Source organism: Actinacidiphila rubida, from assembly GCF_900110255.1.
In the GTDB taxonomy this organism is placed as follows: Bacteria; Actinomycetota; Actinomycetes; order Streptomycetales; family Streptomycetaceae; genus Actinacidiphila; species Actinacidiphila rubida.
Window position 1 is genome coordinate 115343 of sequence record NZ_FODD01000003.1, and the last position, 57671, is coordinate 173013.

The following is a 57671-nucleotide window of genomic DNA, read 5'->3' on the forward strand; positions in this document are numbered from 1 at the left end:
GCGGCCGGGTCATCGACGTCAGCGGCATGCACGACGTGACGCCGCTGTACCTGATGGCCGACGCGCTGATCACCGACTACTCGTCGGTGATGTTCGACTACGCGCTGCTCGACCGCCCGATACTGTTCTTCGCCTACGACCTGGACGAGTACGTCAACAGCCTTCGCGGCACGTACTTCGACCTGACCAAGCACGCGCCGGGCCCGGTGCTGCAGGAGAAGGACGAGCTGTACGCCGCGCTCGACGACCTCGCCGGCACCGACATCGCCTGGGCCGACGCCCGCAAGCGGTTCGTGGCCGAGTACGGGGAGTACGACCGCGGCGACGCCGCCGCCCAGATCGTCGACACGTTCTTCCGCCGCGGGAGCAAGAAGTGAACCGGGACATCTTCATCGTCGGCAACAGCGTGGACGAACTCGGCGGCATCACCACCTGGTCGCACCAGATGGCCAGGCTGTTCGCCGCCCGCGGCCACCGCGTGCACCTCGTCGGGATCACCCCGTCCACGGTCCGGCACGACATGGCCGACGACCTGCCGTACACCACCACCACGCTGTACGACGTGCACCCGCCGCAGGCGTGGAAGCCGCAGACCGTCAAGGACCGGGCCAACCTCAAGGCCCGCCGGGAGCAGCAGCGCCGCCGGCAGGGCATGCAGGAGCAGGCCGACAAGCTCTCGGCGATGTTCCGTGCCGCGCAGCCCGGCGGCATCGTCATCGTCACCCAGGTCTGGGCGATGGAGTGGGTCAACCTCTCCGACACCGCCGGCCTGAAGGTGATCGGCATGAGCCACGAGTCCTTCGAGGCGTGCCGCCAGTCCTCCCGCTTCGCGCGCGTCCAGCGGCACTACAAGGACGTCGACCGGCTGCTGCCGCTGACGGCCGAGGACGCGGACCTGTGGATCCGGCAGGGCATGAACAACGTCGACTTCATGCCCAACCCGCTGCCGTGGGTGCCCGAGCGCACCTCGCCGCGCAGCGAGAAGGTCGTCACCACCGTCGCCCGGCTCTCCCAGGAGAAGGGCATCGACATGCTGCTCGACGCCTGGGCCATGGTCGCGCCCCACCACCCGGGCTGGACGCTGCGGGTCTACGGCGCCGGCGAGGACGAGCAGCTGCTCAAGCAGCAGGCGCACCGGCTCGACATCGACGACACGGTCGAGTGGATGGGCCGCACCAGCGACGTGCCCGGCGCGCTGTACGGCGCTTCGGTGTTCGCCCAGCCGTCACGCGCCGAGGGCTTCCCGCTGACGCTCCTGGAGGCGATGGTCACCGGGCTGCCGTGCGTGGCCTTCGACGTCGCCCCCGGCGTCCGGGAGATCATCCAGGACGGGGAGGACGGGCTGCTCGCCCAGCCGGGCAACATCCAGGCGTTCGCGCGCCAGCTGGGCGTCCTGATGGGCGACCAGCAGCTGCGCGACACGATGGGCGAGCGTGCCGTCGTCAACATTCAGCGGTTCTCCGCGGACGCCGTCGTCAAGCGCTGGGAAGACCTCTTCACCTTCCTGGAGCTCTGAGCCCGCGCCCACACCGGGCGGGCGGCGGCTCCCAGCAGCACCAGCAGGCCCACCCCGCTGAGCGCCAGGCCCTTGGCCAGGCCCGGCGGGGTGAAGCCGCAGGAGATCCGCGAGGCGCCGGCGCCCAGGGGCACGCCCATCAGGCCGTCGTAGGACGCCGGCGGGTGCGCGGGCCCGCCGTCCGCCGAGCAGCTCCAGCCGTCCACCGCCGGCGTGGTGATCACCGCGAACCCGCGGCTGCCGGCCGGCAGGCGAGCGCTCACCTGGTGGCCCCCGACCTGGACCGAGGTGGCCGCGGCGGCCTTCAGCCGGTCGACCGCGGCGGCCAGCCGCGTGGTGCTCAGGCAGCCCACCGCCTGCCGCGGGATCTCCTGCGGGCCGTGCCGGCCCGCCACCGCGATGTCGAGCCGCCCGCCGGCCGGAGCGGTGCCCAGCAGCATCAGCGGGCTGCTGGTCATCGGCCGGATGGCGTGCGAGGTCAGCTGCTGTCCCAGGCCCAGCACCCAGCCGCGCAGCCACGGCGTGTACACGTACACCTGGCTGCCGGGAGTGCACGTGGCCGTGAAGTGCGTCCACGCCTCGCCCGCGCGGGCCTGCGGCACCAGCCACTGCGCCCCGTCCGCGACCGGCGCCGCACCGGGCCCGGGCCGCAGCTCCGGGACCTGGTAGACCCGGGCGCCCAGCAGCCGCTCCTGGCGGGCGAAGACCGAGTCGCCGCCGGCGGCGGCCGGCAGCGCCGGGCGGACCGTCACCAGCGGAGCGCCGCCCCCGGTGAGCCGCAGCGCGTCCGTGCGGTCCGGCACGTAGGCGGCGACGCTCATGATCGCCCGGCCCACCGGGTCGGCCGGGCTCAGCAGGTGGCGGCCCTGGATGTACCAGCCCATGCCCAGCGACTGCAGCAGCCGGGCGGTGCCGGCCGGCACGTAACTGCTGTAGTAGGCGCCGCCCTCCGCGTCGACGAGCAGCGGGTCGTTGTTGGCGAACCGCTGCCCGCCGGGGTCGATGCGCGCCGCCGGCCAGGCCGACGCGTCCTGGATCCGCCGGTACTCCGTCCGCGCCTGCGCGTTCATGGTGGCCTTCGGCGTGAACCAGGGGCTCTTGTCACGGATCACCGTGGACGACCACACCGCCTGCGCCGAACCGAGCAGCACCCCTGCGGCCAGCGCCGCCCCCAGCGCCCGGCGCACCCACGGCGCGTGCCGGCGGCCCCGGACCCGGGTGAGCAGCAGCAGGCAGGCGAGGAAGAACGAGCCGCCGACGAGGGTCGCGGGCCACGTCTGGCCCTGCACCGCGGCCCGCCCGTGGACCAGCAGCACCAGCACCGCCAGCAGCCCGGCGCCGGACAGCAGCGCCTGCGGCCCCGGCCGGGCCGCCAGACACACCCAGGCGGCCATCACCAGCACCCCGCTGAGCACGTACGCGGCCCGGTACGGGCTGCCGTTGGGGATCGCCAGGCCGTGCCACAGCAGCACGGTCGGCTGCCACACGAACGACAGGGCCACCAGCACCGCCAGCAGGTACCAGCCGGCGCGTTCCCGCCGCGCCACGGCACGCTGGAACGGCAGCGTGGCGACCAGCAGCAGCACCAGCATGCCCGCGGCGATGTTCGGCGCGCTGAACGGCGCCCGTCCGGCGGGCAGCAGCTGGGCCAGGTAGTCCAGCGGGCCGAACGCCCGGTGGTAGGGCTGGGCCGGCGCGGGCTGCGCCGCCCGGCTGGCGGCCAGGCTCACCGTCAGCACGGGCGCGGCCAGCAGGACACCGGTGGCCGTCATCGCGGCCGCCCGCAGCAGCACCCGGGCCGCGGCGCGCGGCGGGGCCGCCGCGACCGCCAGCCGCAGCAGCAGGACCAGGGCGGCCGCGAGGGTGGCCATCGCGCCGGTGTAGAAGTTGCCCGCCCACACCACGGCCACCAGCAGCGTGCCGAGCACGAAGTGCCGCCCGCGCAGGCACCAGTCCGCGGCGATCACCAGCAGCGGCAGCCCGGCCAGGCCCCACATCCACATCGGGTCGGGCGACGCGTCGTTGACCACCCAGGCGCACAGCGCGTACCCGACCGACAGCAGCGCCCGCAGCCACGGCGAGCCCGGGCGCAGGCAGCGCAGTGCCGCGGTCATGGCGGCGGCGGCCAGCCCCGCGCTCAGCAGCGTCACCAGGAACACCGGGAAGTCCACCATGGACCGCGGGAACAGGCCGGTCAGCCAGGAGAACGGGTTGCACAGGTAGGCGAAGAAGTCCGGCAGGAAGGGCGTGCCGAACCCGCTGTTCCAGTTGAAGAACAGGTCGCCGGAACCGGTGCCGTGCTGCAGGTCCCACAGGTGCGCGTGGAACGGCACGAACTGGTTGCCCAGGTCGTTGACCGCCCGCGACCGCGGCCCGAACGGGTACATCCCGTGCAGCGCCATGGCCAGGCAGTACGCCGCCATCGTGAGGACGGCCGAGCCGAGCGCCGCCGAGGACTCCGAGGTGCGCACCGGCCGCAGCCTTATCCCCGGCGTCCGCAGTGCCGGAGCCGGGACGAGGCGGGTGAGAGGTGCGGCGGTCATGCTAGGCGGTCCTTCCGGTGGTGGTCGGGCGAGGGGTGACGGCGGCCCCGGCGATCGCGGTGGCGGCACGGGCGGTGGGCACGGCCTGCGTCCAGCGGACCTCGGCCGCGTCCACCGTGCCGTCGTAGCGGGTCGACCACAGCGCGCCGTCCGCGCCGACGGCCAGCGCCACCAGCCGGCCCTGGGCGTCCTGGACGAGCGCGGGGGAGTGCACGTGCAGTGCTGAGCCGCGCGACCACTGCTCGGGCGCGGGGTGGGAGGCGGCGACCGAGACGCACCCGGCGGCGTTGCGGACCGCCACGGCCACGTCGGGCAACGCCGCCTGGACCGGGCCGGAGTGGGCCATCGCCACCCGCCCGAAGCCGCCGCCCGGCTCGCCGCGGCCCAGTGGCACCACGGTCCTGCCGGACGCGGTCAGCTCGGCGAGCACGACCTGTGCCGTGCGCGGCTCCCGGTAGGCCAGCCGCACCGACCCGTCGGGCATCGCCAGCGCGCTGACCGGGCCCGAGGAGCCGGGCAGGCCCGTCGGCCGGGCCAGGGCGAACGGGCGCCCGCGCCCGGGCGACGTCCAGTGCAGGACCGCGCGCTGCGCGGGGGCGAACACGTGCACCCGGCCGGCCCGGTCCACCGCGACGCCCAGCCCGTCGAGCACCCGCACGCCGGACTCGGCGGCGTTCGGCAGCCGCGTCCAGGGCGACCACGCGCCGCGGGCCGACTGCACGCGCACGCTGACGCCGCCGCCCTGGTTGCGCACCGCCAGGTAGACCGTGCCGTCGGGGCCGGCGGCCGCCTCGGGGAAGCCCATCTCCATGGACGCCACCGGGTTCGCCTCGCTGGTCCCCAGGCTGCTCCAGGGCGAGAACAGCGGCCTGCCGTCCGCGGCGGTGCCGCGCTGCACGGCGGTCACCACCTCGCGGCGGTGCACGCCGGTGCCGCGGGTGTCGGGCAGCCGGGTCCTGACCGAGAACAGCTGCAGCGCGCCGTCCCTGCGGGAGAGCACCGAGACCTGGCCCTCCAGGCCGCCGCCGGGCAGCGCCACCGGCCCGGCCCACTGCCCGGTGCCGCCCTTCGTCTCGTACCAGACCACCGCGCGGCCGCTGAGCAGCGCGAACCCGGCGAGCCTGCCGTCGGCGGCGCGGGCCGCCCAGGACGCGGCGCCCGGAGCGCGGTAGCGGGTGCTCTGCACCCAGCCGCCGTGCAACGCCCCGCCGCCCACCTTCAGGTCCCCGCAGCCGGACGGGTCGCCGCAGGAGAGGTGATCGCTCCAGCCGTAGACGTCCAGCAGGCGCGCCTTGTGCCGGATGGCGGGGGTGTCGAGGTTCCACGGCAGGCGCGCGTTGACGTACCCCAGGTAGTGCTCGACCGAGGTGCCCGGCACCGGCTGCGTCGCCCAGTGGGCGGCCAGCGCCTGCTGGACGAAGTACGTGGCGTGCGTGTGGTCCTGGTGGTCGTAGTAGGCGAGGCCGTGGCCGGGCGCGTAGCCCCGGCGGCCGGTGTGCACCGGGTCGTGCTCGGGGTTGGGGTCCAGGGTGCGGACCACGTCGGGACGGTACTGGTGCAGTATCGCCTGCAGGCACGCCACCAGCCGGCCGCGTGTGACGTTCGTCGGGTTGCGTATCGGCGAGTGCGCGGGCGGCAGTTGGGGCAGCGACAGGACCGCGTTCTGCCACAGGCCCTTGAGGCTCTGCGCCCGCCACGCGGCCACCCCGCGCGCCTCCACCAGTGCCAGGAACAGCAGTTGGACCCGCGGCACCGCGCGCAGCGTGTGCAGCTCGGCCTCCCAGCCGCCGACCGGGGTGACGAGGGTCACGTCCCACGGGCTCGACTCCTCGCCGGTGGCCATGACCGCGTGCGCCCGCCGCAGCCCGTTCATCCGGGCGCGGGCGAAGCCGGGGCGGTCGGGCCGCACCAGCCGGCCCCGCGGATCGTGCGGGGGGACGTTGCGCCCGTCCGCCTCGCCGCCGGTCAGACACACCGTCAGCACCGCGTGCCCGGCGGCGATCTCCTGCTCCGCGTCCGGGTTCATGAAGTACAGGCCGTCGTCCGGGTGGGCGACGAACTGCACCACGGTGAGCGCGCGGTGGGCGGTGCCCACCGGCAACTGGATGCCCTGGCCGGGCGCCGTCGCCGTCGGCCCGTCCGCGTCCCGCGGTCCCCCGCCCCCGCTCCACCGGTAGAGGGCCGCCATGGCGGCCCCCGATATCCCGGCGGCTCCTGCGGCGAGAACCCCCCGCCTGGCGATCCTTGCGGACCGCCTCCCGTGCCGCGACGCCATGCTGCCGACCTCCGGTAAGGCACATCCATCCCCTTCACGACATGTGCCGCCATCGGCGCCCGCTGATCGACTTAGGGGATGTCTCCCGTTCACTGACGACTTCCGACCTGTTTGACGGACATTCACTCGGACGCGTTGTCCGCCGCAGGGTCATGGTTCGGTAACGACCGTCGACGGGGTCACGGCATCACCGGGAGGGGGCCTCCCGGGCGGCGGATAGACTGACCGAATGACCTGGATGATCACCGGCGGTGCCGGCTACATCGGCTCCCACGTCGTGAAGGCCCTCGTCGAGGGCGGACACCGGGTCGTCGTGTTCGACGACCTGAGCACCGGCGACCCCGGGCGGCTGCCCGACGGGGTGCCGCTGGAGCGGGGCACCGTGCTCGACCGCGACGCCCTGGACCGGGTGCTGCGCGAGTACGCCGTCGAGGGCGTCGTGCACATCGCGGCGAAGAAGCAGGTCGGCGAGTCCGTCGAACGTCCCCTCTGGTACTACCGCGAGAACGTCGAGGGCCTGCGCACGGTCCTGGAGGCCGCCGCGGACGCCGGGGTGCGCCGCTTCCTGTTCTCGTCCTCGGCCGCCGTGTACGGCATGCCGGACGTGGACCTGGTCACCGAGCAGACTCCGTGCGAGCCGATGAGCCCGTACGGCGAGACCAAGCTCGCCGGCGAGTGGCTGGTCGGCGCCACCGGCCGGGCCCACGGCATGGCCACCGCGTGCCTGCGCTACTTCAACGTGGCGGGCGCGGCGAGCCCGGAACTGGGCGACCCGGGTGTGTTCAACCTCATCCCGATGGTCTTCGACCGCATCACCCAGGGGAAGGCGCCGCTCGTCTTCGGCACCGACTACGCCACGCCCGACGGCACCTGCATCCGCGACTACATCCACGTCGAGGACGTCGCCGCCGCCCACGTCGCGGCCGCGCGCCGCCTCACCGACGACCCGGCGGCCGGTCTGGTGCTCAACATCGGCAGCGGCGAGGGCGTCTCGGTGGCCGAGATGGTGGCGCTGATCGCCGAGGTTTCCGGCCACACTGATCTCGAACCCGAGGTGGCGCCGCGCCGCCCCGGCGACCCGGCCCGGGTCGTCGCCTCGGCCGAGGCGATCACCAAGGAACTGGACTGGACCGCGCAGCACGACGTGCGGTCCATGGTGACCTCGGCCTGGGCAGGCTGGCAGCTGCGGCACCCGGAGTAGCGGGCCGGCCCCGGCGTCCGCCGGGGCGGTGGACGGCGACACGAGGACGGCGCAGGTGACACGGGCGGCACGGCAGGACGTGGCGGAGGCCCGCAGGATCGTGGTGAAGGTCGGCTCGTCGTCGCTGACGACGGCGGCCGGCGGGCTCGACGCGGACCGGGTGGACGCCCTGGTCGACGTGCTGGCCAAGGCGCGCGAGGGCCGCGAGATCGTGCTGGTGTCCTCCGGCGCGATCGCGGCCGGCCTCGCACCGCTGGGCCTGGAGCGCAGACCGCGCGACCTGGCCCGGCAGCAGGCCGCCGCAAGCGTCGGCCAGGGCCTGCTGGTCGCGCGCTACACCGCCTCCTTCGCCCGCTACGGCCTGCGCGTCGGGCAGGTGCTGCTCACCTCCGACGACGTCAGCCGCCGCACCCACTACCGCAACGCGTTCCGCACCCTGGAGCAGTTGCTGACCATGGGCGCCGTGCCCGTGGTCAACGAGAACGACACGGTCGCCACCGACGAGATCCGCTTCGGCGACAACGACCGGCTCGCCGCGCTCGTCGCCCACCTGGTGCGCGCCGACCTGCTGGTGCTCCTCTCCGACGTCGACGGCCTCTACGACGGCGACCCCCGCACCCCGGGCACGAGCCGGATCGAAGAGGTCACCGGGCCCAAGGACCTGGAGGGCGTCTCGATCGGCAGCGCCGGGCGGGCCGGCGTCGGCACCGGCGGCATGGTCACCAAGGTCGACGCCGCCGGCATCGCCACCGGCGCCGGGGTGCCCGTCGTCCTCACCTCCACGGTGCACGCCGCCGACGCCCTGGCCGGCCGGCCCACCGGAACGTACTTCCACCGCACCGGCAAGCGGTCCGCGGGACGCCTGCTGTGGCTCGCGCACGCGTCCGCGCCGCGGGGCGCCCTGCGGCTGGACGAGGGCGCGGTCCGCGCGGTCACCGAGCGCGGCAGCTCGCTGCTGCCGGCCGGACTGACCGCCGTGGAGGGCGAGTTCACCGCCGGCGACCCCGTTGACCTGCTCGACGAGGCCGGTCGTGCCGTCGCCCGCGGCCTGGTCAACTTCGATGCGCGGGAACTGCCGCGGCTGCTCGGGCGCTCCACCCGGGACCTGGCCAGGGACCTCGGTCCCGCCTACGAGCGGGAGGTCGTCCACCGCGACGACCTGGTGCTGCTGCGACCAGCGGGGCGCTGACCCGGGCGGCCGGCTCCCCGGCGGGGGCTTCTTGGAGAAAACCGCCCCGCCGCGCGCGTGAGCCTGGTCAACTTGAGGGTGGATTCGATGCGCAAGGGGCCGCCCGCACCGCCAGGCGGACGGACCCGGAAACGTCACCCGCAAGGAGGCCGCCGGTGAAACGAGGGCGTCCAGGGCCGATCTCCAGGGGGGTCGCGGAGCGCGCGCTGGTCAGCGTCGACAGTGGCGACAGCGGCGCACGGACGGCAGGGGAGCAGGGAGCCGCGCAGCGGGACGAGCCGCCGGCCACCCGGTTGTGGCATGTCACCCTCAGCGTCTCCGGACCGCACACCCCGCTGCCGGAGCTCCGGCGCGGCCTCGAACAGCTCGCCCACGACCACCCGTTCCTGCTCACCAGCCGCTACGCCGGCGACCACGCCGAGATCCGCTACTGGGAAGAGGCCCGTGACCTGCACGACGCCGCCGCCATAGCCCTGCGGCTGTGGGGCGAGCACCGCGCGACGGCGGGCCTGCCGCCGTGGGAGACGGTGGGCCTGGAGGTCATCGACCGCGAGACCTACCACCAGCGGCTGGCCGAGGGGTACGGTCCGGCGCCCGCCGTCCCGGTCGGCGTCCACCCGTTCTGACCCCGGACCGGGGTCGGTGCCGGGGGCCCGGGCAGGGCTCCCGCCGGGACCGTTCGGCGCCCGCCCCGGGCCCGCGGCGAGCACGCCGGGACGCGGCGCGCCCGCCGCGGCCCGGGGTGTCCGCTGCCCGGTCACCGGCCGCACGGCGACCCGGCCACGCACTACCCTGCAGGCATGGACCTGCCCTCGCCGCTGCCGAAGTCGCCCGTGATGCTCGCCGCCTACCGGGCCCGCGCCGCCGCGGCCGAGCTCGCGCCGCTGCCGCGGTCGGCCAAGGACGACGCGCTCCAGGCCATCGCGGACGCGCTGATCGTCCGCACCCAGGAGATCGTCGCGGCCAACGCCGAGGACGTCGCCCGCGCCGAGGAGGCCGGCACCAGCCCGGCGATCGTCGACCGGCTGACCCTGACCCGCGAGCGGATCGCCGCCATCGCCGCCGACGTGCGGCACGTGGCCGGCCTGCCCGACCCGGTCGGCGAGGTGCTGCGCGGCTCGACCCTGCCCAACGGCCTGGACCTGCGGCAGGTACGGGTCCCGCTCGGCGTCGTCGGCATCATCTACGAGGCGCGGCCCAACGTGACCGTGGACGCCGCCGCGTTGTGCCTGAAGTCGGGCAACGCGGTGCTGCTGCGCGGCTCGTCCTCCGCGTACGCCTCCAACACCGCGCTGGTGGGGGTGCTGCGCGACGCCGTCGGCGGCGCGGGCCTGCCGGGCGACTCCGTGCAGCTGGTCCCGGGCGAGGGCCGCGAGTCGGTCACCGAGCTGATGCGGGCCCGCGGCATGGTCGACGTGCTGATCCCGCGCGGCGGCGCCTCCCTGATCCGCACGGTCGTCGAGGGCTCCACCGTGCCGGTCATCGAGACGGGCACCGGCAACTGCCACGTGTACGTGGACGCCGCGGCCGACATCGACATGGCCGTGGAGGTCCTGGTCAACTCCAAGGCGCAGCGGCCCAGCGTGTGCAACGCGGCCGAGACGGTGCTGGTGCACCGGGACATCGCCGAGCGCTTCCTGCCGCGGGCCCTGGACGCGCTGGCCGAGGCCGGGGTGACCGTGCACGGCGACGCCCGGGTCGGGGCGATCGCCGAGGCCTGCGGCACCAAGGCCACCGTCGTGCCGGTGACCGCCGAGGACTGGGAGACCGAGTACCTGTCGTACGACATCGCGGCCGGCGTGGTCGACTCCCTGGACGCGGCGGTGGCCCACATCCGGCTGTGGTCCTCCGGCCACACCGAGGCCATCGTCACCGGCTCGCAGCCCGCGGCCCGCCGCTTCACCCAGCTCGTCGACGCGGCCGCGGTGATGGTCAACGCCTCCACCCGGTTCACCGACGGCGGCCAGTTCGGCTTCGGGGCCGAGATCGGGATCTCCACCCAGAAGCTGCACGCGCGCGGCCCGATGGGCCTGCCGGAGCTGACCTCGACCAAGTACGTGGTCACGGGCGACGGCCACACCCGCTGACCGGGTTCCGCCACCCTCCGACTAACCCTGCCCAAAAGGCCAACTTCCGCATTACTCTGGACAGATGCCGGACGATGACGAGTTCGCCTCCCTAGTCCTCGACGAAGAATTCGTACGGTCTGCCCTGTTCCACGAGCCCACGGCCGGGGAACGGATGCTCGCCGTCGCCGAAGGTCCCGCGCTGCCGCCCGCACGCACCGGTCGGAGCAGAAGCGAGTCCCGCGTCGTCCCCGAACCGGACGGCGACCCCCTGTCGGAGTCCGACGAGCTGTACGCCGCCGGCCATCCCTACCGCGCCGGATCCACCCGCTGGCACCGGCCGGTCGCGTGGGCCATGGCCGTCGTGATGGGCATCGGCGTGGTCGCGCTGACCTTCGCCGCGGTCTACCGCGGCGCGGGCGGCGGGCGCCAGCCCGCCGGGCCCGTCGCACCTGCCACCACCAACCCGGTCGGCACCCAGCGCATGGAGCCGGTCGCGACCAGCCCTCTGCCCTGATCTGGCGTCAAGTTGACCGGTACCAGGGCGGTTGATCCCGTGCTCACGGACTTAACCTGGTGATATGAGCGGGCCTGGAGACCCTCCCGAGGGCGCCCCCGAGGGTGCTCCGGGAGGCGACGACGAGTACCGATCCGTCGTGTTCGACGAGTCGTTCGTGCGGGCTGCCCGGATCCAGGAGTACTCCGCGCGCGAGCGGCTGGACGGTGCGGCGCGGGCCGTGCGCGTGCGGCACGGGCTCCCGCGGATCCTGGCCCGGCAGGCCGTCGCGCTGGCACTGCTCCTCGTGCTGGCCTTCGGCTTCGCCATCTACATGGGGGTGCGGCACCCGTACCACGCCGACACGGCGGGGCCGACGCCCACGCTCCAGGTGTCGGTGATCCCCCTGGTGCCGTCCGGCACGGTGCCCGCGGTGGCGGCCGCCGACCCGTTCGCGGGGAGCCCGGCCGACCGCTACCGGGTCGGCGAGGCCGGCATCAACTTCGACGCCGCGGAGCGGGTCGGCGACTTCGCCGAGAGCGAGGTCATGCAGGCCTACGCGACCATCAAGGACTACATCAGCGAGTCGGCGCTCGACCCCAAGGCGGTCACCGGCGGCGACGTGGGCGCGGTGCGCAACCTGCTCGACCCCGGGCAGCTCGACCAGTTCGAGGCCAGCGTCACCCGGCCGACCAGTGACGGCAGCCATGAGGCCACCGGCTGGCTGGTCCGCTTCGACCCGGCCGAGCACCTGCGGCTGGTCGGCGGCGGCAACGGGGTCCGGGTGGACGGCGGCCTGAAGTCCATCGGGACCAGCGGCAGCGCCCTGGTGATCACCGCCGACCACACCTTCGTCTACGCCCTGCGCGGCCCGGGCACGACCGACACGCCGATCTCCCTGTTCACCGTCCGGCGGCACCTGCAGTTCCGGTTCAGCCACCTGGACCTGGAGCAGCGGCACATCCAGGTGGTGGACGCCGAGGTGGCCGCGGGGCCGCTGTCGTGCGGGAGCGCCGCGGGCTACTTCCGGCCGATACTGGCCGGCGGGCGGGCGACGGGCACCGTCACCGGGGTGAACCCCTACGAGCAGGACGGGCCGGTCGGCCCCGACTGCGCGCCGCTCGGCAGCAAGGACGGCCCGGCCCCGTGGCCCAGCGTGGCCGCCGGACCGTCGGCCGGGGCGAGCACCGCGCCCGGCACGGCGGGGACGAGCACCGCGCCCGGTACGGCCGGCACCGGCCGGCCGTCCGCCGGCACGAGCACCGCGCCCGGCACCGGAGCCCCCGCGGGCACCGGTGCGACCGCGACCCCTACGCCGGGTCGGGCTCAGGCGACGGGCCTGACCCCTCCCCAGCAGCGGGCCCCGGCTTCCCACCCGGCCCTGTGAACTTGTCGCGCAGCTTGCCGCCGAAGTCGCCCGCGCCGTTCGACAGGTCCCGGATCAGGCCCATCAGCGGGTCCTTGCTCTGCTTCACCGTGTCGGCGTAGTGCGCTGCGGACTCCTTGAAGGCGTCCGACACCCGGGTGTCCTTGTCCTCGGTGCGCCGCGGGTAGTGGCCGTCCATCAGTCGCTGGTGGTCCCGCGAGGACGCCCACTTCCGCAGCTCGGCGGCGCGCACCGTGGTGAACGGGTGGCTGCGCGGCAGCACGTTGAGGATCTTCAGTACGGAGTCGCGCAGGTCGCCCGCCGACTCGTACTCGTCGGCCTGCTTCAGGAACGCGTCCACGTTCATCTCGTGCAGGTGGTTGCCGCCGGCGATCTTCATCAGGCCGCGCATGGACGCCTGGAGGTCCTGGCCGACCAGCAGGCCGGCCCGGTCCGCGGACAGCTCGGACTTGCGGAACCACTCGCGCAGCGATGTCACCAGGGCCAGCACCGCCAGGTTGCCCAGCGGGATCCAGGCCACGCGCAGCGCCAGGTTCGTCAGGAACAGCAGGATGGTGCGGTAGACGGCGTGGCCCGACAGGGCGTGCCCCACCTCGTGGCCGACGACCGCCCGCATCTCCTCCTCGTCGAGCAGCTCGACGAGGCCGGTGGTCACCACGATGATCGGTTCGTCCATGCCGATGCACATCGCGTTCGGCTTCGGGTCCTGCGTCACGTACATCAGCGGGACCTTCTCCAGGTCCAGGATGTAACAGGCGTCCCGCAGCATCGCGTTGAGATGGGCGAACTGCTCGTCGCCGACCCGCACGGAGTCCGACAGGAACAGCAGCCGCAGGCTGCGCTCGGGCAGCAGCGCGCTCAACGCCTTGAAGACCGTGTCGAATCCGGTCAGTTTGCGCAGCGCCACCAGGGCGGACCGGTCCGCCGGGTGCTCGTACGCCCGTGACGAGATGTCGGGGAACCGCCTGCGGGTGCGGCCGGGCAGCTTCTCCGTGCTGACGCGCTGCTCGTTCGGATCGTTCGGCTCGGACATACTGGCCCAACCCCCTGATAGCCAACCGGTACATAGTCAGGACGCGCGGAGCCAGCGCGAAGTTCCCCCGGCACCGCCCGTACGATGTGCCGGAGAGTGTCTCCCGTCCGTCTCCGAGCCCGCAAAGGTCCGCCGATCATGTCGAACGTCGCAGCCACCGCCCTGACCCCCCTGACCACGCTCGCGGAGGGTGGCAACCACAACAGCCTGAGCCCCTACCTGACCGGTTTCGGCGCGCTGGGTGCCCTGCTGCTCCTGCTGTGGATCACCACGCGCTTCAACCGCGACTAACCATGCACCAGGCAAAGCAGCGCATCGGTGTGATGGGTGGCACGTTCGACCCCATCCACCACGGGCACCTGGTGGCCGCGAGCGAGGTGGCGAGCCTCTTCCACCTCGACGAGGTGGTCTTCGTGCCCACCGGGCAGCCCTGGCAGAAGGAAGACCGCACGGTGTCCGCGGCCGAGGACCGCTATCTGATGACGGTGATCGCCACCGCGTCGAACCCGCAGTTCTCGGTCAGCCGCAGCGACATCGACCGCGGCGGCAGGACCTACACCATCGACACCCTCCGGGACCTGCGCGCGGAGCACCCGAAGGCGGATCTCTTCTTCATCACCGGCGCCGACGCGCTGGCCCAGATCTTCTCGTGGCGGAACGCCGGGGAACTGTTCTCCCTCGCACACTTCATCGGCGTGACACGTCCAGGGCATACGCTGTCGGACCCGGGCTTCCCCGAAGGCGGCGTGTCCCTCGTGGAGGTCCCGGCGCTGGCGATCTCCTCGACGGACTGCCGCCAGCGGGTGGCCAAGGGGGATCCGGTCTGGTACTTGGTTCCGGACGGTGTGGTGCGTTACATCGACAAACGCGCGCTCTACCGGGACACGTCCGGGTAGCGGCGAACGAAACACACGAAGGGGTTCCTCGTGAACGACGCAAACCCCCACTGGCAGCACGGCCAGGGTGGTCCAGACGACGAGAGAGACCCTTACGCGCGAGATCGGTACTACCAGCAGCAGCACTACGGTTACGACGCGTACGGCAGGCCGCTCCAGGGCCCGCCCGAGCAGCAGCCGCGCCAGGCGGCCCCCACCCAGCAGCAGACGTACGCGGACCCGTACCCGAACGACCCGTCGCAGGCCGCGTACGGCGGCCGGCAGGGCTGGATCCCGCAGCAGCCGCAGCAGCCGTACTACGAGCAGAACCCTCAGCCGCAGGGCTACGACACCGGGCAGCAGCCCGTGTACGACACCGGGCAGCACGCCGTGTACGAGACCGGGCAGCAGCCCGTGTACGACACCGGCCAGCACGCCGTCTACGAGACCGGCCAGCACCCCGTGTACGACACCGGGCAGCACGCGGTCTACGAGACCGGGCAGCTGCCCGTGTACGACACCGGGCAGCACGCCGTGTACGAGACCGGGCAGCAGCCCGTGTACGAGACCGGGCAGCACGAGGTCCTCTCCCGCGAGGCCGCCGCACCGCCGCAGCAGCGCGGCCCCGACGACTTCCACACCGGCCAGTTCGCCTTCGTCGACGAGGAGGAGGACGACTCCGAGGAGGTCATCGACTGGCTGAAGTTCTCCGAGTCGCGGACCGAGCGCCGCGAGGAGGCCCGCCGGCGCGGCCGCAACCGCAAGGTGGCCCTGGTGCTCGTGCTGGTGGTCGCCCTGGTCGGCGGGGCCGGGTACCTCTGGAAGGCCGGGAAGATCCCGGGCCTGAAGCACGACAAGGCGGCCGTCGCGGCCACCGGCGGCGGGCAGAAACGTGACGTCATCGTCGTCCACCTGATGCCGGTGAACGGCGGCCCCAGCGACACGGCCCTGCTGGTCGACAACAGCACCAAGGGGCGCGGCACCACGGTGCTGATCCCCAACGCGCTGCAGCTGACCGGGGACGACGGCTCCGCCACGACGCTGGACAAGTCCGTGGCCGACGGCGTCGGCCCGACCCGGGACGCGCTCAACTCGCTCCTCGGCACCGACATCAAGGGCAGCTGGCGGCTGGACTCGCCCTACCTGGAGCTGCTGGTCGACTCCCTCGGCGACGTCTACGTCGACACCAACGCCACCGTGAAGGGCACCGGCAAGGACAGCGGCCGGACGCTGGTGCGCCAGGGCAAGCAGACCGAGCTGACCGGGCAGGCCGCGGTCGCCTACGCCACGTACAAGGGCCCCGGCGAGTCGCAGACCGACCAGCTCAGCCGCTTCGGCCAGGTCATGCAGGCGGTGCTGAAGAAGATGCCCAGCGACGCCGCGGACGCCACCAAGACCATCCAGGGCCTGGCCCAGATCCTCGACCCTTCGCTGAACGACAAGGCGCTCGGCGCCTCGATGGCCGGGCTGGCGGAGCTGGCCAAGACCGGCGCCTACGACACCGCGGTGCTGCCCGTGCAGAAGGACGGCATGCTCAGCACGCAGGCCACCGACAGCGTCGTCAAGGACGTCCTCGGCGGCACCGTCAAGCAGTCCACGGGCGCCTCGGCGCAGACGCGGGTCCTGATCAAGGACGCCACCGGCAGCTCCAAGAGCGCGTCGATGGCCCAGGCCGCGATCGTCAACGGCGGCACGTACGCCTACGTGCCCGGCGGCAAGGCGAGCGGCACCCAGGCGGCCTCGCAGATCCTCTACTCCGACCCGGCCAGGCTGGCCGCGGCCAAGGACGTGGCCTCCACGCTGGGGCTCCCGGCGACCGCAGTGAAGAAGGGCACGGTGCCGTCGAACGCGGACCTGCTGGTGGTGCTCGGCAAGGACTACAAGCCGACCACCAACTGACCGGCCGGCCGCCCGGCGCGTGACGGACCGGGCGGCAGGCCGCTCGCGGGCCGATCCCCGCCCGCCGCGGCCATGATCCGCCGGGAAACCGGTCGGGGACTGTCCGAGGGTCGTGAGACCCTTGAGTTGACGAGTCCCCGACCGGAAAGCCTCACCTGTGACCGCAACCGACCGTGCCATCGAGCTGACCCGCGCCGCCGCCCAGGCGGCCGCAGACAAGCTGGCGCACGACATCATCGCCTACGACGTCAGCGACGTGCTGTCCATCACGGACACCTTCCTGGTCGCCTCCGCACCCAACGACCGGCAGGTCAAGGCCATCGTCGACGCCATCGAGGAGACCCTGCTCGCAGAGCTGGGGGTCAAGCCGGTACGGCGTGAGGGCGAGCGGGACGGCCGCTGGGTGCTGCTGGACTACATCGACATCGTGGTGCACGTGCAGCACTCCGAGGAGCGGGTGTTCTACGCCCTGGAGCGCCTGTGGAAGGACTGCCCCGAGATCGAGCTGCCCGCCGACGCGGTGGCCACCCGGGGCAAGGCCGCGGAACACGCTCAGGCGATGGCGGCCGAAGCCGAGGGAGACCTGCGCTGAGCGCGGGCAAGCCCGGCAGGGGCCGCAGGATCGTCCTGTGGCGCCACGGCCAGACCCGGTGGAACCTGGAGCAGCGCTTCCAGGGCACCACCGACATCGGCCTGACCGAGACCGGTGTCGCGCAGGCGCAGCGTGCGGCCAGGCTGCTGGCCGCCCTCCACCCCGACGCGATCATCTCCTCCGACCTGAGCCGGGCCGCGCACACGGCGGCCGAGCTGTCCGTGCTCACCGGGCTGGATGTCACCCACTACGAGGGCCTGCGGGAGACCTACGCGGGCGTGTGGCAGGGCCTGACGCACACCGAGATCAACGAGCGGTACGGCGACCAGTACGCGGCGTGGAAGCGCGGCGAGCCGGTCCGCCGCGGCGGCGGGGAGCTGGAGACCGAGGTCGCCGACCGGGCGGCCCCGGTGGTGCTGGCCGCCGCCGACAAACTCGGCGACGACGGCGTGCTCGTCGTCGTCAGCCACGGCGGCACCCTCCGCACGACCATCGGCCGGCTCATCGGTCTGGACCCGGTCAGCTGGGAGTCCCTCGGCGGGCTGTCCAACTGCTGCTGGTCGGTGCTCGGCGAGGGCGTCCGCGGCTGGCGGCTGACCGAGCACAACGCCGGCACGCTCCCCGAGCCGGTGCTCGGCGACGACACCTGACCGGCGGCGGCCCCCACGGGCCGGGCGCCGGCCCCCGGGGGACCGGCCGGAAGCAGCCGATTTCGTTTCCGGTCAGTCCACCGGCTATGCTTCTTCCCGTCGCCCGGCAACGGGACCGACGCGGGGCTGTAGCTCAGTTGGTAGAGCGCTTGCATGGCATGCAAGAGGTCCGGGGTTCAATTCCCCGTAGCTCCACAGTCGCGGTTCTCCGAACCGCACACCTCACGGCGTCACCCGGACAGGGTGGCGCCGTCGTCGTTGTCGGGCAGACCCTGCGGCAGGGTGCCCCGCGACCTCCCACGACCTCCCCGTGTCCTGTGGTGCGGGTCACATCGCACGCCTGAAATATCCGGGGACTCCCTCCCCGTTACATGCACGTGAATGAAAATCCGGGGGCTCGGTCCCCGGTTAGCACTCGACGAGAGGAGGGCCCGCGATGACCATCACCGCCGACACGACGGAGGCGACACCGCGCCGGGCCCCTCGTATGCGCACGGACGCGGCGCGCAACCGTGAGCGGATCCTGGCCGCGGCCCGCGAGATGCTCGTGGAGCAGGGACTCGACGTCCCGTTCGACGACATCGCGCGGCGGGCCGGCGTCGGCAACGCGACGCTCTACCGGCACTTCCCCGACCGGCACGCGCTGCTGCGTGCCGTGCTGCTCTTCGTCATGACCCGCACGGCGGACTTCGCCGAGACGGTCGCCGCCGAGGAGCCCGACCCCTTCACCGCGCTGTGCGGCTTCGCCCACGCGGCGCTCGACGAGCGCGCCGCCGCGATCTGCGCGCTGTTCCCCGACAAGGAGCGGCCGGAGGCCACCCCCGAGATGTACGCCGCGTACGCACGGTTCCAGACCGCCCTGGACGGGCTGATGGAACGGGCCCGCGAGGCGGGGCAACTGCGCGAGGACATCACCCCGATCGACTTCATGATCGCGGTGTCCCAGCTCAGCCGCCCGCTGCCGGGCCTGGACTGCGACGGCGCCGGTGGCCACCGGCGTGTGGGCCTGTTCCTGGACGGACTGCACCCACGCTCCTCCGCCGGGACCCCCACCACGCACCACCCCGAGCAACCCCGCTCCGAGTCGATGACGACCTCGTAGTTCACCCCGCGGCCGCCCCTGTCGTGCGGCGCCACCCTCACCGATCGAACCTCACCCGTGCCCGCGGGCACACCTAGGTGGATACCTCCATGTCTCAGACCGTCGCATCCCGGCTCCAGGACGCCGGCGCCAACCGCTGGAAAGCCCTGGTCTTCATCTCTCTCGCCCAGTTGATGGTCGTCCTCGACTCGACGATCGTGAACATCGCGCTGCCGAGCGCCCAGCACGCCCTCGGCATCTCCGACGCCAACAAGCAGTGGGTCATCACCGCCTACGCGCTGGCCTTCGGCGGACTGCTCCTCTTCGGCGGCCGGATCGCCGACCTGTGGGGCCGCAAGCGCACCTTCGTGGTCGGGCTGACCGGCTTCGCCCTCGCGTCCGCGATCGGCGGCGCCGCCGCCAACGAGGCCATGCTGCTCAGCTCCCGGGCCGCGCAGGGCCTGTTCGGCGCGCTGCTCGCGCCGTCCGCGCTCTCGCTGCTCGCGGTGACCTTCACCGACGCCAAGGAACGCGCCAAGGCGTTCGGCATCTTCGGCGCGATCGCGGGCGGCGGCGGCGCCGTCGGCCTGCTGCTCGGCGGCGTGCTCACCGAGTACCTGAACTGGCGCTGGACCTTCTTCGTCAACATCCCCTTCGCGGTGATCGCCGCCCTGGGCGCGTACTTCGTGATCCGTGAGCCCGAGGGCAGCCGCAACCGGTCCTCGCTCGACGTCCCCGGTGTCGTGCTGGCCACCCTGGGCCTGGTCTCGCTGGTCTACGGCTTCACCCGCGCCGAGACGGCCGGCTGGTCCGCGACCTCGACCATCGGGCTGTTCGTCGCGGCCGCCGTGCTGCTGCTGTCCTTCGGCCTGGTCGAGTCCAAGGTCAAGGCGCCGCTGCTGCCGCTCCGTGTGGTCGGCGACCGCAACCGCGGCGGCACGTACCTCTCCCTGGGCCTGGCCATCATCGGCCTGTTCGGCGTGTTCCTCTTCCTGACCTACTACCTGCAGGTCGTCCAGGGGTACTCGGCGATCAAGACCGGCCTGGCCTTCCTGCCGATGGTCACCGCCTTCGTGGTCGGCTCCACCCAGATCGGCGCCCGGCTGGTCACCCGCCTCCCGGCGCGCGTCCTGATGGCGCCCGGCTTCGCGGTCGCCGCGGTGGGCATGCTGCTGCTGACCCGCCTCCAGGTCGGCTCGTCCTACCCGGGCGTGATCCTGCCGGGCCTGGTGCTGCTGGGCCTGGGCATGGGCACGGCCTTCATGCCGGCCATGTCGCTGGCCACGCAGGGCGTCCAGCCGCGTGACGCGGGTGTCGCCTCCGCGATGGTGAACACCTCCCAGCAGGTGGGCGGGGCCATCGGCACGGCGCTGCTCAACACGATCGCCGCCTCGGCGACGACCACCTACCTGGCCGCCCACGCGGCCGGTGCCGCGGGTTCGGCGAGCGCCCAGCGGCTGCTGCAGTCGCAGTCGCTGGTGCACGGCTACACCCACGCGATCTGGTGGGCGGTCGCCATCGAGGCCGTGGCCGCGCTCATCGCGCTGACCTTCGTCAACGCCCCCCGTCCGGGCTCCACGCTGGTGGCGTCCAGCGCCGGGACGGGCAAGGACGCGAAGGACGGCCAGGACGGTCAGGACACGGACGACGCGGTGCAGCTTCCGGCGGCGATGCACTGAGCCGCCGGGCCGTCCCGGTGCGGACGGCCGGAGCAACGACGCGGGTGGGGCGGGAGCCGTACGGCTCCCGCCCCACCCGCGTCCTCATGTCCGCGGAGGGCGCCCCTGCCTCTGACGGCCGGACGGGCGGGCGGGCGGGCGACGGTCCGCCGGGCTCAGCGCGGCTCGGCCGCCGCCCGGACCGTCCCGGCCCCGCCGGCCGGGCCGTCCTTCTCCGCGAGGGCCACCGACACCGGCCGGCCGTGCACGGCGCAGCCGACGACCGGGTCGTCGATGCCGCGCAGCCGCTCGATCTGCTGCCGGTCCTCCTCGGCGACCGGCGTGTAGACCACGATCCGGTGCTCTGCCATGCCGTCGATGGCCAGCGAGTTCGACGCCATGTTGACCAGGCCCACCGCGAGGTGCCGGTACACCTTCACCCGGCTGCCCGGCGCCGCCACGTCACCGCTCGCCCACAGCTGGGCGAACTGCGGGCTCACGTCGATCAGGGACCGCACGAACCGCTCCCAGTCCGGCTCGCCGACGTGGCGGCCGTAGGAACGCCGGAGCTGCGCCACCATCCAGGGCAGCTCGTCCCGGCTGTTGACGAAGGTCGAGCAGCACTCGGGGACGGTGAACAGCTTGTACAGCAGGTTGCGTTCGCGCCGCGGCACCCGGCTGGTCAGCGGCCACAGCAGCCGGTACGTCGGGTTGGTCGCCTGCACGTCGTAGCGCGCGTTGTAGACGGCGGCCGGCAGTGGGTCCAGGGCGTCCAGGATCGCCTGCACGTCCCGGCCGACGGCCTCCTCGTCGGACACCGGCTCCGGCACGAAGGGCACGCCGGCCAGCCGGTACAGGTGGTCGCGCTCGATGGCGTCGAGTTGGAGCACCCGCGCCACCGCGTCCAGCACCTGCACGCTGGCGTTGATCGGGCGGCCCTGCTCCAGCCACGTGTACCAGGTCACGCCCACCCCCGCGAGCTGCGCCACCTCCTCGCGGCGCAGGCCGGGCGTGCGGCGCCGCAGGCCCGGCGGCATGCCGACGGCCTCCGGGGTGATGCGTGCCCGGCGGCTGCGCAGGTATCCGGCGAGCTCGGTCCTTCGCTGGGTCGGTGTGGCTGGCATGACCCCATCGTCGCCGGGCGGCGGACCCGCTGCCAGGTGCTGTCAGTACCAGGATCGGTGGGCTCTCGTTACCGGTACTCGCCCGCGCGCACGCTGGCGGCATGACCGACACCGCACTGACCGGAGCAGCACCCGCCCGCGGCGCGACCGCCCCCGCGGGCCCCGGCGCGGGCCCCGGCACCACCCGCCGGCCCGCGGCCCGGCCGGGCCTGCTCCTGGGCATCATCCTCGCGGGCCAGTTCATGGCCCTGCTGGACGTCTTCATCGTCAACGTCGCCGCCCCGACCGTCCGCACCGACCTGCACGCGTCCGGAGCCGGGCTGCAACTGGTCATCGCCGGCTACACCATCGCCTACGCCGTACTGCTGATCACCGGTGCGCGGCTCGGTGACCTGCTCGGCCACCGCCGCCTGTTCCTCGCCGGGCTCGCCCTGTTCACCGTGTCCTCGCTGGCCTGCGGGCTGGCCCAGAACACCGGGGAGCTGGTCGCCTTCCGCTTCGCCCAGGGCACCGGCTCCGCCCTGATGATCCCGCAGGTGCTGAGCCTGCTGCAGCTCACCTTCGTCGGCGAGGCCAGGACCCGCGCGATGAGCGTGTACTCGGCGGTGCTGGCCTCCGGGGCCGCGCTCGGCCAGTCGGTGGGCGGAGTCCTGGTCAGCGCCGACCTGTTCGGCACCGGCTGGCGCCCGGTCTTCCTGGTCAACGTGCCGATCGGCCTGGCGATGCTGGTGGTGGCGCCGCGCGTACTGCCCGCCGACACCCGCAGCGCACCGGAGCGCCGCCGCGGCCTCGACCTGCCGGGCCTGGTGGTGCTCGCGGCCGCGGTCACGCTGTTCACGGTGCCGCTCGTGCTCGGCCAGCAGGAGGGCTGGCCGGTGTGGGGCTGGGTGAGCCTGGGCCTGAGCGCCCTGCTCTTCGCGCTCTTCACGGTGCTGGAGACCCGGCTGGCCCGGCGCGGCGGCGCGCCGCTGGTGTCCACCCGGGTGCTGCGGGCCCCCGGCATGGGCCGGTTCATCACCGTGATCGTGCTGGCCATGGCGGTCAACGCGGGCTTCCTGTTCGCGGTCGCCCTGCACCTGCAGTCCGGCATCGGCTTCAGTGCCCTGCGCACCGGCCTCACGTTCGCCGTCTGCGCCGTCACCTTCGGCGGGATCGGCCTCACCTGGCGCCGCCTGCCCGCGTCGTGGCGGCCGTGGCTGGGCGTGGCCGGGCTGGCGGTGGCCGGCGCCTCGCTGGCGGGCCTGGGCCTGGCCCTGCGCGGGGGCGGCGACGGCGGCCCCTGGCTGTACGTCACGCTGCTCGCCCTGGGCCTCGGCCTCGGCCTGGCGTTCAGCCCGAGCTTCACCCTGGCGCTGGGCACGGTCGCCCCGCAGGACGCGGCGGACGCCAGCGGGCTGCTGGCCACCGTGACGCAGCTCGGCCAGCTCGTCGGCGTCGCCACCCTCGGCACGCTGTTCCTGAACCGCCTCGACGGACCGGGAGCGCACGCGTCCGCGCACGCCTTCGCCGTCACCTCCGTCGCCCTGGTCGCGGTCTGCGCGGCCGGCGCAGTGGTCGCCGCGGTACGGCGGCGGGCGGCATGACGCGTTCGGCGCGGGCGGCGGGTGGCGCGGGCCCGCGGGCGGCGTGACGCTGGCGGCGGTGCTCAGGGCGCACTGCCAGTGCCAGCGCCAGCGCCAGCGCCAGCGCTCAGCGCGGCTCGGCGGCGAGCGCGGGGTAGTCGGTGTACCCGCGCTCGCCGCCGCCGTAGTAGGTGGCCCGGTCGGGCGTGTTGAAGGGGCCGCCGGTCCGCAGCCGCCGCGGCAGGTCCGGGTTGGCCAGGAACAGCGCCCCGTACGCCACCATGTCCGCGGTGCCGTCCGCCACCAGCGCCAGTTCCTGCGGGCCCGAAGGGCGGTCCGCCGCACGGGCGTTGAGGATCAGCACCCCGGGGAACCGCTTGCGCAGCTCCAGGGTCAGGGCCCGTCCGCCGGTCTCCACCACGTGCAGGTACGCGGGGCCCACGGGCTCCAGCGCGCGCAGCAGCGCCAGATAGCCCTCCTCGGGCTCCGGTTCGTCGATGTCGCCCAGGGGGTTGCCGGGGGAGACCCGCAGTCCCGTGCGGTGCGCGCCGATCGCGTCGGCGACCGCGGCGACCACCTCGGCGGCGAAGCGGGCGCGGGCCTGCGGCGTGCCGCCCCAGGCGTCGGTGCGCGTGTTGGAGTTCGGGGCGAGGAACTGGTGCAGCAGGTAGCCGTTGGCCCCGTGCACCTCCACCCCGTCGAAACCGGCGTCGATCGCGTTGCGGGCCGCGCGGGCGTGGTCGCCGACGGTCCGCCGGATGCCGTCCTCGTCCAGGGGCTCGGGCACCACCAGGTCCCGCGGCCCGTCGGCGGTGTGGATGCGGCCACGGGCCGCCACGGCCGACGGCCCGACCGGGTGCAGGCCGCCGGGCAGCAGCGAGGGGTGGCCGATCCGGCCGGTGTGCATCAGCTGCGCGAAGATCCGGCCGCCCCCGGCGTGCACCGCGTCCGTCACCGCCCGCCAGGCGTCGACCTGCCCCGCGCTGTGCAGCCCCGGGGTGTCGGGATAGCCCTGGCCGACCGGTGAGGGCTGGACGCCCTCGGTGACGATCAGCCCCGCCGAGGCGCGCTGCGCGTAGTACGCGGCGGTCGCGGCGGTCGGGCTCAGCCCCGGCCCGTACGCGCGGCTGCGGGTCATGGGGGCCATGGCGATCCGGTTGGGCAGGTGGAGTCCCGCCAGGTCGAGCGGGTCGAAGGCGGTGGTCACGGCGGTCTCCAGGCTCGTCCGGCGGCCGGCCCGCGGGTCCGGAACCCGTCCCGCGGCCATGGGCCCGGCCACCGTAACCCGGCAACCCCGCCTGGATTGTTGAGAGTTCATGAACTCCGCAGGGCCCGCGCCGACCGGCCGCGGGCGTCGTCCGGGAGCCCGTCCGGCGGGAGCCGCAGGGCCTGCGCGGCCAGCACCCCGGCCAGCGCCAGATAGGCGGCCCCGACCAGCGGGTACGCCGCGGACAGCAGCATCTCCCCGGCGTTCTGGTGCAGCTCGGGCCGGTGCGAGGGGTCGTGCGGCACGTACCAGACCAGGTAGCTGCCGAACACCGCCAGCGCCGCCAGCGCCGCGGCCCACCAGCGCGGGTCGCGGCGGCGCAGCGCCTCCGAGAACAGCAGCACCACCATCGGCACCGCCCACACCCAGTGGTGCGTCCAGGACACGGGGCTGATCATCAGCCCGGTCACCCCGCAGGCCACCGCCGCCCAGGCCGCCGCCGACGGCAGCCGGTTCCCGGCCCGTGCCGCGGCCACCGCCACGGCCAGTCCCAGCGCGGCCACCGCCAGCGCCGCGCACACCCACGCCGCTCCGGGGGTGTCGGTGTGCTGCAGCCGCGCGACGATCCCGCGCACGGACTGGTTCGCGGTGTTCTCCGGGACGCCCGGCCGGTCGGGTGAGAACAGCACGCCGGTCCAGTAGGTCCGCGAGTCGTGCGGCAGCGCGAGCGCCCCGACCAGCGCGGTCCCGGCGAACGTGCCGGTCGCCACCGCCGCGCGCCGCAGGTTGACCCCGCGGGCGCCGGGCACCAGCAGCGCGGCCAGCGCGAGGTAGACCGCGAACAGCGCGGGGGTGATCTTGATGCCGGCGGCGATCCCGATGCCGACGCCCGCCCAGCGGTTGCCGGGGCGCCGGGTGAGGTCCCACAGCACCAGCACCGTCGCCAGCAGGTTCACCTGGCCGTAGCGGAGGGTCGCCCACACCGGTTCGGTCCACACCGACAGGCCGGCGATCAGTATCACCGCCGCCGTCCGTACCGGCCGGGCCACCAGGCGCAGCGACAGGGCGGCCAGGGCCACGGCCAGCGCCAGGTTCGCCGCCGTGACCACGGTACGCATCGTGCCGATGGTCACCCACGTCAACGGGACGAACAGGAGTCCGGCGAACGGCGGATAGGTCATCGGCAGCTGGGCGGTCCCGTAGCGCATCGCGTACAGGTCGCCGCCCGAGCGCACGGTCCACCCGGCGGCCCGGTACACCATCACGTCGACCATCGAGACGTCGGCGGCCCGCTGGGCGATCCAGACGGCGGCGAAGGACACCGCGCACCCCAGCACCGCCCACGCGGCCAGCCGCCGATCGCCCACGCGTGCGACTCCTCACAACAACGGAACCCCGAGGTGGGAGCCCCTGGCGCCCGGGGAAATCGATTTGGCGAACCAGGCCCGGGGCCGTGTAATGTATCCCGAGTCGCCGGGCCTCCCGCCCGGTACACGCGGGGCTATAGCTCAGTTGGTAGAGCGCTTGCATGGCATGCAAGAGGTCCGGGGTTCGAATCCCCGTAGCTCCACCCCGCAGACCCCACCCCCGCCGACCGGACTCCCGGTCGCACCCCGGCGCCGCGCATCCCCGATGCGCGGCGTTCTCACGTTGTTCCCGCCGCGTCGTCCCGGCGTTCCCCCAGTTCGCCGTATGCCGACGGCCCGTCATGGGCCGTCCGCGCGAAGCCGATCACGCCCCGGCGCGGCCCTCTGTTCCGGCTCCGGGCGCGCTGCTAGCCTGCGGCCCGCCGTGCAGAGGGATCTGACGGTTCCTTGACCTGCTCTTGGTACAACCATGTCCCTGGCATGAACCGATCAGCGAAAGAGTATCGCTCTGCGGTACCGGCCGTACGCATAGCGGCCATCGCTGCGACACATGAGCGACCTACCGCACGAAGCGACAACTCGCTTAGCAATGGGGGTTCCATGAGATTTGAGCGCAGAAGAACGCGGGCCGGCCTGGCGGCTGCGGCGGCGCTGCCCCTGGTCGCCGGAGCGCTCGCGCTCGGCGCCCAGTCCGCGACGGCCGACCAGCCCGGCGGACGGCAGCTGCTGAGTGGTACCAAGCCGGCGTGGGCCACCGCCAGCGCCGACAAGGGCGCCACGGCCGACGCCAGCAAGCTGACGCTGCGGGTCTACCTGGCCGGCCGCGACTCCAAGGGCCTGGCCGCGTACGCCCAGGCCGTGTCCGACCCCAAGTCGGCGCTGTACGGGCACTACCTGACGGCCGCTCAGGCCCAGGCCCGCTTCGGCGCGACCACGGCGCAGGTGAAGGCCGTCACGGCCTGGCTGAAGTCCTCCGGGCTGACGGTCACCGGCGCCAACCAGCACTACCTCACCGTCACCGGTGACGTGGCCGCGGCCGAGAAGGCGTTCAGCACCCAGCTGCACAACTTCACCAACGGCGGCCGCACGTACCACGCCCCGGCGGCCACGGCGTCCGCCCCGGCGTCGCTGAACGGCGCGGTGCTCACCGTCAGCGGCCTGGACAACGCGCCGAAGAAGTCCCGGCACGACGACACGCTGCCGCCTCCCGGCGCGGCGTTCGTCAACGCGGGCCCGTTCTCGTCGTACTACGGCTCGAACACCAACAAGAGCCTGCCGTCGGCGTTCGGCGTCCAGGCGCCGTACGCGATCAAGGGCTACACCGGCGAGCAGCTGCGCGCGGCCTACGGCGCGGGCTCGTACACCGGCAAGGGCGTGACGGTGGCCATCACCGACGCCTACGCCTCGCCGACCATCGCCGGTGACGCGGCCACCTACGCGTCCCGCAACGGCGGCAAGGCGTACAAGAACGGCCAGCTCAGCCAGGTGCTGCCGGGCGACTACAACTCGACCGAGGACTGCGACGCCTCGGGCTGGTACGGCGAGGAGACGCTGGACGTCGAGGCCGTGCACGCGGTCGCGCCGGACGCGAACATCGTCTACGTCGCGGGTGCGTCCTGCAACGACAACGACCTGCTCGACGCGCTGACCAAGATCGTCGACCACCACCTCGCCTCGATCGTCTCCAACTCCTGGGGCGACATCGAGGAGCACGAGACCCCCGACGTCGCGGCCGCCTACGACCAGGTCTTCCTGAACGGCGCCGTGCAGGGCATCGGCTTCTACTTCTCCTCCGGCGACGCCGGCGACAACGTCGCCTCGTCCGGGACGAAGCAGGTCGACACCCCCGGGAACTCGCCGTGGGCGACCTCCGTCGGCGGCACCTCGCTGGCGGTGGGCAAGAACGACACGTACGCGTTCGAGACCGGCTGGGGCACCGAGAAGGGCCTGCTGTCCGCGGACGGCAAGAGCTGGGCCACCCCGGCCTACACCTCGGGCGCGGGCGGCGGCACCAGCAGCCTGTACGCGCAGCCGTTCTACCAGCGCGGCGTCGTTCCCAACGCGCTGTCGAAGGCCAACGGCGGCAAGGACAAGATGCGGGTCGAGCCCGACATCGCGGCGGTCGCCGACCCCAACACCGGCTTCCTGGTCGGTCAGACCCAGACGTTCCTCGACGGCTCGGTGAAGTACGGCGAGTACCGCATCGGCGGCACCTCGCTGGCCGCGCCGGTCATCGCGGGCGTCCAGGCGCTGACCCAGCAGGCCCGGTTCGGGATCCCGATCGGCTTCGCGAACCCGCTGATCTACTCGCAGTACGGCACGTCCGCCTACCACGACGTGACCGACTACCCCTTCGGCCCGCAGACGGTGTCCGAGGTCCGGGTGGACTTCGCCAACGGCGAGAACGCGTCCGACGGCACGATCACGTCGCTGCGCGTGCTCGGCCGTGACGCGTCGCTGTCCGCGACCCGCGGCTACGACGACGTCACCGGCGTGGGCACGCCGACGCGCAACTACGTCGACGGGTTCCGCCGCCACTGAGGCGACGGCGGGCGACAGCGGGGCCCGTGCCGGGGGTGACCTCGGTGCGGGCCCTGCGCCCGCTGCGGTAACCTGAGCCCATGCGAGCTGTGAGCCTCCTGCTTAGCGAGCCGCGCTGACCACGAACCACGTCAGTGCGGCACCCCTCCTGCGCGAGGGGCTTTTTTGTTTCCGCAGCAGGCACAGACGGGCAGCAGGCTCCCCGGCCGCAGCCGTCACGACGTCGATGGAGTACCGAGGACGATGAGCGAGACCACCCCGGCCGCCGAGACGGCTGCGCCCCACCGCTACACGGCCGAGCTGGCCGCCGAGATCGAGCGCCGCTGGCAGGACCACTGGGACGCGCACGGCACCTTCGCCGCCCCCAACCCCAGCGGCGAGCTGGACGGTCAGCCCGAGCTGGCCGGCCGCCCGAAGAAGTACGTCATGGACATGTTCCCGTACCCCTCGGGCGCGGGACTGCACGTCGGCCACCCGCTGGGCTACATCGCCACCGACGTGTACGCCCGCCACCAGCGGATGACCGGCCACAACGTGCTGCACACCCTGGGCTTCGACGCCTTCGGCCTGCCCGCCGAGCAGTACGCCGTGCAGACCGGCACGCACCCGCGGGTGTCCACCGAGGCCAACATCGTCACCATGCGGCAGCAGCTGCGCCGGCTGGGCCTGGGCCACGACCGCCGCCGCTCCTTCGCGACGATCGACCCGGCCTACTACCGCTGGACCCAGTGGATCTTCCTGCAGATCTACAACTCCTGGTACGACGAGGCCGCCGATCGCGCCCGCCCCATCGCCGAGCTGGAGGCGCAGTTCGCCGACGGCACCCGCCCGACCCCCGACGGCCGCCCCTGGGCGGAGCTGACCGGACCGGAGCGGGCCGAGGTGCTGGGCGGCCACCGGCTGGCCTACGCCGCCGAGTCCCGGGTCAACTGGTGCCCGGGCCTGGGCACCGTGCTGGCCAACGAGGAGGTCACCGCCGAGGGCCGCTCCGAGCGCGGCAACTTCCCCGTCTTCAAGAGCAGCCTGCGGCAGTGGATGATGCGCATCACCGCCTACGCCGACCGCCTGCTGACGGACCTGGACGACCTGGACTGGCCCGAGGCCATCAAGCTGCAGCAGCGCAACTGGATCGGCCGCAGCGAGGGCGCCCGCATCGACTTCCCCGTGCACGAGGCGTCCGGCGCCCACGCCGAGCACGCCGTCACGGTCTTCACCACCCGGCAGGACACCCTGTTCGGCGCCACGTACATGGTGCTGGCGCCCGAGCACGAGCTGGTCGGGTCCATCGTCCCGGCCGCCTGGCCCGAGGGCACCCACCCGGTGTGGACGGGCGGCCACGCCACGCCCACCGAGGCCGTCGCCGCGTACCGCAAGCAGGCCGCGGTCAAGTCCGACGTCGAGCGCCAGGCCGAGGCCAAGGACAAGACCGGCGTGTTCACCGGCGCCTTCGCCGTCAACCCGGTCAGCGGCGAGCCCGTCCCGGTCTTCATCGCCGACTACGTACTGATGGGCTACGGCACCGGCGCGATCATGGCCGTCCCCGCGCACGACTCCCGCGACTTCGCGTTCGCCCGCGCCTTCGAGCTGCCGATGCGCTGCGTCGTCGAGCCGAGCGACGGCCGCGGCACCGACCCCGCGGAGTGGGACGACGCGTTCTCGTCCTACGAGGCGAAGATCGTCAACTCCGCGGGCGAGGGCATCTCGCTGGACGGCCTGACGGTGACCGAGGCCAAGGCCGCGATCACCAGCTGGCTGGCCGAGCGCGGCGTCGGCGAGGGCACCGTCAACTTCCGCCTGCGCGACTGGCTGTTCAGCCGCCAGCGGTACTGGGGCGAGCCGTTCCCGATCGTCTACGACGAGCAGGGCACCGCGCACGCGCTGCCCGAGTCGATGCTGCCGGTCGAGCTGCCCGAGGTCGACGACTACAGCCCGCGCACCTTCGACCCGGACGACGCGGACACCTCCCCGGAGACCCCGCTGTCGCGCAACGAGGACTGGGTCACCGTCGACCTGGACCTGGGCGACGGCGTGCGCAGCTACCGGCGCGAGACCAACACCATGCCCAACTGGGCCGGCTCCTGCTGGTACGAGCTGCGCTACCTGGACCCGCACAACGCCGGGCAGCTGGTCTCGCCCGAGGCCGAGGCCTACTGGATGGGCCCGCGCGACGGCCAGCCGGCCGGCGGCGTCGACCTGTACGTCGGCGGCGCCGAGCACGCGGTGCTGCACCTGCTGTACGCCCGCTTCTGGCACAAGGTGCTGTTCGACCTGGGCCACATCTCGTCGTTCGAGCCGTTCCACCGGCTGTTCAACCAGGGCATGATCCAGGCGTTCGTCTACCGCGACGCGCGCGGCATCGCGGTGCCGGCCGCCGAGGTCGAGGAGCGCGACGGCCGGTACTACTACCAGGGCGAAGAGGTCTCGCGGCTGCTGGGCAAGATGGGCAAGTCGCTGAAGAACGCCGTGACGCCCGACGAGATCTGCGCCGAGTTCGGCGCCGACACGCTGCGGCTGTACGAGATGGCCATGGGCCCGCTGGACGTCTCCCGCCCGTGGGACACCCGCGCGGTCGTCGGCCAGTACCGGCTGCTGCAGCGGCTGTGGCGCAACGTCGTCGACGAGACGACCGGCCAGGTCACCGTCGACGACACCGAGCCCGACGAGGAGACGCTGCGTGCCCTGCACAAGGCGATCGACGGCGTCTCGGGCGACATGGCGGGCCTGCGCTTCAACACCGCCATCGCCAAGATCACCGAGCTGAACAACCACCTGACCAAGTCGGGGCGGCCGGTGCCGCGCTCCGTCGCCGAGTCGCTGGTGCTGATGATCGCGCCGCTGGCGCCGCACGTCGCCGAGGAGCTGTGGGCGCGGCTGGGCCACACCTCGTCGCTGGCCCACGCGGACTTCCCGGTCGCCGACCCGGCGCTGGTCCAGGACGAGGCCGTGGTGTGCGTCGTCCAGGTCAAGGGCAAGGTCAAGGCCCGGCTGGAGGTCCCGCCGGCCATCTCCGACGCGGAGCTGGAGGCGGCCGCGCTGGCCGACCCGTCGGTGGTCGCCGCGCTGGGCGGGGCGACCGTCCGCAAGGTGATCGTGCGGGCGCCGAAGCTGGTGAACATCGTCATCTGACGTGCGGGGCCCGAATCCGGCGACCGTCGTCAGGCGACGTACCGGGCGGACCTGGCGGCTGGTGCGGACACGCCCTAGGGGCCGGCCGGCACCGGCGGCCCGTGCGCCGGCCGGGTCGCCGGGCCGGCCGCGTCGCCGGAGGTGGCGGTCCCCCTAGGGGGACCGCGGGGCAGGTTCGGGGATCCGCCGGATCCCGGGGTCTGCCCTTTCCCATTACCGTGGAATGGGGCCCGACCGGGCCCTCGCGGGCGCGTCCCGCGCACCGGATGGGAGGAGTGACCGGTGGAGACCGCAGGCATCATCGCCCTCCTGTTCTTCCTGATCTTCGCCACGCTCGCGACGGTGGCGACGGTACGGACCGTCCGCGCGGTCAAACGCCACGTCTCGCGGGGGACCGCCCAGGCCCGGCGTGTGGTCGAGGACAGCCGGATCAAGGCCCGCCGGTTCACTCCAGGCACCCCCGGCGAGCTGGCCAGGCTCCGGCTCGGGCTCCGCACCTCGCTCGACAGCACCTACCGCGCCCTGGAAGCCGGCCGGGCCGGCGACGCCTCCCTGTCCGAGGCCGCGCAACTGCTGGGCCGCCTGGACGCGCACGCCCGCGAACTCGACTCCGAGATGCGCCTGCTGGACGGCGAACCGGACCGCGCCCGCGTCGCCGCACGCCTCCCCGAACTCACCGAGCGCACCCGGCGGATCACGCACTCCGCGGACAGCCTCCGCTGGGCCGCCCAGGACCGCGCCCGGCACCTCGCCGACGACGACCTCGCCGCGCTGCGCCGCGACATCGCCGTGGAGGCGGGCGCCCTGCGCCACTGGGAGCCGCCGCAGGACGCCCCGGCGTCCGACGACCCCCCGCGGCCCGACGCCCTCGGCGGCCCCGACGCCAAGGGCACCCGGTGGGGACGTCGGCCGGGGCTTGCGTCGCCGGGCGACTGAGTCCGCAAGTACGGGGCATACGTGGGGACATGAGCACGAGTGCGAGCGGGCGGACGGGTGCGGGTGCGAGCTTGGGCGCGGCTGTGAACACGGGTGCGGGTGCGCATGTGGGTGCAGGCGCGGGCACGGGTGTGCGTGCGGGCTCGGGCGTGCGTGGCGGCATGCGCCCGGGTGCTGGCATCGGTCCGGACATCGGCATGGGCATGCCGTGTGCTGAGCGGAACCCGGCCGCGGAGACCGGTGGGGCGGGTGTCGCCTGGAGAGGGCGGCGGCCGCACCTTGCCGCGCGGCGTAGCGGAGCCCAACTGTCGTCCCGACCTGCGCCCCGGTAACCTCCGGTCATGCCCCCGCACGTCGCCATCGTCACGGACTCCACCGCCTACCTGGGCCAGGAGGCCCTCACGAGGTACGGCATCGCGGTGGTCCCGCTCACCGTGGTGATCGGTGACGAGGCCTTCGAAGAGGGCACCGAGATCTCCGCGCCGGCCGTGGCCCGCGCCCTTCAGCGGCGCGAGCCGGTGACCACGTCGCGGCCCGCGCCCGCCGAGTTCGCCGCCGCCTACGCCGCGGCCGCCGCGTCCGGTGCCGGGGCCATCGTCTCGCTGCACCTGTCCGCCGACTTCTCCGGCACCTACGACGCGGCGCGCATGGCGGCCAAGGAAGCGCAGGTGCCGGTCCGGGTCGTCGACACCGGCATGGTCGCGATGGCGCTCGGCTTCACCGTGCTGGCAGCGGCCGAGGCCGCGGCGGCGGGTGCGACGCCGGACGAGGTGGTGGCCGCGGCCGAGAAGCGCGCCGCCGACACCTCCGCCTACTTCTACGTCGACACCCTCGACTACCTGCGGCGCGGCGGCCGGATCGGCGCGGCCCAGGCACTGCTGGGTTCCGCGCTCGCGGTCAAGCCGCTGCTGCGGCTGGCCGACGGGCGGATCGGCCTGCTGGAGAAGGTGCGGACGGCGTCCAAGGCGATCAGCCGCCTGGAGGAGATCGTGGTGGAGCGGGCCGGCAGCCGGCCGGTGGCGCTGGCCGTGCACCACCTCGCGGCGGCGGAGCGGGCCGCCGTGCTCGCCGACCGGCTCCGTGAGCGGGTGCCGGGGCTGGACGGACTCGTGGTCAGCGAGGTCGGCGCGGTGATCGGCGCGCACGCCGGGCCGGGGCTGCTCGGGGTCGTGGTCTCGCCGCACTGAGGCGCGGCGGTCACCCTCACGGGTGACGGAGTTGTCCACAGGGCGCTGGTTGTCCACAGAAAAACAGCAAGATCATCTTTGGTCGGCCAGCCGGTCCAGCATCGGCTGCATGAACCTGCAGAGCGTCATCGACTCCCGGGACAAGACGACTTCGGGGCCACCGGGTCCCGATCGGGCCGCGCTGACCCGCGAACGGGCCACCGCCCTCTTCGGCCGGACGGCACCGCCCGCGCCCTTGCCGCCTCCTCCGCCTCCGCGCGGTGAGCGCCGACTGGCCGAACCCCTGCCGGGCGTGCCGGTGTTCGGCGAGGGGCCGGTCGGGCGGGTGCGCGCCTGGCTGTTCGTGCGCTGCGGGCTGGAGTTCAGGACCGTGCTGGCCCTGGCCGTGATCCTGCTGGCCGCGCTCGGACTCGCCTTCCAGCACTACTGGTCGGGCCGTCCGCGCACCCTCCACGTCCCACCACCGGTCCCGGCGGCCGCGGTGATCACGCCCGCGCCCGTGACCGTGCCCCTGCCGTCGGCCGCGCCTACCGGGGTCACCGTCGACGTGGCGGGCAAGGTCGCCAGGCCCGGCCTGCGCAGGCTCCCCAAGGGGTCCCGCGTCGCCGACGCGCTCACGGCGGCGGGCGGCCCCCTTCCCGGCGCCGACACCACCGCGCTCAACCTCGCCCGCCCCCTCGCCGACGGCGAGCAGATCCTCGTCGGCCTCCCCGCCCCCGCCCCGGCCGCCACCACGGGCACCGCCACCGCCCCCCTCAGCCTCAACTCCGCGACCCCCGCCCAACTCGACGCCCTGCCCGGTGTCGGCCCCGTCCTCGCCCAGCACATCATCGACTTCCGCACCCAGCACGGCGCCTTCACCTCCCTCCAGCAACTCCGCCAGATCCCCGGCATCGGCCCCCGTAAATTCACCACCCTCCAGCCCTTGGTCCACCCATGAACCCCCGTGACGGGACGGGGCGTTGGACACACCCCCCACACCCCCGGGCCGCCCCCGCTCCGCCCCCGGAGACGGCTGCCCCAGCCCCGGCAGGGCCCGCACCATCCGCGGCAGCGGGAAAGCCAGCCCCGCCAGGGCCCGCACCACTCGGGGACGCAGCGAACCGCGCGAGCCGCCGCAGCGGCGAGTCGCCCCCCGGCGGCGGCGGAGCCGGGGCGGGCGTCGGAGGGCCGGGCTCGGGAAGGGGCGGGCCTTCCAGGGGGGCGGGGTCGCCCAGGCCTGGTCCGGGAGGTGCCTCCGACGCGAGCGGCCATGCCAGTGGGACGGACTCCGGCGGTGGAGCCGGGGCAGGTGGTGGGTTGCCCGGGGGAGGGACTGCTCTGGCAGACGTCGGGCTCGTCAGGAGCTCGGGGGCCTCCGGTCGTCGTCCGGGGGACAGGACCGGCCATGGCGGTGGCCCAGGTCCCGGCGGCGGACGGGCCGAGGAGGACACGCGGGAGGCCGCGCCCAGCGACCGCGCAGCGGTCCACGCGGCCGCCGCCTCGCCGCTCGGAGCCGCGGACCCGCGGCAGGAGGGGCCGCCGGATCTCCGGCTGGTGCCGCCCGCGATCGCGGCCTGGGGCGCCGCCGCGCTGGCCCCGGACACGGGGCCCGGGTGGGCCCTGGGAGCGATCGGCGCCGCGCTCGCCGCCTGCCTGGCGCTGGGCGCCACCCGCCGCAAGCCCGGCCTGGCGATGGCGGCCCTCGCCTCCGCACTGTGCGCGGCCGCCGCCGTCACCAGTGCCGCGCTGGCCGCCGCCGACCTGCACCGGGGCCCAATCCCGGCCGTCGCGCGGGCGAGGGCCACCGCCGAGGTGGTCCTGAAGGTGAGCGGCGACCCGTTCACGGCCCGCGGCCGTGGCGGCGGGACCGTCGTCGTCCCGGCCGTCGTCGAGGAGGTGACCACTCGCGGTGGTGCGGCCACCCGCGTCCGCACGCCGGTCGTCGTCATGGCGGGAGGTGCGGGAGGTGCGGGAGGTGCGGGGAGCGCCAGGGGCGCGCCGCAGGCGTGGCTGCGCATGGTGCCGTCGACGCGGGTGACGGTGACCGCACGGCTCGCGCCGCCCGACGTGCTGCGCCCGCTCGGCCCGCCCCGCGTCGTCACGGGCCCGAGCACCGCGCAGCGGACGGCCGCCGGTCTGCGCGGCGGGCTGCGGGAGGCGGCGGCACCGCTGCCCGCGGACGCCCGCGCGCTGCTGCCCGGCCTGGTGGTGGGCGACACCTCCGCGCTGCCCCCGGAACTGGTCGCCGCGTTCAAGGCCACCGACCTGTCCCACCTGACGGCCGTCTCCGGCGCGAACCTGACGATCGTGCTCTGCCTGCTCATCGGGCCGCCCGGTCTCGCGATCAGGGCCGAACGCCGGGGCGCGGCAGCCAGGTTGGGGTTGCCGTTGCGCTGGACGGCGGCCGCGGGCGCCGCGCTGACGCTGGGCTTCGTGCTGGTGTGCCGGCCGAGCCCCAGCGTGCTGCGCGCGGCGGTGTGCGGCCTGATCACGCTGCTCGCCATCGGCACCGGACGGCGCCGCACCCTGCTGCCCGCGTTGGCGGCGGCCGTCCTGCTGCTGGTGCTCTACGAGCCGGGACTTGCGCGCTCCTACGGCTTCACGCTGTCCGTGCTGGCGGCGGGCTCGCTGCTGACACTGGCTCCCCGGTGGACCGAGCGACTGCGCGCGCACGGGGTGCCGCCGCGCCTGGCCGCCGGGCTCGCGGCGGCGGGTGCGGCGCAGGCGGCGTGCGGGCCGGTGCTGGTGCTGCTGACGTCGCACGTGAGCCTGGTGGCGGTGCCGTGCAACCTGCTGGCCGAACCGGCGGTCGGCGCGGCCACCGTGCTGGGGTTCGCGGCGCTGGCCGTGCACCCTGTCGCGCCGCCCGCGGCCGGCGTCCTGGCGTGGCTGGCGGGGTGGCCGGCCCGGTGGATCGTGGCGGTGGCCCGGCACGCGGCGGACCTGCCGGGAGCGGAGGTGGACTGGCCGGCGGGCCTCGCGGGCGCGGCGCTGCTCGTCGTGGTGACGGCCGCGGCCCTCTGCTGTGGCCGCCCGCTGCTGCGGCGCCCCTGGCTGTGCGCGGCGGGAGCGGTCCTCCTCCTGTGCACACTGCTGCGCCCGGTCCCGTTCCCGCTGCCGGGGCCGTCCACCGCCTGGCCGCCGCCGGGCTGGCGGTTCGCGATGTGCGACGTGGGACAGGGCGACGCGCTGGCGCTGTCGACGGGGCCGGGGAGTGCCGTCGTCGTCGACGCGGGTCCCGATCCGGGGGCCGCCAACCGGTGCCTGCGGGCGCTGCGCGTGACGGCGGTCCCGCTGATGGTCCTCACGCACTTCCACGCCGACCACGTCGACGGGCTGCCGGGGGTGCTGCGGGGAAGGCGGGTCGGCGCGATCGAGACCAGCGTGCTGGACGCCCCGGCCGGGCAGGCCGCACAGGTGCGCAGGGAGGCGGCGGCCGCCCACGTCCCTGAACTCCGCGCGCAGGCGGGGGAGGAACGCCGGGTCGGCCCGCTGTGGTGGCGGGTGTTGTGGCCGCCGCCCGCGGCCGCCGCGCTGCCGGACGACAACCCCAACGACGCCAGCGTCGCCCTGCTGGTCCGCACCGCCGGGCTCACGCTGCTGCTCATGGGCGACCTGGAGCCGTCCGCGCAGGAGGAACTGCTCACCGAGGTGCCCGACCTGCCGCGGGTCGACGTGCTGAAGGTCGCGCACCACGGGTCGGCCTACCAGGACGCGGCCCTGTTCGCGCGGGTCCACCCGCGACTGGCGCTGATCTCGGTGGGCGCCGGCAACAGCTACGGCCATCCGAGCGCGCGGACGGTCACCACGCTGCGGGCGCTCGGCGCGGTGGTGCTGCGCACGGACACCGACGGACCGATCGCGGTGAGCGGTGACACCCCCGCCGAGCTGCGGGTCGTCACGGGGAGGGAAAGCTAAAGGTTTCTTTCTATAGAAACCCTTGTAAGCACTTCTTTCTAAAGATAGCTTTAGATGCATGCCGGAGAAGAAGCCGATGCGACCGCACGTCGAACTCACCGACCCGCGCGCTCTGCGCGCCTACGCCCACCCGACGCGCATGGCCCTGGCCGGGCTGCTGCGGAGGGAGGGCCCGCTCACCGCCACCCGCGCCGCGGAGCTGACCGGCGAGTCCGTGGCCAGCTGCTCGTACCACCTGCGGGTGCTGGCCAAGTACGGGCTGGTGGAGGAGGCCGATCCGGACGGCCCGGGACGGGAGAAGCCGTGGCGGGCGACGGCCCAGTACACCAACTGGCCCGGCTACTCCGAGGACCCCGCCGTCGCCGAGGCGGCCGACGCGCTGACCCTGGCCATCGCCGAGAACCACTTCGCCCGCCTGACCCGGGCCCTGGAGTCGCGCCGGGAGCTGTCCAGGGAGTGGCAGGAGGCCGAGCGCTTCACCGACGTCACGCTCTACCTCACCCCGCAGGAGCTGACCGACCTCGGGGAGCGGATGGACGCCCTGGTGGCGGAGTACGCCGACCGCGGCACCGATCCGTCGCTGCGGCCGGAGGGCAGCCGCCGCGTGCCGTACCTCCAGATCGCCTACGTCGCCTCGGAGTCGGAGGGGAAGGCACCGGAGGGGGAGCGGCCGTGACCGCCGCCACCGCCGTGCGGGCGCTGGCCTCGCGGGCCCCGGCACTGCTGCACGACCGGCAGTTCCGGCGCTACTGGGCCGGCCAGAGCGTCTCGTTCCTCGGCGACGAGATCACCTTCCTCGCGCTCCCGCTGGCCGCCGTGCTGGTGCTGCACGCCGACGCCGCGCAGATGGGCTGGCTGTCCATGGCCGGGCTGCTGCCCGCGCTGCTGTTCTCGCTGCCGGCCGGCGCCTGGGCGGACCGGCGGGGCCACCGCCGCGCCGTGATGATCACCGCGGACCTCGCACGGGCGGCGCTGATGGCGTCCGTGCCGCTCGGGTACGCGTTCGGCGTGCTCGGCCTGCCGCAGCTCTACGTGGTCGCGTTCGCGGTCGGTGCCCTCGCGGTCCTCTTCGACGTCTGCAACGCCACGCTCTTCGTCTCGCTGGTCGAGCCCGAGCGGTACGTGGAGGGCAACGCGCTGGGCAACGGCAGCCGCGCCTTCTCGTTCGTGGCCGGGCCGAGCGCGGGCGGGCTGCTGGTGCAGCTGCTCGCCGCGCCGCTGGCGCTCCTCGCGGACGCCTTCTCCTACCTCGTCTCGGCCGCCACCCTGAGCCGGATATCCCCCGAGGAGCCGCCGCCCGCCGCCGCGGACAAGGGCCACTTCTCGGCCGGGCTGCGCTTCATCGGCCGCAACCCGACGCTGCGGGCCCTGGTGTCCGCCGCGGCCACGGTGAACTTCTTCAACTTCATCTTCCACACGCTCGTCGTGCTCTACGCCGTCGACCGGCTCGGGCTGAGCGCGGGCACGCTCGGCGTGGTGGTCGGCGCCGGCGCGATCGGCGGGCTCGTGGGCGCGGTGCTGACCGGGCGGATCGTGGGCCGCATCGGCATCGGGCCGACGATCGTGCTCGGCTACGTCGGCTTCCCCGCCCCGCTGGTGCTGGTGCCGCTGGCGGGCGGGCCCGAGCCGGTGGTGCTCGCGCTGCTGTTCACGGCGGAGTTCCTGTCCGGGTTCGGGCTGATGCTGCTCGACATCGGCAGCGGCTCGCTCCAGGCCGCGCTCATACCCGACGCGCTGCGGTCACGGGTCTCCGGCGCGTTCCGCACCGTCAACTACGGCATGCGCCCGCTCGGCGCGGTCGTCGGCGGCCTGCTCGGCAGCACCCTCGGGGTGCGGCCCACGCTGTGGATCGCCACCGCCGGCGGCATGCTCTGCGTGCTGTGGGTGCTCCCCTCGCCGGTGCCGGGGCTGCGCGAGCTGCCGGACAAGGCCGTCGTCGGCCCGGACGGCGCGCCCGTCCGCACGCCGGCCGCGGCTCCCGGCACGGACTCCGTCCCCGCACGGGAGTCCGAGACCGCGGACGCCGTGCCGCGGGGCGGGGCGCCGTCCCGGGAGTGACCCGGCGGCTACTCCAGCCACCCCTCGGCATCCTCGGCGAGCGACTCCAGCTCCGCGGTGTCCAGCGTGCCGTCCGGGTCCTCGACGACCACGAGCCACTGCGCGTCCTCCGCGTCGTCCTCGCCGGCCAGCGCGTCCCGGACCACGCGCGGCTCCTCGGGCAGCGGGAAACGCGCGGTGAGCCGGTCGGCGACCTGCTCCGCGGCGTCGCGGTCGGGCAGGACCAGCACGTGGGGGTCGTGGGGACCGGCGGGGCCGGGGGTCTCAGTGCTCACTCCGCCATTGTCCCCGGGCGGCGTTGTCGGCGGCGCATGGGATGCTGGTGCGCGATGGCCAGGAAGACCGCATCCGACGACGTCCTCGCTCCGCTGACCCTCGCCGTGGGGCAGGAGGAGCTGCTGCTCGACCGTGCCGTGCACGAGGTGGTGGCGGCCGCCCGCGCGGCCGACCCCGACACCGACGTGCGCGACCTCCCCTCCGACGCGCTCCAGCCGGGCACGCTGGCCGAGCTGACCAGCCCGTCGCTGTTCTCCGAGCGCAAGGTCATCGTGGTCAGGAACGCCCAGGACCTGTCCGCGGACTCCGTCAAGGAGGTCAGGGCGTACATCGCGGAGCCCGCCGAGGAGGTCCTCCTGATGCTGCTGCACGCGGGCGGCGCCAAGGGCAAGGCGCTGCTGGACGCCGCGCGCAAGGCCGGCGCCCGCGAGGTGGCGTGCCCGAAGATGACCAAGCCCGCGGACCGGCTGGCGTTCGTCCGCTCCGAGTTCCGTGCCCTCGGCCGCTCCGCGACCCCGGAGGCCGCCCAGGCGCTGGTGGACGCGCTGGGCAGCGACCTGCGGGAGCTGGCCAGCGCCTGTGCCCAGCTCGTCGCCGACACCGACGGCACCGTGGACGTCGCGGTGGTCGCCCGCTACTACACCGGCCGGGCCGAGGCCACCGGCTTCGAGGTCGCCGACCTGGCGGTCACCGGCCGTGCCGCCGAGGCGCTGGAACGGCTGCGCTGGGCGCTGTCCGTCGGCCAGCCGCTGCCCGGCATCACCTTCGCGCTGGCCTCGGGCGTGCGCGCCATCGGCAAGCTCGCCTCCGCCCCGCGCGGCGCCAACCCCGGGCAGCTCGCCCGCGATCTCGGCATGCCGCCGTGGAAGATCGACCGCGTCCGGCAGCAGATGCGCGGCTGGAGCGCCGACGGCGTGTCCGTCGCGCTGCGCGCGGTCGCCGAGGCGGACGCCGCGGTCAAGGGCGGTGCCGCCGATCCCGCCTACGCGCTGGAGAAGGCGGTCGTCACCATCGCGCGGGCCGCCCGTTCCCGCGGCTGACGCCCCCGCCTCCGCCTCTCAGGACCACGCCGCGCCCCTCCGGCCGCCCGCAATCAAGGGCGGGAGGGCGCAAGGGCGCGCAGGAGCGCGAGGCCGGTCGTGACCGGAAGCAGACGCGGAACCGCCCGCCCGGGAGACCCGGGCGGGCGGTTCCGATGTGTGCGGCGGCGGCGCCTGCGCGCCGCCTCGCTCTGGCGTCCGAGTCCCTCACACCGCAGCCACGTGGCGAACGTCCGCGTGCGGTGCGGTGGCCTGGGCGGTGCCGGTCCGGGCGGTAGAGGGGCCGCTGATTCCGGTTGCCGGCGGTGCCGAAGACCGCTGGGTCAGGTGCCGGGGCTGGTTCAGCCCGCGAGCGAGGAGACCGACTGAGCCAGCGCCGACTTCTTGTTGGCGGCCTGGTTCTTGTGGATGACGCCCTTGCTGACGGCCTTGTCGAGCTTGCGCGACGCGGCACGCGCGGCGGCGGTGGCCTTCTCGGCGTCGCCCTCGGCCACGGCCTCACGGGTGCGGCGGATGGCGGTCTTCAGCTCGGACTTGACGGCCTTGTTGCGCTGGCGCGCCTTCTCGTTGGTCTTGTTGCGCTTGATCTGGGACTTGATGTTCGCCACGAAAGAGCCTTCTCAGGTTCGTCTGCTGCCTGCGGCAGCGGTTTCGACTGGGGTGTTCCACCGCGCCTCGGGTAGAGGGCACGAGACGCAGCGCCCCAGGCTACCAGCAGGCCGAGGTGGCTCCCAAACCGATGAGCCGGGCCCGGCTCATGGGACTATGGACAGCAACGTACAGGTAGCAACGTGACGCGTCTCAAGAAAATGGACCCTGCGTGCCCGCCAACCCTTCCCATGTCCCGCACAACGTGCCGGAGCCGAGCCGTACCGATCCGGCGCTGATCCGCAACTTCTGCATCATCGCGCACATCGACCACGGCAAGTCGACGCTGGCCGACCGGATGCTGCAGCTCACCGGTGTCGTCGACCAGCGGCAGATGCGCGCCCAGTACCTCGACCGCATGGACATCGAGCGTGAACGGGGCATCACGATCAAGTCCCAGGCGGTCCGGCTGCCGTGGGCGCCGACCGCCGGGGAACAGGCGGGGCGCACCCACATCCTGAACATGATCGACACCCCCGGCCACGTCGACTTCACCTACGAGGTGTCCCGCTCGCTCGCGGCCTGCGAGGGCACGGTCCTGCTGGTCGACGCGGCGCAGGGGATCGAGGCGCAGACGCTGGCGAACCTCTATCTGGCGATGGAGAACGACCTGACCATCGTCCCGGTGCTGAACAAGATCGACCTGCCGGCCGCCCAGCCGGAGAAGTTCGCCGAGGAGCTGGCGAACCTGGTCGGCTGCGACCCCGACGACGTGCTGCGGGTCTCCGCCAAGACCGGTCTGGGCGTCGACGCGCTGCTGGACCGGGTGGTGCGCGAGGTGCCGGCCCCGGTCGGCGTGGCCGACGCGCCCGCCCGCGCGATGATCTTCGACTCGGTCTACGACTCCTACCGCGGCGTCGTCACCTACGTCCGGGTCATCGACGGCCAGCTGAACAAGCGCGAGCGGATCCGGATGATGTCCACCGGCGCCACTCACGAACTGCTGGAGATCGGCACCAACTCGCCCGAGATGCTGCCGGCCGACGGCCTGGGCGTCGGCGAGGTCGGCTACCTGATCACCGGTGTGAAGGACGTCCGGCAGTCCAAGGTCGGTGACACCATCACCAGCCAGCACGGCGGCGCGACCGAGGCGCTGGGCGGCTACAAGGACCCCAAGCCGATGGTGTTCTCGGGCCTGTACCCGCTGGACGGCTCGGACTACCCGGAGCTGCGCGAGGCCCTGGACAAGCTGCAACTCAACGACGCGGCGCTGGTCTACGAGCCGGAGACGTCCGCCGCGCTGGGCTTCGGCTTCCGCGTCGGCTTCCTGGGCCTGCTGCACCTGGACGTGGTCCGCGAGCGCCTCGAGCGCGAGTTCGGCCTCGACCTGATCGCGACCGCGCCCAACGTGGTCTACCGGGTGATCATGGAGGACGGCTCGGAGTACGTCGTCACCAACCCGAGCGAGTTCCCCGAGGGCAAGCTCGCGGAGGTCTACGAGCCGGTGGTGCGGGCGACGGTGCTGGCGCCCACCGAGTTCATCGGCGCGATCATGGAGCTGTGCCAGAACCGGCGCGGTGCGCTGCTCGGCATGGACTACCTGTCCGAGGACCGGGTCGAGATCCGCTACACCCTGCCGCTGGCCGAGATCGTCTTCGACTTCTTCGACCAGCTGAAGTCCAAGACCCGCGGCTACGCGTCCCTGGACTACGAGCCCACCGGCGAGCAGAGCGCCGACCTGGTCAAGGTCGACATCCTGCTGCACGGCGACAAGGTCGACGCGTTCTCCGCGATCACCCACAAGGACAAGGCGTACGCCTACGGTGTCCGGCTGGTCGCCAAGCTGCGCGAGCTCATCCCGCGGCAGAACTTCGAGGTGCCGATCCAGGCCGCCATCGGGTCGCGGGTCATCGCCCGCGAGACGGTCCGCGCCATTCGCAAGGACGTGCTCGCCAAGTGCTACGGCGGTGACATCTCCCGTAAGCGCAAACTGCTGGAGAAGCAGAAGGAGGGCAAGAAGCGGATGAAGATGGTGGGCAGCGTCGAGGTGCCGCAGGAGGCCTTCATCGCGGTGCTGTCGACCGACAGCGACGGCGGGCCGGGTGACGGCAAAGCGAAGAAGTGAAGACTGCTTCACGATTACAAACCACCGGCCTCGCCCTCTTACGCGCTGGCCGTCGGCGCTCTACCCTGATCCGACCGACTAGGTTACTGGTGAGTTAAGAAGGCCCTGAGCGGCCCGGAGGTAGTAGTCGTGACCGACACACAGACGTTGCTGGAGACTCGGCCGCCCTCCGTGGCCACGCTCTTCCTGGAGCGGGTCGCCGCCACGCCGGACGCCGAGGCGTACCGGTACCCGGTTCCCCCGGAGAGCGGCCAGGGCCCCGACGGCTGGAAGTCGCTCACCTGGGCGCATGCCGCGGAACGCGTCAACGCCATCGCGGCCGGCCTGATGGACCTCGGGGTGCGCGCCGAGGAGCGGGTGGCGATCGCGGCCAACACCAGCGTCGACTGGATCCTCGCCGACCTCGGCGTGCTGTGTGCGGGCGCGGCCACCACCACGGTCTACCCGAGCACCAACGCCGACGAGACCGCGTTCATCCTGGCCGACTCCGGCAGCCGGGTGCTGATCGCCGAGGACGCCGGCCAGCTCGCCAAGGCCCGGGCGCGCCGCGCCGAGCTGCCGGAGCTGGCCCACGTGGTGGTGATGGACCCGGCCGGCGCCGCCGACACCGACGGCGACGGCTGGGTCCTGTCGCTGGAGCAGCTGGAGAAGCGCGGGGCCGCCTACCTGGAGGCGCACCCGGCGGCCGTCACCGACGCCGTCGCGCGCATCACCAAGGACCAGCTCGCCACGCTGATCTACACCTCCGGCACCACCGGCCGCCCCAAGGGCGTCCGGCTGCCGCACGACGCCTGGGCGTACATGGCCCGCGCGATCGAGTCGATCGGCCTGCTCGACGAGAACGACGTGCAGTACCTGTGGCTGCCGCTGGCGCACGTCTTCGGCAAGGTGCTCACCGCCGGCCACATCACCGTCGGCCACGTCACCGCCGTCGACGGCCGGGTCGACAAGATCATCGAGAACCTGCCGGTCGTCCGGCCGACCTACATGGCGGCCGTGCCGCGCATCTTCGAGAAGGTCTACAACGGCGTCGCGGCCAAGGCCCGGGCCGGCGGCAACGCCAAGTACAAGATCTTCCAGTGGGCCGCGCAGGTCTCCCGCGACTACGCCAAGGCCACCCAGAACAGCCTGCGGCTGACCGGTGTCGCGACCGCCCCGGCGGGCCTGCGCGCCAAGCACGCGGTGGCCGACAAGCTCGTGTACGCCAAGCTGCGCGAGGCGTTCGGCGGGCAGCTGCGAGCCTGCGTGTCGGGCTCCGCCGCCCTCGCCCCGGAGATCGGCTACTTCTTCTCCGGCGCCGGCATCCACATCCTGGAGGGCTACGGCCTCACCGAGTCCAGCGCGGCCAGCTTCGTCAACCCCGGCGACTCCTACCGCACCGGCACCGTCGGCAAGGCGCTGCCCGGCCTGGAGGTCCGGATCGCCGAGGACGGCGAGATCCTCATGCGCGGGCCCGGCATCATGCAGGGCTACCACGGCCTGCCGGAGAAGACCGCGGAGGTCCTGGAGCCCGACGGCTGGTTCCACACCGGCGACATCGGCGAGCTGTCGCCCGACGGCTTCCTGAAGATCACCGACCGCAAGAAGGACCTCATCAAGACGTCCGGCGGCAAGTACATCGCGCCCGCCGAGGTCGAGGGCCAGTTCAAGGCGGTCTGCCCGTTCGTCAGCAACGTGCTGGTCGTCGGCGGCGGCCGCAACTTCTGTACGGCGCTGCTCGCGCTCGACGAGCCCACGATCATGGCCTGGGCGCAGGAGAACGAGCTGCGGGCCGGCAGCTATGCCGAGGTCGTCGCCACCGACGAGGTCCGCGCGCTGATCCAGGGCCACGTCGACGAGCTCAACGAGGGCCTGCAGCGCTGGCAGCAGATCCGCCAGTTCCGGCTGCTGCCCCGCGACCTGGACGTCGAGCACGGCGACCTGACGCCCAGCCTGAAGCTCAAGCGTCCCGTCGTGGAGCGGGAGTTCGCCTCGCTCATCGAGGACATGTACGCCGGGTCCCGCGAGGCCTGAGCCCCCGCCCCTCCACCCCCGTGCCCGCGCGGCGCGGGGGCGGAGGGTAGTCGATGGACGGCACCCGCACGGGCGAACCGGCCAGAAGGGGGCACGAAGGAGGGAGTCGGCACCGGCAGCGCCGCCCGGACCCTCCGCCGGTGCCAGTCTGGGCACGTGAGCCCCACCGCAGCGGTGGCCCGAGCGCACGGCCGGGCCACCGGCACCAGCCTCCCGGGCGACGAGCTCGCCGCCTGCGCGGCCCGCAGATTCCTGCGCGCCGCGCTCGCGGAATGGGCCGACCCGTTCTTCGCCGACCGCGTCGTGGACGACGGCACCCTCCTGGTCAGCGAACTGGTCACCAACGCCGTCGTGCACGCCGGGACCGCCGTGGAACTCGTGTGCCGGCTGGACCCGGCCGAGTCCGCGCTCGTCCTGGAGGTCACCGACCGGCACCCCGCGCGGGCGCTGCGCGGCGACGTCGACCCCGCCCCGGGCGAGGGCGGCGGCGAACGCGGCCGCGGCCTGCACATCGTCGCCGCGCTCGCCGACACCTGGGGCGTCACCTACCGGCGCGACCGCAAGACCGTCTGGTGCCGGATCCCGCTCAGCGGCGAGCCCGAGCCCGAGGTGCGCATCCCCGCGCAGATGCTGGCGCCGAGCCTGCCCGGCCTGCCGCGGCGGGTCGACCCCGACTGGACGGCCCGCGGCGCGCTGACCTTCCTGGCCGAGGCGTCCGACCTGCTCGCCGGGCAGCTCGAGGAGGACAACGTCGCGTCGCTGGCCACCCAGTTGCTCGTGCCGCGGCTCGCCGACTGGTGCGCGGTGTGGCTGCACCCCGGCGGCGCCGCGCCGCGCCTGACGCACGTGTGGCACAGCGCCGAGCACCGCATCGACGGGCTGCGCGCCCTGCTGGAGAAGGCGCCGCCCGCGCCCAGCGAGCGGCCGGGCGCCCAGCGGTACGCGCTGCCCGGCGGCGACGGCGCGCTCGCCGTGCCGCTGATCGCCACCGGGCGCTGCCACGGCACCCTGCTGCTCGGTGCCGCGCCCGGGCACGGCCTGCCCGACGGCGCGCTCGGCCTCATCGAGGACTTCTCCCGCCGGGTCGCCCTCGCGCTCGGCACCGCGCGGCAGTACGCCCGCCAGGCCATGATCAGCACCGTGCTGCAGCGGGGCCTGCTGCCGCCCGCCACGGGGCGCATCCCCGGCGTCGAGCACGCCGTCGTCTACGAGCCCACCGCGGGCGACTGGGTGGGCGGCGACTTCTACGACCTGTTCCCGGCCGGCGACGGACGCTGGTGCTTCGCGCTCGGCGACGTGTGCGGCAGCGGCCCCGAGGCCGCGTCGCTGGCCGGGATCGCCCGGCCCGTGCTGCGGCTGCTGGCACGCGAGGGATGCGGGGTCTCCGACGTGCTGGACCGCCTCAACCGGGCGCTCGCCGACGAGGCGGCGACGGCGCTGCTCGCGGAGACCGCGGCCTGGGACGGGCACGCGCGCTTCCTCTCGCTGCTGTACGGCGAGATCACGCCCGGCGAGCCCGGGCGCGGCGCGCAGGTGACGCTCGCGTCCGCCGGCCACCCCCTGCCGCTGGTCCTCGCCCCCGACGGCACGGTCCGGCCCGCGGCCACCCCGCAGATGCTGCTGGGCATCTCCGACGACGCGTGCTACGCCAGCGAGTCGTTCGGGCTCGCGCCCGGCGACACGCTGCTGTGCGTCACCGACGGCGTGACCGAACGCCGCCACGCGGGGCGGCAGTTCGACGACGACGACGGCCTGGCGGCGGCGCTCTCCGCGTGCACCGGCCTCGGCGCGGCCGGGGTCGCGGAGCGGCTCCGCAAGGCCGTCCACGACTTCGACGAGACGCCTCCGGCGGACGACCTCGCGCTCCTGGTCCTCCAGGCCCTCTAGGGCCCCCACGGGGTTCCGCGATCCGCCGGGCGCGGCCCACGGGTGGCCCCGCTCCTCCGGGCTGACCCTCCGGGACGGCAACGGGGTGCGCGCCCCGGGGCGGAGGCCGGGGGACGCCGCGGGCCCCGGAAGGGCGGCCCGGGAGGGGAAAAGCGCGGGTGGCGGATACTGGTCGCATGCCTTCTGTACTTCCTGAGGGGGAACCCGTGCCCGGCGACGGGGCGCTGCCCCGGCACGCCCTGGACGGGGCGGCGAGCCGTCCGCTCGGGTTCTACCTGCACGTGCCGTACTGCGCGACCCGCTGCGGGTACTGCGACTTCAACACGTACACGGCCACCGAGCTGCGCGGCTCCGGCGGGGCCCTGGCCTCGCGGGAGAACTACGCGGAGGTGCTGGTCGACGAGGTGCGGCTGGCGCGGAAGGTGCTGGGGGACGACCCGCGGCCGGTCGAGACCGTGTTCGTGGGGGGCGGCACCCCCACCCTGCTGCCCGCGGCCGACCTCGGCCGCATGCTCGCCGCGATCCGCGAGGAGTTCGGGCTGGCGCCGGGCGCCGAGGTGACCACGGAGGCCAATCCGGAGTCCGTCGACCCGGAGTACCTCGCGGGGCTGCGCGACGCAGGCTTCACCCGCGTCTCGTTCGGCATGCAGAGCGCCCGGCGGCACGTGCTCCAGGTCCTGGACCGCACCCACACCCCGGGCCGCCCGGAGGCCTGCGTCGCCGAGGCCCGCGCGGCCGGCTTCGACCACGTCAACCTCGACCTGATCTACGGCACCCCGGGGGAATCCGACGAGGACTGGCTCGCCTCGCTGGACGCGGCGATCGGCGCCGGCCCCGACCACGTCTCCGCGTACGCCCTGATCGTCGAGGAAGGCACGCAGCTGGCGCGGCGGATCCGCCGCGGCGAGGTGCCGATGACCGACGACGACGTGCACGCCGACCGCTACCTGATGGCCGAGGAACGCCTGTCGGCCGCCGGCTTCTCCTGGTACGAGGTGTCGAACTGGGCGACCGCCGAGTCCGGCCGCTGCCGCCACAACGAGCTGTACTGGACCGGCGCCGACTGGTGGGGCGCGGGCCCCGGCGCGCACAGCCACGTCGGCGGCGTGCGCTGGTGGAACGTGAAGCACCCCGGCGCCTACGCCCAGGCCCTGGCCGAGGGCCGCACGCCCGGCGCGGGCCGCGAACTGCTCGGCGCCGAGGACCGGCGGGTGGAGCGCATCCTGCTGGAGCTGCGGCTGTCCCAGGGCTGCCCGCTCGACCTGCTCGCGGAGCAGGGCGCGGCCGCCGCGGCCCGCGCGGTGGACGACGGCCTGCTGGAGCCCGGCCCCTACGCCGGGGGCCGCGCCGTCCTCACCCTGCGCGGCCGCCTGCTGGCCGACGCGGTCGTCCGGGACCTCGTGGACTGACCCCGCACCGGGACCCGGCCCCGACCCCGGACCCGGCCGCGGCTTCGGCCCCGGCCCGGAGCCGGCGGCCCGCTCACGGCTCCGCCGGCTCCGTCACGAAGTCGATCAGGTGCTCCACCGCGCCCAGCAGCTCCGGTCGCAGGTCCTTGTACGACGAGACCGACGCGAGGATCCGCTGCCACGCCTCGCCCGTCGTCATCCGCCAGCCCAGGGTCCGGCACACGCCGGTCTTCCAGTCCTCGCCGCGCGGCACCCGCGGCCACGCGGGGATGCCGACCGACGCGGGCTTGACCGCCTCCCACACGTCGATGAACGGATGCCCGACCACCAGCACGTCGGCGCCGCTCACCGACGCCGCGATCCGCGACTCCTTGGACCCGGGGACCAGGTGGTCGACGAGCACGCCGAGCCGTGCGTCAGGGGCCGGCGCGAACGCCGACACGATCGCCGGCAGGTCGTCGACGCCCTCCAGGAACTCGACGGCGACGCCCTCGACCCGCAGGTCGTGGCCCCACACCCGCTCCACCAGCTCCGCGTCGTGCCGGCCCTCGACGTAGATGCGGCCGGCCCTGGCCACCCGCGCCGTCGCGTCCGTCACGGCGATCGAGCCGGACGCGGACAGCAGCGGGCCGCGCGGCCCGGGCGCCGACCGGGGACGCACCAGGGTGACGGGCCGGCCGTCGAGCAGGAAGCCGCCAGGCGTCATCGGGAAGACCCGGTGCCTGCCGAACCGGTCCTCCAGGGTGACCGTCAGGCCCTCCGCGGTCTTCTCCACCCGCACCACCGCGCCGCAGAAGCCCGTGCCGGCGTCCTCGACGACCAGGTCCGCCTCGGCCGGCACCTCCGGCACGGGCGCGGACCGCTTCCACGGCGGCGTCAGATCGGGGTCGTAACTCTGGCTGCGCATAGGGGAGATCGTAGCCAGGACCCTACTCCCCGGCGGTGAACCGCTCGGCGAGTGCGTCCCGCTGGGCGCGCACGAACCGCGCGTCGACGACCGCGCCGTGGCCCGGCACGTAGCGGGCCGTCTCGCCGCCGAGCGCCAGCAGCGCGTCCAGTGTCTCCGCCCACCGCGCGGTGACCGCGTCGCCGCCGGCCTGCGGCTCGCCGGACTCCTCCACCAGATCGCCGCAGAACACCACCGCGGGGTCGCTCCCGGTGGCGCCCGGCACGTGCACCACCAGGTCGTGGCCGGTGTGTCCGGGACCCAGGTGGACCAGGTGCACCGGACGCTCTCCGAGGTCGAGCGCCAGCTCGCCGCTGACGGGCCGGTCGGGCGGCACCAGCGCACGCACCGCCTCGGCCGTCTCCATGGGATCCGCGCCGTACTCGGCGGCGGTCACCGGCATCCGCAGCTGCTCGCGACGGAGATATCCGGCCAGCGACTGCTCGCCGTACACCTCGGCCTCCGGGAACTCCGCGGTGCCCAGCACGTGGTCGAAGTGGCCGTGGGTGAGGACGACGTGGGTCACCGCGCGCCCGGTCAGCGCCTCGACCTGGCCGCGCAGCTCCTCGCCTTCGCGCAGGCTGGAGCCGGTGTCGACCAGCATGACCGCCTCGGCCCCCACGACCAGGCCGATGGTCACGTCGAGGAAGGGCAGCCGGCGGCGTGCCACGCCGGGCGCGAGCTGCTCCCACGCCGAGTTCCCACCGCCGGGCTGCTCCGCCGCGTTCTGCTCAGAATCCACGGGGCCGACGCTATCGAAACGGGCCGGTTTCGCGTGCATCCGCCGCCTTCGCGGCCGGTCCCGTGCCGGTTCTGCCCCGATCCGGGACCGGTCGGTGGCCGGTACGTGAGGGGTCCGCGGCCAGTCGGGTCGCTGCCGCTCTTGCAGAGCCCTTGTCGCCTCGCCGTACACTGGCTGCGGGATTGCTGGCACTCGAAACGAGGGAGTGCCAGGCAGGACGGGGTGCCGGGCCGCACGGGCAGGCCCCACGGCTGGAGGTGAGCGATGTTGAGCGAACGCAGGCTGGAGGTGCTGCGTGCCATCGTTCAGGACTACGTCGGCACCGAGGAGCCGGTCGGGTCCAAGGCGCTCACCGAACGGCACCGGCTGGGTGTGTCCCCCGCCACGGTCCGCAACGACATGGCGGTGCTGGAGGACGAGGGCTACATCGCCCAGCCCCACACCAGCGCGGGCCGCATCCCCACGGACAAGGGGTACCGGCTCTTCGTCGACAAACTCGCCGGCGTCAAGCCGCTGTCGACCGCCGAGCGCCGGGCCATCCAGAACTTCCTCGACGGAGCCGTCGACCTCGACGACGTGGTCGGCCGCACGGTGCGGCTGCTCGCGCAGCTCACCCGGCAGGTCGCCGTCGTGCAGTACCCGTCGCTGACGCGTTCCTCGGTGCGGCACGTCGAGCTGCTGTCGCTGGCACCCGCCCGGATCATGCTGGTGCTCATCACCGACACCGGCCGGGTCGAGCAGCGGCTGATCGACTGCGCGGCGCCGGTCGGCGAGACCGTGCTGGCGGACCTGCGGGCCCGGCTGAACAGCCGGGTCGTGGGACGCCGCTTCACCGACGTCCCGCCGCTGGTCCAGGACCTGCCGGACAGCTTCGAGCTCGACGACCGGCCGGCCGTCGCCGGCGTGCTCGCCACCCTCCTCGAAACCCTCGTCGAGGAGAAGGAGGAGCGCATCATGCTCGGCGGGGCGGCCAACCTCACCCGCTTCAACCACGACTTCCCGCTGACGATCCGCCCGGTCCTGGAGGCCCTGGAGGAGCAGATGGTGCTCCTGAAACTCCTCGGCGAGGCCACGGACTCCACCATGACCGTGCGGATCGGGCATGAGAATTTTCACGAGGGCCTCAATTCCACCTCCGTGGTGGCGGTCGGCTACGGTTCGGGCGACGAGGCAGTCGCCAAACTCGGCGTGGTCGGACCGACCCGCATGGACTACCCCGGAACGATGGGAGCGGTACGCGCAGTGGCACGTTACGTCGGACAGATCCTGGCGGAGTCGTAAGTGGCCACGGACTACTACGCCGTACTCGGCGTTCGCCGCGACGCAGGACCGGACGAGATCAAGAAGGCGTTCCGGCGCCTTGCCCGCGAACTGCACCCGGACGTGAATCCGGACCCCAAGACGCAGGAGCGGTTCAAGGAGATCAACGCCGCCTACGAGGTGCTCTCGGACCCGCAGAAGAAGCAGGTCTACGACCTCGGTGGCGACCCGCTGTCCGCGGCGGGCGGCGCGGGCGGGGCGGGTGGCTTCGGCGCCGGCTTCGGCAACTTCAGCGACATCATGGACGCCTTCTTCGGGCAGTCCCAGCAGCGCGGGCCGCGTTCGCGCACCCGGCGCGGCCAGGACGCGATGATCCGGCTGGAGATCGAGCTGGACGAGGCCGCGTTCGGCACCACGAAGGACATCCAGGTCGACACCGCGGTCACCTGCGGCACCTGCAACGGCGAGGGGGCGGCGCCGGGCACCTCGGCGCAGACCTGCGACATGTGCCGCGGGCGCGGCGAGGTCTCGCAGGTCACCCGGTCCTTCCTCGGGCAGGTCATGACGTCGCGGCCGTGCCCGCAGTGCCAGGGCTTCGGCACGGTCGTGCCGACGCCGTGCCCGGAGTGCGCCGGCGACGGGCGGGTGCGGTCGCGCCGGACGCTGACCGTGAAGATCCCCGCGGGCGTCGACAACGGCACCCGGATCCAGCTCGCCGGCGAGGGCGAGGTCGGGCCCGGCGGCGGGCCCGCCGGTGACCTGTACGTGGAGATCCGCGAGGTCCCGCACGCGGTGTTCCAGCGGCGCGGCGACGACCTGCACTGCACGGTCACCATCCCGATGACCGCGGCGGCGCTCGGCACGAAGTGCCCGCTGGAGACGCTCGACGGGCTGGAGGAGATCGACGTCCGGCCCGGCACGCAGTCCGGGCAGTCGATCCCGCTGCACCAGCGCGGCATCACGCACCTGCGCGGCGGCGGCCGCGGCGACCTCGTCGTCCACGTCGAGGTCGTCACGCCCAACAAGCTCGACCCCGACCAGGAGGAGCTGCTGCGCCGCCTGGCCAAGCTGCGCGGCGAGGAGCGCCCGACGGGGCAGTTCGCGCCGGGGCAGCAGGGGTTGTTCTCGCGGCTCAAGGACGCGTTCAACGGCCGCTAGCGCGGCTCCCTCCGTCACCTGCACCACCCGGGGCCCGGCCCCGTGCCCCTGAGGGTCGCCTCTCGCCCGTGCGCGGGCGTTGCGCCCCGTCGGGGATGCGGGGTGCCCCAGCCGTCGGGCCGGGGTGCCGTGCCTGTGCGGGGGTGCCCTGCGCGGGCTCGCGGGCCGTCACCGGCCGGGTGGGGTGGCTCGGTCCGCTCCGGACCGTCTGGCCGTGGTTGGTTGGTCGCGCGGGGGACCTCGCGCCCCTGAGGGTCGCCCCTCGCCCGTGCGCGGGCGTCGGGTGGCCCAGCTGTCGGCCGGGGGGCCACCCGCGGGTGGGGTGGGTGGGGGGCGTGGGAATATGACCGCATGGCGGTGACCCTCTCCTCGTTTGCGGCGTATCCGATCGTGCAGGCCCCGATGGCCGGTGGCGGCTCGAACCCGCGGCTGGCCGCGGCGGTCGCCGCGTCCGGCGGGCTCGGCTTCCTGGCCGCGGGGTACAAGACGTCCGGGGCGATGTACGAGGAGATCCGCCAGCTGCGGGACCTGACCTCGCAGCCCTTCGGCGTCAACCTGTTCATGCCGCAGCCCGCGACCGCGGACCCCTCCGCGATCGGGGTGTACGCCGAGCAACTGTCGGGCGAGGCCGCCTGGTACGGCACCGAGCTGGGCGACGCGGACGCCGGCGGCGACGACGCCTACGACGCGAAGGTCGCGGTCCTGCTCGAGGACCCGGTGCCGATGGTGAGCTTCACCTTCGGGTGCCCGGACCGCGCGGTGCTGGACGCCTTCGCGAAGGCCGGCACGTACACCGTCGTCACCGTCACGTCCGCCGCGGAGGCGCAGGCCGCGCAGTGGGCCGGCGCCGACGCGCTGTGCGTGCAGGGCGTGGAGGCCGGCGGCCACCAGGGCACGCACCGCGACGACCCGGAGCTGGACCACGCCGGCCTCGGCCTGCTCTCCCTGATCGCGCAGGTGCGCGAGGCCGTGCGGCTGCCGATGATCGCCGCGGGCGGCCTGATGCGCGGCAGCCAGATCGCCGCGGTCCTGGCCGCCGGCGCGGACGCGGCGGCGCTCGGCACGGCGTTCCTGGTCACCCCGGAGTCCGGCGCCAGCCCCGTGCACAAGCGGGCCGTCACGGACCCGGTGTTCGCCCGGACGGAGCTGACCCGCGCGTTCTCGGGGCGTCCGGCCCGCGGCCTGGTCAACCGCTTCATGAGCGACCACGGCCCCTACGCGCCGCCCGGCTACCCGCAGATCCACTTCCTGACCTCGCCGCTGCGCAAGGCCGCCGCGGAGGCCGGCGACCCGCAGGGGATGTCGCTGTGGGCCGGGCAGGGGCACCGGCTGGCCCGCGAGCTGTCCGCGGGGGCCCTCGTCGAGACGCTCGCCGCCGAGCTGCAGGAAGCCCGGGAGGCGCGGGTATGACGGCGCCGGTGTTCCTCGTCGAACCGGGCGCCCTGGAGGGCGCCCCGTCGCGGCTGATCCTGGACGGCCCGGAGGGCCGCCACGCCGTCTCCGTGCGGCGGCTGACACCAGGGGAGCGGGTCGTGCTCACCGACGGCGCGGGACGCGGCGCCCACGGCACGGTCGCCGCGGTCGAGGGCAAGGACCTGCTGCACGTCGACGTCGACGAGCTGCGCACCGAGCCGGCGCCGGCCGCCCGCATCACCGTCGTGCAGGCCCTGCCGAAGGGCGACCGCGGCGAGCTGGCCGTGGAGACGATGACGGAGGCGGGGGTCGACGCGGTGGTGCCCTGGGCCGCGTCCCGCTGCGTCACCCAGTGGCGCGGGGAGCGCGGCGCCAAGTCGCTGGCCAAGTGGCGTTCCACCGCGCGGGAGGCCGCCAAGCAGTCGCGGCGGCTGCGGTTCCCCGACGTGTCCGACCTGATGACGACCCGTCAGGTCGCGGACCTGCTCGGCGCCGCCGACTTCGCGGGCGTGCTGCACGAGGAGGGCGCGGCGCCGCTGGCCGCAGCCGCGCTGCCCGAGCGGGGCTCGCTGGTGCTCGTCGTCGGCCCCGAGGGCGGCGTCTCGCCGGAGGAGATCGCCCTGTTCGAGGAGGCGGGCGCGCCCCCGTTCCGGCTCGGCCCGACGGTGCTGCGCACCTCCACCGCGGGCGTCGCGGCGACGGCGCTGCTGCTGACCCGCACCGGCCGCTGGTCGTGACGGGGCGGACGGCCGGGGACCCGGGGAGTGCCGCGTCGACGCTGCTCGTCGCCGCGGTGATCGTCCACGACGCGGCGCGCGACCGGATCGTGGTGCTGCGCCGCGGCCGGGGCAGCAGCTTCGGCCACGGGTTGTGGGACCTGCCGCTCGGCAAGGTCGAGCCGGGCGAGCCCGTGACGGCCGCCGCGGTACGCGAACTGCGCGAGGAGACGGGGCTGGTGGTGGCCCCCGAGGCGCTCACCCTGGCGCACGTGCTGCACGCCGGGGCCGGCACCGGGACGCCGCACGGCTACCTCACCGTGGTGTTCGCGGCCACCGCGTGGTCGGGCGAGCCGGAGAACCGCGAGCCGGACCGCCACGACGACGTGCGGTGGGCGGAACTCGACTCCCTGCCGCGGGAGTTCGTGCCGAGCACGGAGAAGATCGTGCGGGCCTGGCGGGCCGGCCTGGTCGGACCCACGCTGCACCGCTGGGAGTGACCCGCGGCGTCCGCCGCCGCAGCCGTCCGCCGCCGCAACCGTCGCCACCGCAACCGGCTGCCGTCGCAACCGTCCGGTGTCGCCAACGCCCGGCGGACTAGTCGGGCTTGGCCGCGAACAGCTCCAAGTGCCCGCACGCCGGGCAGCGGAACGCCTCGATCTGCCAGCGCGGACGGCCCATGCGCTTGGCGTTGCCCAGGGGGCCGCGCTGCAACCACCCGGCTATCCAGCGGGCGTAGCCGCGCGTGCCCTGGCCCGAGTCCTCGACGAAACCCGGCTCCAGACCGATGGCGCCGCACTGGGTGCACGTGATCGCTTCCACGGCGCGAAGTGTAGGCGGACCGTCACGCGACCCGTAGGGGCCGCGTGGGCCCTTCGGGGGATGGACCCGCCCCGACTGCGGGGGGAACGTGGGGGGATGGGACGAAAAGGGAAGGTCTGGCTGGCCGGGGCCGTCTGCGCGGTCGCCGCCGCGGCCGTCGCGGGGTGCGACCCCGCGGACGGCCTGGGGGCGAGTGCCGTGTCCGTCACCACGGACCAACTGGCCACGCACGAGCTGAAACACGACGGCGTCAAGGTGCAGTGGCTCTCGTGCAGCGCCACCACCGGCACCAGGTCGGCGAAGGTCGACTGCCTGGGCCGCACCGACGACCAGCGGAAGATCACCGTCAAGGGAACCGTCACCGAGCAGAGGGACGACACGTGCGTCCGCGGCCGGCTGGTCGCGGTCGCCGGCGGCAGGACGGTGTTCGACGTCGGGGGACTCGGCGACTGCGTGCGGCACAGCAGCCCGGGGAGGAGCTGAGCGAAGTTAGGGTGGCCCGGTGACCAACGAGCCGGCGCAGCCCGCGCAGCCTTCGCAGACGCCACTGACATCCGCACGGCCGTCGCCGCCGTCGTACCTCAGGAACCCGCATCCGCACGGGGAGTTGATCGCCTTCACCGCGGAGGACGACGTGTGGCTGGCGCCCCTGGACGGCGGCCGGGCGTGGCGGGTCAGCGCGGACGACATGCCCGTCGGGCGGCCCAGGATCAGCCCGGACGGCGAGCAGGTCGCCTGGACCTCCACGCGGGACGGCGCCCCCGAGGTGCACCTGGCGCCGCTCGCCGGCGGCCCGTCGACGCGGTTGACGTACTGGGGCAACTCCCGTACGGCGGTGCGGACCTGGACGCCCGGCGGCGACCTGGTGGTGATCAGTACCGAGGGCCAGGCGTCGTTGCGCCGCACCTGGGCGCGCCGGCTGCCGCTGGACGGCGGGCCGGCCCGGACGCTGCCGTACGGGCCGGTCGGCGACCTGGCGTACGGGCCGGGCGGCGCGGTGCTGCTGCAGACGGTGGCGATGGGCCGGGAGGCCGCGTACTGGAAGGGCTACCGGGGCGGCACCGCCGGGAAGCTGTGGCTGGACCCGGACGGCGGCGGGGAGTTCCACCGCGTGCACGCCGACCTCGACGGCAACATCGAGTGCCCGATGTGGGTCGGTGAGCGGATCGCCTTCCTGTCCGACCACGAGGGCGACGGCGCGCTGTACTCCAGCCTGCCCGACGGTACGGGCCTGCGCCGCCACACCCCGGTCGGCACCGGCTTCTACGCCCGCCAGGCCGCCACCGACGGCACGCGCGTCGCGTACGCCCGCGCCGGACGCATCCACCTGCTCGACGACCTCGACGAGGCGCGGCCGCGCCCGCTGGAGGTGCGGCTCGGCGGCCAGCGCACCGATCTGCAGCCCCACCCGGTGCGCGCCGCCCACCACTTGGGCGACGCGCGCCCCGACCACACCGGGCGCGGCAGCGCCGTGGAGATCCGCGGCGGCGTCCACTGGGTCACCCACCGCGGCGGCCCGGCCCGGGCGCTGACCGCGGTCCCCGGGGTGCGCACCCGCCACCCGCGGGTCTTCCAGCAGGGCAGCGAGCAGCACGTGGTGTGGGTCACCGACGCCGAGGGCGACGACGCGCTGGAGATCGCGCCCGCCACCGGGCTGCCGGCCGGCACCGCGCCGCGGCGCCTGGCGGCCGGGCGCCTGGGCCGGGTGCACGAGATCGAGGTGTCGCCCGACGGTCACCGCATCGCGGTCGCGAGCCACGACGGGCGGGTGCTGCTGGTCGAGGCGCAGACCGGCGAGGTGCGCGAA

At 74.0% G+C, this 57671-nt stretch carries 46 protein-coding genes, 2 tRNA genes and 1 pseudogene (2 of these 49 running past the window's edge); 38 read left to right on the forward strand and 11 right to left on the reverse strand.

Going from position 1 to position 57671, the window contains the following annotated elements; genetic code table 11:
• Both BMW99_RS03580 and BMW99_RS03585 read left to right on the forward strand, forming a co-directional pair.
• On the forward strand, positions 1-377 hold the final stretch of the coding sequence (locus BMW99_RS03580) for a bifunctional glycosyltransferase/CDP-glycerol:glycerophosphate glycerophosphotransferase (protein ID WP_069464613.1). 2497 nt of this gene lie to the left of the window's left edge; only the last 377 of its 2874 coding nucleotides appear in the window; the start codon falls outside the window, past its left edge; the stop codon is at positions 375-377.
• A complete protein-coding gene (locus BMW99_RS03585) occupies positions 374-1516 on the forward strand; it encodes a glycosyltransferase (protein WP_069464614.1) in 1143 nt (380 codons plus the stop codon). The genes BMW99_RS03580 and BMW99_RS03585 overlap by 4 nt, the downstream gene beginning before the upstream one ends.
• Here the strand turns inward: BMW99_RS03585 and BMW99_RS03590 are convergent.
• Positions 1450-4059: a YfhO family protein gene (locus BMW99_RS03590; RefSeq protein WP_079175909.1), complete on the reverse strand. Its 2610-nt coding sequence runs from the start codon at positions 4057-4059 to the stop codon at positions 1450-1452. The genes BMW99_RS03585 and BMW99_RS03590 overlap by 67 nt on opposite strands.
• 1 nt (position 4060) lies before the next feature.
• Positions 4061-6247, reverse strand: coding sequence for a PIG-L family deacetylase (locus tag BMW99_RS03595; RefSeq protein WP_075016206.1), 2187 nt, complete (start codon positions 6245-6247; stop codon positions 4061-4063).
• A 316-nt stretch (positions 6248-6563) separates the two neighbouring features.
• Here BMW99_RS03595 and galE point away from each other — a divergent pair, with 316 nt between their 5' ends.
• The 6 genes and pseudogenes from galE (at position 6564) to BMW99_RS03625 (ending at position 12673) form a co-directional block, all read left to right on the forward strand.
• Positions 6564-7535: a UDP-glucose 4-epimerase GalE gene (gene galE, locus BMW99_RS03600; protein ID WP_069462633.1), complete on the forward strand. Its 972-nt coding sequence runs from the start codon at positions 6564-6566 to the stop codon at positions 7533-7535.
• Positions 7536-7614: 79 nt separating this feature from the next.
• Complete coding sequence (proB, locus tag BMW99_RS03605) at positions 7615-8724, forward strand: glutamate 5-kinase (protein ID WP_069462635.1); 1110 nt, start codon at positions 7615-7617, stop codon at positions 8722-8724.
• A gap of 155 nt (positions 8725-8879) precedes the next feature.
• Positions 8880-9350, forward strand: coding sequence for a hypothetical protein (locus tag BMW99_RS03610; protein ID WP_069462632.1), 471 nt, complete (start codon positions 8880-8882; stop codon positions 9348-9350).
• 174 nt (positions 9351-9524) lie between these two features.
• Entirely contained in the window at positions 9525-10811 is a 1287-nt protein-coding gene (locus BMW99_RS03615) for a glutamate-5-semialdehyde dehydrogenase (RefSeq protein ID WP_075016207.1), read from the forward strand.
• A gap of 43 nt (positions 10812-10854) precedes the next feature.
• A pseudogene (locus tag BMW99_RS03620) lies at positions 10855-11307 on the forward strand (SCO2583/SCO2584 N-terminal domain-containing protein); the annotation flags it as partial.
• 64 nt (positions 11308-11371) lie between these two features.
• Complete coding sequence (locus BMW99_RS03625) at positions 11372-12673, forward strand: SCO2583 family membrane protein (RefSeq protein ID WP_141726172.1); 1302 nt, start codon at positions 11372-11374, stop codon at positions 12671-12673.
• Here BMW99_RS03625 and BMW99_RS03630 read toward each other — a convergent pair.
• Complete coding sequence (locus BMW99_RS03630; RefSeq protein WP_069464001.1) at positions 12597-13706, reverse strand: M48 family metallopeptidase; 1110 nt, start codon at positions 13704-13706, stop codon at positions 12597-12599. The genes BMW99_RS03625 and BMW99_RS03630 overlap by 77 nt on opposite strands.
• Positions 13707-13844: 138 nt before the next feature.
• Between BMW99_RS03630 and BMW99_RS41160 the strand changes: the two genes are divergently transcribed.
• The 8 genes from BMW99_RS41160 to BMW99_RS03665 all read left to right on the forward strand — a co-directional run bounded on the left by BMW99_RS41160 (position 13845) and on the right by BMW99_RS03665 (position 20482).
• Entirely contained in the window at positions 13845-13997 is a 153-nt protein-coding gene (locus BMW99_RS41160; protein WP_176735508.1) for a hypothetical protein, read from the forward strand.
• A 2-nt stretch (positions 13998-13999) separates the two neighbouring features.
• Positions 14000-14602 (forward strand): nicotinate-nucleotide adenylyltransferase, encoded by a 603-nt coding sequence (nadD, locus tag BMW99_RS03635; protein WP_107451584.1) that lies wholly within the window; start codon positions 14000-14002, stop codon positions 14600-14602.
• Positions 14603-14632: 30 nt separating this feature from the next.
• Positions 14633-16480 (forward strand): LCP family protein, encoded by a 1848-nt coding sequence (locus BMW99_RS03640; protein ID WP_069464003.1) that lies wholly within the window; start codon positions 14633-14635, stop codon positions 16478-16480.
• 157 nt (positions 16481-16637) lie between these two features.
• On the forward strand, positions 16638-17072 hold the full coding sequence (gene rsfS / locus BMW99_RS03645; protein ID WP_069464004.1) for a ribosome silencing factor: 435 nt from the start codon (positions 16638-16640) through the stop codon (positions 17070-17072).
• Complete coding sequence (locus BMW99_RS03650; protein WP_069464007.1) at positions 17069-17722, forward strand: histidine phosphatase family protein; 654 nt, start codon at positions 17069-17071, stop codon at positions 17720-17722. Before rsfS ends, BMW99_RS03650 begins: the two co-directional genes overlap by 4 nt.
• Before the next feature lie 122 nt (positions 17723-17844).
• Positions 17845-17917: transfer RNA gene (locus tag BMW99_RS03655), tRNA-Ala, on the forward strand.
• A 241-nt stretch (positions 17918-18158) separates the two neighbouring features.
• On the forward strand, positions 18159-18824 hold the full coding sequence (locus BMW99_RS03660) for a TetR/AcrR family transcriptional regulator (protein WP_069464005.1): 666 nt from the start codon (positions 18159-18161) through the stop codon (positions 18822-18824).
• A gap of 89 nt (positions 18825-18913) precedes the next feature.
• On the forward strand, positions 18914-20482 hold the full coding sequence (locus BMW99_RS03665; protein WP_079175911.1) for an MFS transporter: 1569 nt from the start codon (positions 18914-18916) through the stop codon (positions 20480-20482).
• A gap of 155 nt (positions 20483-20637) precedes the next feature.
• Here BMW99_RS03665 and BMW99_RS03670 read toward each other — a convergent pair whose 3' ends face one another.
• On the reverse strand, positions 20638-21585 hold the full coding sequence (locus BMW99_RS03670) for a helix-turn-helix transcriptional regulator (RefSeq protein ID WP_075016208.1): 948 nt from the start codon (positions 21583-21585) through the stop codon (positions 20638-20640).
• A 101-nt stretch (positions 21586-21686) separates the two neighbouring features.
• Between BMW99_RS03670 and BMW99_RS03675 the strand changes: the two genes are divergently transcribed.
• The gene (locus BMW99_RS03675) at positions 21687-23168 is read left to right on the forward strand and encodes an MFS transporter (RefSeq protein WP_079138822.1); all 1482 of its coding nucleotides are present in this window, start codon (positions 21687-21689) and stop codon (positions 23166-23168) included.
• Between the two features lie 106 nt (positions 23169-23274).
• Here BMW99_RS03675 and BMW99_RS03680 read toward each other — a convergent pair whose 3' ends face one another.
• The gene (locus BMW99_RS03680; RefSeq protein ID WP_075016209.1) at positions 23275-24414 is read right to left on the reverse strand and encodes an alkene reductase; all 1140 of its coding nucleotides are present in this window, start codon (positions 24412-24414) and stop codon (positions 23275-23277) included.
• 47 nt (positions 24415-24461) lie between these two features.
• Entirely contained in the window at positions 24462-25721 is a 1260-nt protein-coding gene (locus BMW99_RS03685) for a glycosyltransferase 87 family protein (RefSeq protein WP_069465986.1), read from the reverse strand.
• A 130-nt stretch (positions 25722-25851) separates the two neighbouring features.
• Between BMW99_RS03685 and BMW99_RS03690 the strand changes: the two genes are divergently transcribed.
• The 9 genes from BMW99_RS03690 (at position 25852) to BMW99_RS03730 (ending at position 39469) form a co-directional block, all read left to right on the forward strand.
• Positions 25852-25924: transfer RNA gene (locus tag BMW99_RS03690), tRNA-Ala, on the forward strand.
• A 397-nt stretch (positions 25925-26321) separates the two neighbouring features.
• Positions 26322-28262, forward strand: a complete 1941-nt coding sequence (locus BMW99_RS03695) for a S53 family peptidase (RefSeq protein WP_075016210.1) — start codon at positions 26322-26324, stop codon at positions 28260-28262.
• Positions 28263-28505: 243 nt separating this feature from the next.
• Entirely contained in the window at positions 28506-31388 is a 2883-nt protein-coding gene (gene leuS / locus BMW99_RS03700; RefSeq protein WP_069463862.1) for a leucine--tRNA ligase, read from the forward strand.
• Between the two features lie 282 nt (positions 31389-31670).
• Positions 31671-32324: a hypothetical protein gene (locus BMW99_RS03705; protein WP_075016211.1), complete on the forward strand. Its 654-nt coding sequence runs from the start codon at positions 31671-31673 to the stop codon at positions 32322-32324.
• Between the two features lie 341 nt (positions 32325-32665).
• Positions 32666-33511 (forward strand): DegV family protein, encoded by an 846-nt coding sequence (locus BMW99_RS03710; RefSeq protein WP_069467131.1) that lies wholly within the window; start codon positions 32666-32668, stop codon positions 33509-33511.
• Positions 33512-33620: 109 nt separating this feature from the next.
• Complete coding sequence (locus BMW99_RS03715) at positions 33621-34451, forward strand: ComEA family DNA-binding protein (RefSeq protein ID WP_079175913.1); 831 nt, start codon at positions 33621-33623, stop codon at positions 34449-34451.
• Between the two features lie 596 nt (positions 34452-35047).
• Entirely contained in the window at positions 35048-37411 is a 2364-nt protein-coding gene (locus BMW99_RS03720) for a ComEC/Rec2 family competence protein (RefSeq protein WP_407640259.1), read from the forward strand.
• Positions 37412-37469: 58 nt separating this feature from the next.
• Positions 37470-38087 (forward strand): winged helix-turn-helix domain-containing protein, encoded by a 618-nt coding sequence (locus BMW99_RS39900; RefSeq protein WP_107451797.1) that lies wholly within the window; start codon positions 37470-37472, stop codon positions 38085-38087.
• The gene (locus tag BMW99_RS03730; protein ID WP_075016212.1) at positions 38084-39469 is read left to right on the forward strand and encodes an MFS transporter; all 1386 of its coding nucleotides are present in this window, start codon (positions 38084-38086) and stop codon (positions 39467-39469) included. Before BMW99_RS39900 ends, BMW99_RS03730 begins: the two co-directional genes overlap by 4 nt.
• Before the next feature lie 8 nt (positions 39470-39477).
• On the opposite strand, the gene BMW99_RS03735 is transcribed toward BMW99_RS03730, so the two are convergent.
• Positions 39478-39744 (reverse strand): hypothetical protein, encoded by a 267-nt coding sequence (locus BMW99_RS03735; protein WP_075016213.1) that lies wholly within the window; start codon positions 39742-39744, stop codon positions 39478-39480.
• Between the two features lie 54 nt (positions 39745-39798).
• Here BMW99_RS03735 and holA point away from each other — a divergent pair, with 54 nt between their 5' ends.
• Positions 39799-40785 (forward strand): DNA polymerase III subunit delta, encoded by a 987-nt coding sequence (gene holA / locus BMW99_RS03740; protein ID WP_075016214.1) that lies wholly within the window; start codon positions 39799-39801, stop codon positions 40783-40785.
• A gap of 341 nt (positions 40786-41126) precedes the next feature.
• Here the strand turns inward: holA and rpsT are convergent, their stop codons facing one another.
• A complete protein-coding gene (gene rpsT / locus BMW99_RS03745; RefSeq protein ID WP_069467734.1) occupies positions 41127-41393 on the reverse strand; it encodes a 30S ribosomal protein S20 in 267 nt (88 codons plus the stop codon).
• Positions 41394-41605: 212 nt separating this feature from the next.
• Between rpsT and lepA the strand changes: the two genes are divergently transcribed.
• From lepA to hemW, 4 genes are all read left to right on the forward strand, one after another.
• The gene (lepA, locus tag BMW99_RS03750) at positions 41606-43498 is read left to right on the forward strand and encodes a translation elongation factor 4 (protein WP_069464878.1); all 1893 of its coding nucleotides are present in this window, start codon (positions 41606-41608) and stop codon (positions 43496-43498) included.
• Positions 43499-43627: 129 nt separating this feature from the next.
• On the forward strand, positions 43628-45511 hold the full coding sequence (locus tag BMW99_RS03755; RefSeq protein WP_069464879.1) for an AMP-dependent synthetase/ligase: 1884 nt from the start codon (positions 43628-43630) through the stop codon (positions 45509-45511).
• A 156-nt stretch (positions 45512-45667) separates the two neighbouring features.
• Positions 45668-47398, forward strand: a complete 1731-nt coding sequence (locus tag BMW99_RS03760; protein ID WP_079138634.1) for an ATP-binding SpoIIE family protein phosphatase — start codon at positions 45668-45670, stop codon at positions 47396-47398.
• Between the two features lie 176 nt (positions 47399-47574).
• The gene (hemW, locus tag BMW99_RS03765; protein ID WP_075016215.1) at positions 47575-48807 is read left to right on the forward strand and encodes a radical SAM family heme chaperone HemW; all 1233 of its coding nucleotides are present in this window, start codon (positions 47575-47577) and stop codon (positions 48805-48807) included.
• Positions 48808-48880: 73 nt separating this feature from the next.
• Here the strand turns inward: hemW and BMW99_RS03770 are convergent, their stop codons facing one another.
• Both BMW99_RS03770 and BMW99_RS03775 read right to left on the reverse strand, forming a co-directional pair.
• Complete coding sequence (locus BMW99_RS03770) at positions 48881-49714, reverse strand: DUF3097 domain-containing protein (RefSeq protein ID WP_075016216.1); 834 nt, start codon at positions 49712-49714, stop codon at positions 48881-48883.
• Between the two features lie 22 nt (positions 49715-49736).
• A complete protein-coding gene (locus tag BMW99_RS03775; protein ID WP_069465649.1) occupies positions 49737-50495 on the reverse strand; it encodes an MBL fold metallo-hydrolase in 759 nt (252 codons plus the stop codon).
• Between the two features lie 264 nt (positions 50496-50759).
• Between BMW99_RS03775 and hrcA the strand changes: the two genes are divergently transcribed.
• From hrcA to BMW99_RS03800, 5 genes are all read left to right on the forward strand, one after another.
• Positions 50760-51776, forward strand: a complete 1017-nt coding sequence (gene hrcA / locus BMW99_RS03780; RefSeq protein WP_069465650.1) for a heat-inducible transcriptional repressor HrcA — start codon at positions 50760-50762, stop codon at positions 51774-51776.
• A complete protein-coding gene (gene dnaJ, locus BMW99_RS03785) occupies positions 51777-52913 on the forward strand; it encodes a molecular chaperone DnaJ (RefSeq protein WP_069465651.1) in 1137 nt (378 codons plus the stop codon).
• A gap of 351 nt (positions 52914-53264) precedes the next feature.
• Positions 53265-54323: a nitronate monooxygenase gene (locus tag BMW99_RS03790; protein ID WP_075016217.1), complete on the forward strand. Its 1059-nt coding sequence runs from the start codon at positions 53265-53267 to the stop codon at positions 54321-54323.
• Positions 54320-55063: a 16S rRNA (uracil(1498)-N(3))-methyltransferase gene (locus BMW99_RS03795; RefSeq protein ID WP_075016218.1), complete on the forward strand. Its 744-nt coding sequence runs from the start codon at positions 54320-54322 to the stop codon at positions 55061-55063. Before BMW99_RS03790 ends, BMW99_RS03795 begins: the two co-directional genes overlap by 4 nt.
• Complete coding sequence (locus tag BMW99_RS03800; protein ID WP_069467384.1) at positions 55060-55542, forward strand: NUDIX domain-containing protein; 483 nt, start codon at positions 55060-55062, stop codon at positions 55540-55542. Before BMW99_RS03795 ends, BMW99_RS03800 begins: the two co-directional genes overlap by 4 nt.
• A 97-nt stretch (positions 55543-55639) precedes the next feature.
• On the opposite strand, the gene BMW99_RS03805 is transcribed toward BMW99_RS03800, so the two are convergent.
• Positions 55640-55831 carry a hypothetical protein gene (locus BMW99_RS03805; RefSeq protein ID WP_069467386.1) on the reverse strand — a complete coding sequence of 64 codons (192 nt, stop codon included), beginning with the start codon at positions 55829-55831 and terminating at the stop codon, positions 55640-55642.
• A 129-nt stretch (positions 55832-55960) separates the two neighbouring features.
• Here BMW99_RS03805 and BMW99_RS03810 point away from each other — a divergent pair, with 129 nt between their 5' ends.
• Entirely contained in the window at positions 55961-56347 is a 387-nt protein-coding gene (locus tag BMW99_RS03810; RefSeq protein ID WP_069467385.1) for a hypothetical protein, read from the forward strand.
• A gap of 64 nt (positions 56348-56411) precedes the next feature.
• A protein-coding gene (locus BMW99_RS03815) for a S41 family peptidase (RefSeq protein WP_075016271.1) crosses the window boundary here: on the forward strand, positions 56412-57671 show its 5' end (the start). 2013 nt of this gene lie beyond the right edge of the window; the window shows 1260 of its 3273 coding nt (coding positions 1-1260); its start codon is at positions 56412-56414; its stop codon lies beyond the right edge, outside the window.

Coding starts and splice junctions, on each gene's coding strand:
- hrcA (WP_069465650.1), top strand. CDS start 50,760: ATGTTGAGCGAACGCAGGCTGGAGGTGCTGCGTGCCATCGTTCAGGAC.
- BMW99_RS03615 (WP_075016207.1), top strand. CDS start 9,525: ATGGACCTGCCCTCGCCGCTGCCGAAGTCGCCCGTGATGCTCGCCGCC.
- galE (WP_069462633.1), top strand. CDS start 6,564: ATGACCTGGATGATCACCGGCGGTGCCGGCTACATCGGCTCCCACGTC.
- BMW99_RS03795 (WP_075016218.1), top strand. CDS start 54,320: ATGACGGCGCCGGTGTTCCTCGTCGAACCGGGCGCCCTGGAGGGCGCC.
- BMW99_RS03670 (WP_075016208.1), bottom strand. CDS start 21,585: ATGCCAGCCACACCGACCCAGCGAAGGACCGAGCTCGCCGGATACCTG.
- BMW99_RS39900 (WP_107451797.1), top strand. CDS start 37,470: ATGCCGGAGAAGAAGCCGATGCGACCGCACGTCGAACTCACCGACCCG.
- BMW99_RS03790 (WP_075016217.1), top strand. CDS start 53,265: ATGGCGGTGACCCTCTCCTCGTTTGCGGCGTATCCGATCGTGCAGGCC.
- BMW99_RS03665 (WP_079175911.1), top strand. CDS start 18,914: ATGTCTCAGACCGTCGCATCCCGGCTCCAGGACGCCGGCGCCAACCGC.
- BMW99_RS03660 (WP_069464005.1), top strand. CDS start 18,159: ATGACCATCACCGCCGACACGACGGAGGCGACACCGCGCCGGGCCCCT.
- BMW99_RS03590 (WP_079175909.1), bottom strand. CDS start 4,059: ATGACCGCCGCACCTCTCACCCGCCTCGTCCCGGCTCCGGCACTGCGG.
- BMW99_RS03630 (WP_069464001.1), bottom strand. CDS start 13,706: ATGTCCGAGCCGAACGATCCGAACGAGCAGCGCGTCAGCACGGAGAAG.
- BMW99_RS03715 (WP_079175913.1), top strand. CDS start 33,621: ATGAACCTGCAGAGCGTCATCGACTCCCGGGACAAGACGACTTCGGGG.
- BMW99_RS41160 (WP_176735508.1), top strand. CDS start 13,845: ATGTCGAACGTCGCAGCCACCGCCCTGACCCCCCTGACCACGCTCGCG.
- nadD (WP_107451584.1), top strand. CDS start 14,000: ATGCACCAGGCAAAGCAGCGCATCGGTGTGATGGGTGGCACGTTCGAC.
- hemW (WP_075016215.1), top strand. CDS start 47,575: ATGCCTTCTGTACTTCCTGAGGGGGAACCCGTGCCCGGCGACGGGGCG.
- BMW99_RS03680 (WP_075016209.1), bottom strand. CDS start 24,414: ATGGCCGCGGGACGGGTTCCGGACCCGCGGGCCGGCCGCCGGACGAGC.
- BMW99_RS03710 (WP_069467131.1), top strand. CDS start 32,666: ATGCCCCCGCACGTCGCCATCGTCACGGACTCCACCGCCTACCTGGGC.
- holA (WP_075016214.1), top strand. CDS start 39,799: ATGGCCAGGAAGACCGCATCCGACGACGTCCTCGCTCCGCTGACCCTC.
- BMW99_RS03625 (WP_141726172.1), top strand. CDS start 11,372: ATGAGCGGGCCTGGAGACCCTCCCGAGGGCGCCCCCGAGGGTGCTCCG.
- BMW99_RS03810 (WP_069467385.1), top strand. CDS start 55,961: ATGGGACGAAAAGGGAAGGTCTGGCTGGCCGGGGCCGTCTGCGCGGTC.
- BMW99_RS03675 (WP_079138822.1), top strand. CDS start 21,687: ATGACCGACACCGCACTGACCGGAGCAGCACCCGCCCGCGGCGCGACC.
- BMW99_RS03770 (WP_075016216.1), bottom strand. CDS start 49,714: ATGCGCAGCCAGAGTTACGACCCCGATCTGACGCCGCCGTGGAAGCGG.
- BMW99_RS03595 (WP_075016206.1), bottom strand. CDS start 6,247: ATGGCGGCCCTCTACCGGTGGAGCGGGGGCGGGGGACCGCGGGACGCG.
- leuS (WP_069463862.1), top strand. CDS start 28,506: ATGAGCGAGACCACCCCGGCCGCCGAGACGGCTGCGCCCCACCGCTAC.
- BMW99_RS03695 (WP_075016210.1), top strand. CDS start 26,322: ATGAGATTTGAGCGCAGAAGAACGCGGGCCGGCCTGGCGGCTGCGGCG.